This window comes from Sphaerisporangium sp. NPDC005288 (genome assembly GCF_040607475.1).
GTDB classification, from domain to species: domain Bacteria; phylum Actinomycetota; class Actinomycetes; order Streptosporangiales; family Streptosporangiaceae; genus Sphaerisporangium; species Sphaerisporangium rhizosphaerae.
In genome coordinates, this window is the sequence record NZ_JBEXGT010000028.1 from 57,204 (window position 1) to 114,874 (window position 57,671).

The window sequence follows — 57,671 nt, forward strand, 5'->3', positions numbered from 1 at the left end:
CTCGCATCCGCTATGGAGCAGGGGTTTCGCGGCCCTCCCCCACCGCCGTCCGGCCCGGGCCGGACCAAGGAGACGGCAATGGAACACTTGACACATGCGCATCCTCTCCCTGGCCGGCGGCATCGGGGGCGCCCGCTTCCTCCGCGGGCTCCAGGCCGCCGCCCCCGAGGCGGAGATCACCGTCATCGGCAACACCGGTGACGACATCACGCTGTTCGGGCTCCGCGTCTGTCCCGACCTCGACACCGTCATGTACACCCTCGGCGGCGGCATCGACGAGGAGCAGGGCTGGGGCCGGGCCGACGAGCACCACGTCGTCAAGGCCGAGCTGGCCGCCTACGGCATGGAGCCCCAGTGGTTCGGCCTGGGCGACCGCGACATCGCCACCCACATCGTCCGCACCCAGATGCTGAACGCCGGCTACCCGCTGTCGGCGGTCACCGAGGCGCTGTGCGACCGCTGGAAGCCCGGCGTGCGGCTGATCCCGATGACCGACGACCGCGCCGAGACCCACGTGATCGTCGAGGACGAGCAGGGCCGCCGCGCGATCCACTTCCAGGAGTGGTGGGTGCGCCTGCGGGCCTCGGTGCCCGCCCGGCAGATCGTCCTGGTCGGCGCGGAGGACGCCAAGCCCGCGCCCGGCGTGCTGGAGGCGATCGAGCGGGCCGACGTGGTGATCCTGCCGCCGTCCAACCCGGTGGTGAGCATCGGGACGATTCTGCAGATCCCCGGCATCCGCGAGGCCCTTTCGGCCAAGACCGTGGTCGGCGTCTCCCCCATCATCGGCGGCGCCCCGGTGCGCGGCATGGCCGACGCGTGCCTGACCGCCATCGGCGTGGAGACCAGCGCCCAGGCCGTGCTGGAGCTCTACGGCTCGCGCCTGGTCTCCGGCTGGCTGGTGGCCGAGCAGGACGCCGGCGTCGCGCTGGAGGGGGTGCGCGTGGTCGCCAGGCCACTGCTCATGACCGACGTCGAGGCCACCGCCGGCATCGCCCGCGCCGCGCTGGAGCTGGCCGGATGATCAGCGTCCACGGGGTGCCCGGACTACCCGAGGTGCGGCCCGGCGACGACCTCGCCGAGCTGATCGCGCGCGCGGTGCCCGATCTCGCCGACGGCGACATCCTCGTCGTCACCTCCAAGATCGTGAGCAAGGCCGAGGGCCGCGTCCGCGAGGCGGACGGCCGCGCCGAGGCGATCGCGCAGGAGACCGAGCGGGTGGTCGCCCGCCGCGGCGACACCGTCATCGCCCAGACCCGCCACGGCTTCGTCATGGCGGCGGCCGGGGTGGACGCCTCCAACACCGAGCCGGGCACCGTGCTGCTCCTGCCGCTGGACCCGGACGCCTCGGCCCGCCGCATCCGCTCCGGCCTGCCGGTGCGGGCCGGGGTGATCCTGTCGGACACCTTCGGCCGCCCCTGGCGCAACGGGCTCACCGACGTGGCGATCGGCGCGGCCGGCGTCCGTCCGCTCGACGACCTGCGCGGCCGCTCCGACGCCTACGGCAACCCGCTGTCGGCGACGGTGACGGCGCTGGTCGACGAGATCGCGGCGGCGGCAGAGCTGGTCAAGGGCAAGCTGGACGGGGTGCCGGTGGCCGTCGTGCGGGGGCTGTCCCATCTGGTGACCGACGAGGACGGCCCGGGGGTGCGCCCGCTGGTCCGGCCCGCCGACGAGGACATGTTCCGGTACGGCTCGGCCGACGTGCTGTTCGCGCGGCGCACGATCAGGGAGTTCTCCGCCGAGCCGGTGGACCCGGCCGCCGTCAGGCGGGCCGTGGCCGCCGCGGTGAGCGCGCCCGCCCCGCACCACACGACGCCCTGGCGGTTCGTGCTGCTGGAGTCGGCCGGCGCGCGCGAGAAGCTGCTGGACGCCATGCTCACGGCCTGGGTGCGCGACCTGCGCGCCACCGGGTTCACCGAGGAGTCGATCGCCCGCCGCGTGCGGCGCGGGGACGTCCTGCGCCGGGCCCCGTACCTGGTGGTCCCCTGCCTGGTGATGGAGGGGTCCCACACCTATCCCGACGAGCGCCGCAACGCCGCCGAGCGCGAGATGTTCGTCGTCGCCACCGGCGCGGGCGTGCAGAACCTCCTGGTGCACCTCGCCGTCGAGGGCCTGGGGTCGGCGTGGGTCTCCTCGACGATGTTCTGCCGCGAGGTCGTGCGCGAGGTGCTGGACCTGCCGGGCACCTGGGATCCGATGGGCGCCGTCGCGGTCGGCCACGCCGCCGCGCCGCCCCGCGACCGTCCCCCGCGCGACCCGGCCGACTTCATCGTCACCCGCTAGAGGCCCGGCCGCCGCCCCGCCGCCCTCCTCACCGCCGCGTGCGCTGCGGCCGGACATCGGGCCGGTCGTCGCATCTGACCGTGAGGCCCTGAGCGTTGAGCACCCTTACGTTTCCACGCAAAGGTCTTGTTCCCGCATCCGGCGCTCATCGATGCTGCGGCCATCGAGCGCTTCCGGTGGCGCGAATCCGGCCGCCGCCCGACAGCGGCCGGGCACGGGGGACGAAGAGGAGAGCGCATGCGGTTACATCGGCGTGCCGTCGCCGCCATCGTGGCGGTGGGAGCGACCGCGCTGGCGGTGGTCTTCCACGCGCTGGACGAACCGGCTCCCAGCCGGTCCGCGGCCGCGGCCACGTCCGCCGCTCCCACGCGGTCCCTCACAGAGCAGGAGAAGGACCTGCTGCACGACGCCGAGGACAAGCTGATGCGTTCGTGTATGGGAGCCCGCGGCTTCGACATGTGGGCCGTGCCCCGGCGGCCGCTGCCGGAAGACCGCGACTTTCCCTACGTCATCGACGATGTGCCGTGGGCCTCCCGGCATGGCTACGGCAGTGACATTCAGGCGCAACGCGACAAGTTGCGCAGATCCGATCCCAACCGGCGGTACTTCACCGGTCTGCCGCCGACAGAACGGCAGCGCGCGTTGGACGCTCTGCACGGCGAACGATCCGCGAGGCGACTGGAGGTCACGACCCCGAACGGCATGACCGTCGGCCGGGCCGACGACGGTTGCATCGCGCAGGCCCAAGAGAAGCTCTACGGGGACCTCGAAGTGTGGTTCCGCGTCACGACGATGACCGATGCGCTCACCGAGATGCGCGGAAGACAGGTGCTCGCCGATACCGGGTTCACCGAGTCGGTCAAGAAATGGTCCACCTGCATGAGTGCGAAGGGGTTCCGCTACACAGATCCCTATGAAGCCCGCGCCGCGTTCACGAACCCGGACAAAGCCGCGGCGCGGGCGAAAGAAGTGCGCACAGCGGTCGCCGAGGCCGGATGCGCGAGCAGCAGCGGCCTGTCCGACACCATCCGTCGCCTGGACCGGCAGTACGGCGAGCGCCTGCGGCGTGCGTACTCCGACGAGGTGAACACCCGGCTGCGAATGGAGCTCGCCGCGCTGGGACGCGCCGGCTCCCTCGTCCAGACCAGATGAGACCCGGCATGTCACGGAATTGCCTCGTCAGCCGGAACCACCGCAGGTCGGGTGGCACAGGCGGCGGGCCAGGGCGCCCAGGAAGACGTCGATGATCTCGCCGGGACGGGACGCCACGTGCAGCGACCCGTTCGTGATCGAGGTGATCTCGCCGAGCGCGGCGCGGTCCACGTCCCGGCCGAAGGCGATGACGATGATCTGGACGGGCCGGTCGGGGTCCCATGCCTCCCGCAGCCCGCGCACGAGCTCTTGGCGGGAAATCCCGGCCCCATCGTCCTCGCCTGCCGTGATGACCAACAGCGAGTTGTTCATCGCGGGGTCGTAGGAGGCGGTGACCTCCCGGAATCCGGCCAAGACCGCGTCGTACAGCGAGCTGTCGCGGGCCGGGAAGGCACGGAGAGTACGGGTGAGGGTCTCCAGGCGCGAGCGGCGGGTCAGCCGGTCGTCGTCGCGGTCGGGCCGGACGATCGGCCCGAGGCCGACGAGCCGCCGGTACCCCTTGCCTCCGCCCAGCCCGTCGGCGAACTCCCACAGGCCCATGCTCGTCGACGCGGGGAACAGCTGAAGTCCCAGCCGGGCGGCCTCGAGCGCGACGGAGTGGCGGGTGGCGCCCTTCTTCCCGGCGATCGGCTCGGCCATGTGCCGCCCGGCGTCGGCCAGGACCAGGATGTCGCTCGGCGGGGCCAGCCGGCTCCAGGCGTCGAGCGCCTGGTCGATCACCGTGGGCGTGATGGACGGGCGCGGGCGTGGGTGATCGACGGCAATTCCCGGACCGGCACCGATCGGCGGCCGGGCGCCGTCCGGGAGCCGGAACCCGCCGCGCCGCACGGCGTCCCCCACCTCGGGCGACCGCAGCCACTCGCCGAACAGCCGCGCACCGGCGGCGTCGGCGGTGTCGGCGGCCGTCACGACGTAGGGGTAGTCGAGCATGATCGTGCCCTCTTTGGGGTGCAGCGCGACGAGCGGATCGCCCGCGGGCGCCTGGTCGTGCAGCCACACCGACTGCTCGGGCACGACGACGACGGGCCGCTGCCAGAAGGACCGGTCGTCCACGGCGGCGAGCATCGAGCGGTAGTCCGGAGCCGACCCGGCCTGCGCCATGCGCACGAAGGCGGTCAGCTCCCTCGCCCCCTTGCCCCCGGTGCCGGCGATGTCGGTGGCCGCCGCCACGGTGGCGATGCCGGCGCCGGAGACCGACGGATCAGGGATCCGGACGACGTCCGGCTCCCGGGAGGTGGGCTGGAGCCGCCCGCGCGCCGTCGCCGGGAAGATCATCTCCCAGCTCATCTCGGTCCCGCCCTCGGCGAACCGCCGGGCCAGCGAGCGGCGGGTGGCGAAGACCAGCGGCGAGGTGGCGACGACCGTCTCGGTCGGCGCGACGTCCGGCGCCCCCTGCTTGCGGGCCAAGCGCACCCAGGCGGAGGAGTCGGGGATCCACGCGTCCGGGCGCCCGGCGAGCACCCCGGCCCGGTCTCCGGTCAGCGTCCGCATGACGGGCGCAGGCGGCTGCTCGGTGACCTGCACCAGCACGCACCGCCCGTCCACCGCGGCCCTGCGGGCGTTGAACCGCTCGGCCGCGGCCATGGCGACCGGGGATATGTCCACGGCGGCGTCCACGCCGACCAGGACGGGGTCCCGGCCGGAACAGCCGCCGGCGCCGCGGACGACCTTCACCGTGACCGCGACCGCCGCCAGGGCCAGGACGGCGGCGAGCACCACGGGCAGGACCCGGCGCCTGCCGCGCCGGGGCGCGGGCTCGGCGATCGGATCCGCCCGGTGCCGACCAACTCGACCAGACGCCACAATTCGCCTTTCCCTGAGGACGAGTCGGACGATTGTCCCAAGGGATCCCACAAGCCGCGCAAGTCCTCGCACGGTGTGAGTGAGGAACTTGTTATAACTCCCGTCTGATAGCGCGCCGTACGCGGAACCCGGGAGCCGCCCGCCCGTGCCGCGCGGACGGACGACCCCGGCGGCCGCCCGTCAAGATCGCGGCAGGGCAGCGGTGGGCCACGGGCGGTGGACGCCGGGCGGTCGCCGCACCGACCGCCGAGGCCCGGCCTCGGGCACCCTTGCGTTTCCCCGCAAAGGTCTTGTTGCCGCATCCGGCTCTCAACAATGCTGCGGCCATGAAACACCCGTGATTCACGTTCTGCGCCGGCCCCGCTTCACGCGATTCCGCCAGGCGCCGCCGTCGGAGCATGCGGTGGCCGCGAATCAGGCCACCCAGATCCTCATGAACCGCGCGCCTCATTCACGAATCCGGCTGAAGCCGCGGCGCGCCAATGAGCCGGTGAAAGAAAAGAGAGAGAAATGCACAGGAGAAACACCGCCCTCGCCGCGCTGGGACTCGCCGCCCTGGCGCTGTTCGCCACCCCCGGTGCCGCGCAGGCGGACAACCCGTCCTCATCCGATTCCGCCGTGACCACACCGACCTCGAAGGCCGCGCCGATCGCGTCGGCCCCGTCGGCGGTGTCGGCGGCATCGACACCGGATGGCTACTTCCTAGCATGGTATGAGACCAACAGAGGAGGCCCTTACTGCCGGTGGCTCAATGATGACGGCAACTGGGACACCTGTTCCGGAATGTTCAGCGAGATGGGCATGCGCAATCAGGCGAGCTCCTTGGAGAATCGCGGCTGGCCCGGCTCGTACGACGACGTCAACCTGTACTACAGCCCGAACTACCTGGGCTCCAGAAACTGCCTGCCCAACGGCTACTATCTGAACAACCTGGCGGGCATCTATTACCTGTGGGACGGAAAGTCGGGCCAGGGCCAGTCGATGAACAACAACATCGCCAGCCACCGCTGGACGAACTCCTGTTGAGCCCAGCGGCACAGCGACGCCGGCGTCTTCGCGCCTGAGAGCGCCGCGGCATCCGGCGAAGGGCTCCTCGCTCCCGACGAAGGAGATCGGGAACGGAGAACCCCTGCCGGATGCAGCGGCCCGGAGATCACCACAGGCAGAACAGACTCGCGACGCGTCGCGGTTCCGCGGGAAGGGGCGGGTCAGGCGGGCGGGACCGCGACGCGTCGCGGTCCCGCGAGGAGGGCCGGGTCAGGCGTGCGGCGGACGCTGCGGCAGACGCCGTCGCTGGCCTTCGCGGCGGCCAGGCGCTCGGGTGAGGGGGTGCCGTAGCCGGTGGTGCGCTGGCGCAGTGAGCGTCCGGTCGGCTCCACCATCGCGGCGATGTCACTGATCGTCTTGTAGGAGCCGTTCTCCGACCCGGCCATCCTGCTGATCGTCTCCTCCATCAGCGTGCCGCCCAGGTCGTTCACGCCGCCCGACAGCACGGCCCGGCACAGGTCGTCCTGGAGCTTGACCCACGAGCACTGGATGTTGGCGATCGCGCCGTGCAGCATGACGCGCGCCAGCGCGTGGACGGCGCGGTTCTCCCGGGCCGTCGGTCCCGGGCGCGCGATGCCCGCCAGGTAGATCGGGGCGCTGTGGTGCACGAACGGCAGCAGCACGAACTCCGAGAAGCCGCCGGTCTCCTCCTGGATGCGGCGGATCAGCCGGATGTGGGCCACCCAGTGGGCCGGGGTGTCCACGTGGCCGTACATCATCGTCGAGGTCGTCGGGATGCCCACACGGTGCGCGGTGGTGATCACCTCGACCCACTCGCGGGTCGGGAGCTTGCCCTTGGTGAGCACCCAGCGCACGTCGTCGTCCAGGATCTCCGCCGCCGTGCCCGGCAGCGAGTCGACCCCGGCCTCCCTGGCGGCCACCAGCCAGTCGTGGATCGACAGATTGATCCGGCTCGCGCCGTTGATGACCTCCATCGGGGAGAAGGCGTGGACGTGCAGGTCCGGGCACCGCTTCTTCACCGCCCTGGCGATGTCGAAGTAGGCCGTTCCAGGCAGGTCGGGGTGGATGCCGCCCTGCATGCACACCTCGGTCGCCCCTGCCTCCCACGCCTCGGCGGCCCGGTCGGCGACCTGGTCCAGGGACAGGGTGAAGGCGTCGGCGTCGGTGCGCCGCTGCGCGAACGCGCAGAAGCGGCAGCCGGTGTAGCAGACGTTGGTGAAGTTGATGTTGCGGTTGACGACGTAGGTCACCTCGTCGCCGACGGCCTCCCGCCGCAGGCCGTCGGCCACCCGGCACAGCTCCGCAAGGTCGGCGCCGTCCGCGCCGAGCAGCGTGAGGGCCTCGGCGTCGGTGAGCCCCACCGGGTCGGTCTCCGCGCGGCGCAGGGCCGCGCGCATCTCCCCGTCGACGGCCCCAGCGCGCGCCGGGGCCACCCCGGCCTTGGCTGCCCCGGCCTTGGCTGCCCCGGCCTTGGCCGTCGCGGCCTGGGCCGCTTCGTCCGCGACCGGTCCTGTCGCGGCCACCCCGGCCGAGGCGGCAGGCACGCCGCCAGGCGCGACGCCGGCCGGGAGCCGGTCGCGCAGGGCGTCCCAGTCGCCGTAGACGCGGGCGAAGTCGTCGCGCCGGTCCTGCGCCCGACCTGAGGCGTCCACCTCCACGTGCAGGTCGGTGCGCCCGGCGGCGGCGAACCCGCCATCGGGCTCCTGCCACGGCCTGCCCTCGGGGTTCACCGGCCGAGCCAGGCCCGTCTCGGGGTCGGCCAGGGCCGCGACGTGGCCGCGCAGGCGCGGGTCCAGCCAGGGCTCGCCGGCCAGCACGTACTCGGGGTAGATCGTCAGGCGCTCCTTGAGCGTGAACCCGGCGGCGGCGGTGCGGGCCGCGAGCTCCTCGATGTGCGGCCAGGGCCGCTCGGGGTTCACATGATCGGGGGTCAGCGGCGAGACCCCGCCCCAGTCGTCGATGCCGGCCCTGATCATCAGGTCGTACTCGTCGCCGATGAGGTTGGGCGGCGCCTGAACGCGCGTCCGCCCGCCGAGCACGAGCCGGGTGACCGCGATGGTCGCGGCCAGTTCGCTGAGGTCGGCGTCCGGCATGCCGCGCATCGCGGTGTCGGGCTTGGCGCGGAAGTTCTGGACGATGACCTCCTGGACGCCGCCGTACTCCCGGGCGACCCGCCGGATCGCGAAGATCGACTCCGCGCGGTCGGCGACGGTCTCGCCGATGCCGATCAGGATGCCGGTCGTGAACGGCACGTTGGAGCGGCCGGCGTCCTCCAGCACGCGCAGGCGGACCGCGGGGTCCTTGTCCGGGGAGCCGTAGTGGGCCTGGCCCTTCTCCTCGAACAGCCGGCGGGAGGTCGTCTCCAGCATCATGCCCATGGACGGGGCGACCGGCTTGAGTCGTTGCAGGTCGCGCCAGGTCAGGACGCCGGGGTTGAGGTGCGGCAGCAGCCCGGTCTCCTCCAGGACGCCGATCGCCATGGCGCGCACGTAGGACAGGGTGTCGTCGTAGCCGTGGGCGTCCAGCCACTCGCGGGCCTGGTGCCAGCGGTCCTCGGGCCGGTCGCCGAGGGTGAACAGCGCCTCCTTGCACCCCATGGCGGCGCCCTGCCGGGCGATCTCCAGCACCTCGTCCGGAGTGAGGAACGGGGCGGGCAGCTTGCCGGGGGCGGTGGCGAACGTGCAGTAGCCGCAGCGGTCCCTGCACAGCCGCGTGAGCGGGATGAACACCTTTCGGCTGTAGGTGACGACCTGCTCCCTGCCCACGGAGGCCAGCCCGGCGTCCCGGACGCGGCCGGCGTGGTCGAGGAGGCGGTCGAGGTCGGCGCCCCTCGCGTGCAGGAGGACCGTCGCCTCCGCCGGGTCGAGCGCCTTGCCGTCCCTGGCCCGGGCCAGCGCCCGCCGCATGGCTGCGTCTGTGGGATTCGCGTTCATGCATCGCACAGTACGAAACCCTCGCGCCCCGGCCCTTGGGCGGGGGTGCGCCGCGCCCTGTGACCGATCAACCTCCGGAGTCGGCGCGCACGCTCATCGGTTAAGAGGCTCTTAACGGTACTGCCCAGAGAATCTCGATGGACGTGAAACTATGCACGCGCACATAATGGGAGGGCACCCAAGGGAACCTTCTCAAGGAGTCACGATGTCCTGGCTGATCCTCGTCCTCATCGCCGCCGCCGCCGTGCTCGCGCCGCTGTTCGGCACCGACACCCGTGACGGGCGCGACTGGGCCTCCAGCTCCCCGACCATGGCCGGCGACCGTTCCTCGTTACTCGCTGACCGGCCCGCCCCGGCCCGCTGACCGACCCTCTCCCGCTGACCCGCCCGCTCGGCCCGCTGACCGGCGCGCCCGACGGCCGACCGACCTGTACGGCCCGCTGACCCGCCCGCTCGCCCCGACTGACCCGCCCGCTCGCCCCGCGTGACCGGCGCGCTCGGAGGTCAGAAGGAGCGGTAGTCGCGGGCGGCCATCCGCGGCCCGCGCGCCGGCGGCCGCCGGCCGCCGAGCTCCAGCAGCCGCACGATGCGGTGGCGGTGCCCCCGGTAGGGCGACAGCAGCTCCAGCATCCCCGCGTCGTCGGTCTTGCGGCCGGTCAGCGACCAGCCGACCAGCGACGGAAGATGGTAGTCGCCGACCGAGACGGCGTCGGGGTCCCCGTACGCCCGCTGACGGACCTCCGCCGAGGTCCACACCCCGACGCCCGGCAGCGCCCGCAACAGCCGGTCGGCCTCGGCCTCCCCCGCCGCCTCCAGCTTGGCGGCGTGCAGGGCGGCGTTGACGATCGTCCTGGCCCGCACGGCCTCCGCCCCCGCCCGGTGCCAGTCCCAGGACGGGATCGCCCGCCACACCTCGGGCTCGGGGAACACCCGCATCGTCGCCGGCGCCGGGCCCGGCGCGGGATCGCCGTAGCGGGACAGCAGCCACCGCCACGCCCGCCACGCCTCCCGGCCGACGACCTTCTGCTCCAGCACGGCGGGCACGAGCGCCTCGAACACGCGCAGCGTGCGGCCCACCCGCAGACCCGCGTGCCGGGAGGCCAGCTCGCGCACCAGCGCGTGCCCTTCGGGGCCGAGCGCCCCCATCAGGCGCGCGAAGTCGCCGACCCGGTCGTGCGCGCCGAGCAGATCCGGCAGGGTCTCCAGCATCCAGCCGGCGCCGGGCCCCCAGGCGTGGGCGACCACCGTCCGCTCACGCGGCTCCACGGTGACGCGCAGCGTGCCGGGCCCCTCGGGGGTGCGGGAGGTGCGCCAGATGGCCCGGTCGGCGGTGAGCTGCCAGGCGGGGTCGCCGCCACCGCGCCGGTGCGGCGCCATGGCCGACTCGACGTCCGCCGGAGCGTCCGGCCGCCACCTGCGTTCTCGCACAACGCCAGACTAGTTCTCGCCCGACGCCGGACTATTGGCGCGGCCGGGGCCCGGCCGCGCCCTCCCCTGGAGCAGATCTCCCCCACGCCAGACCTCGCAGACGTCGAACCCCGGGACGTCGAACCTCGTCGGCGTTGAACGTCACAGACGTCGAACCTCGCAGACGTCAGACGTCGCAGGAGTCAGACGTCGCAGGGGTCAGACGTCGCTGGAGAAGCGGACGGCGCCCGGCGGCAGCCGCACGTCCGGCCACACGCGGGCCCCGGCCAGCAACTCGTTGCCCGGCCCGACGACCGCGCCCTCGCCGATGACCGCGTTGCGCAGCACCGCCCCCGACGCCACCCGGGCCCGCGCGCCGACCACCGAGTCGACGACGACGGCCCCGGACTCGATCACCGAGTCGGCGTCCAGCACACTGCCGTGCACCGACGCGTCGGACTCCACGACGGCCCGCGGCCCGACGACCGTGCCGCCCTCGATCTTGGCGCTGGGCGAGACCTGGGCGCCGGGCAGCGCCATGAACTCCCCGCAGGGCGCGGGCAGCGCCGGAGAGGGCAGGCGGCCCAGCACCAGGTCGCAGGAGCCCTGGACGAACGCGGCGGGAGTGCCCACGTCCAGCCAGTAGGAGCGGTCGGCGTACCCGAGCACCAGCTCGCCGGCCGAGATCATGCCGGGGAACGTCTCGCGTTCGACGGAGACCACCTGCCCCGCCGGGATCCGGTCGATGGCCGAGCGCTGGAAGACGTAGCACCCGGCGTTGATGCGGTTGGTCACCGGGTTCGGGGTCTTCTCCAGGAAGGCGGTCACCCGGCCCTGGTCGTCGGTCGGCACGCACCCGAACCGCGAGGGGTCGTCCACCTCGGTGAGGTGCAGCGTCACCGCCGCTCCGCGCGAGACGTGCATCCCGACCTGCTCGGCGATGTCGTGCCCGGACAGGATGTCGCCGTTGAGCACGAGCACCGGCGCGTCCGGGCCGCAGGTGAGCGCCTCGGCGGCGTTGCGGATCGCCCCGCCGGTGCCGAGCGGGGTCTGTTCCGTCATGTACGAAAGCGACAGGCCGAAGGAGGAGCCGTCTCCGAACGCCTCGGCGAACATCGAGGCGCGGTAGGAGGTGGCGAACACGATGCGCCGGACGCCGAAGGACCGGGCACGCGCGAGTTGGTGGGCGAGGAACGGCACGCCCGCGGTGGGAAGAAGCGGCTTGGGGGTGCTCAAGGTGAGAGGGCGAAGACGGGTGCCCTGCCCGCCTACGAGGAGAATGGCCTCCAGGTGCGCCGACTCCGGCGAGTAGCTGCTCGTCACACCGGTGAGGCTAGCTCACTGATCGACCGCTCGTTGAAAGCTCATCATATGCGCCTCGGCGGAGGCCTCCCACGTGAACTCTCGCGACCTGGCCAGCCCCGCCTCGGCGAGCGCGCGCCGGCGTTCCCCGGACGAAAGGAGCGCCCGCAGCGCGTCGCTGATGCTCCCGGCGTCGGGCTCGGTGTAGGCGACGGCGTCCCCGCCGACCTCGGGCAGCGAGGTGCGGTGGGTGGTCAGCACCGGCGCCCCGCAGGCCATGGCCTCCAGCACCGGCAGCCCGAAGCCCTCTCCGCGGGAGGGGAAGGCCACCACGACCGCGCCGCCGAGGAAGCCCGGCAGGTCGGCGAAGGAGAGGTAACCCGGGCGCACGACCCGCACGGCCACCGGGAGCGCGCTGATGGCCTCGTCCACCTCGTCGCTCCACCCCGCCCCGCTCGCCAGGACCAGCGCGGGAGAGCCCGGCAGGTCGCGGACGGCCTGCCCGAAGCCCTTCACCAGGTTCGGGACGTTCTTGCGCGGCTCGAAGGCGCCGAGGAAGGCGACGTACGGGCGGCCGCGCAGGCCGAGCCGCCCCGACACCCGCTTGACCTCCTCCTCCGACGGCTGGTGGAACAGCGCCCGGTCGACCCCGTGGTAGGCGACGTCGATGCGCGTCGGATCGGCCGCGAGCACGCGCACCAGCTCGTCGCGGGTGGCTTTGGAGGGCACGATGACCCGCTCGGCGCTGCGGACGGCCGTGCGCGTCGCCGCGCGGAAGAAGGACGCCCTGACGTTGTCGTGCCGTCCGGGCTCGGTGAACCAGGTGACGTCGTGCACGGTCGCGACGGTGGGCAGCCCGGAGTGCAGCGGGATGGAGTAGTACGGGGCGTGGATGACCTGCGCGCCGACCTGGCGGGCCAGCACAGGGATGCCCGTCTGCTCCCACACCAGCCGCGCGGCGCGGTTGGTGATCGCCGGAGGCCCGGCGAGGATGCGGGCGGAGGGGGCGATCTTGCCGTAACGCTCGGCGTCGGCCCGCTGGCAGACCACCGACAGGTCGGCGCCGGCCCGGTCGAGCGCGGCGACCAGCCCGTCGACGTAGCGGATCAGGGCGCCGCGGTCGGCCGGAACCGCCGCGGCGTCGACGAGCACTCGGGGCGTCAAGAGCGATCGCTCCCTTCCGATCTCAGTGCCGGTCATCGGCGGAGATCGCGTGCGGGCGAAGGTCACCAGATCGGTGCTGACCGGCAGGGCCACCCGTGTGTCCCCCGGTCACCGCCGGCCCCTCGCCCCCGATCCCCATCGGCATCACTCTATTGCGAGGGTCCCCGAAACCGTGAGAGATATGACAGGCATTTAGGGCGTCCGGTGGGCAACGAATGCGGAAAATCAGTCGTGTTCGGCGGTGACGGGAACGGATTCCGCGCGCCGGGCGGCCAAGCCCGCGAGGCCCGCCCACATCAGGTCGCCGAGCGAGACCAGCAGCCGCGAGCACAGCGCGGCGGCCAGCGCCGTCCCACCGGGAAGGACGGGGGCGAGCGCCGCCACCATCGCCACCTCGCGCACCCCGGCCCCGGCGGGCGCGATGACCACGATGAACCCCAGGCACCAGGCCAGCGAGAACGCCCCCAGGGACAGCGCGAGGGCGCGCGGCCCGGCGGCGCCGAGCCCGGTCACGACCAGCCAGAGGTGGACGCCGTAGGCCGCCCAGCCCGCGAACGCCCAGCCCACCGAGGCCAGCACGCCGCGGCGGCTGAGCGGGCGCTCCAGCGGCGGCCGGCGCAGCAGCCGCAGGCCGAGGCCGAGCACGCCGTTGACGACGCGCGGGTGCAGTCCGGCGACCAGCACGGGCAGCAGCAGGAGCAGCCAGGCGTAGCGGGCGACCGAGTCTCCGGCGAAGGCGGGCAGGGTGAGCACCGCCACGCCCAGGCCGCTGGCCAGGTAGATGGGGTAGGTCAGGAAGAAGGCGGTGGCGCTGCGCGAGCGCGGGACGCCGAGGTCCTTGCCCATCTCCATCTGCGCGAGCACCGGCCACAGCGAGCCGGGGATGTACTTGCCGAGCTGGCCGACGAAGAACACCTTGGCGGCGTCGGTGAGGGCGAGAGGCGACCCGAGGTCGGCCAGCAGGGCACGCCACATGAGCATCCCCGCCGACAGGGCCGCGAGGACGGCCACCAGCGATGCGGCGAGCAGCGGCCACGACAGCCGGGAGAAGCCGTCGGCCACCTGTGACCAGCGCCCGGCGACGGCCCACGCCCCGAAGCCGAGGGCCACCAGCAGGAACAGCAGCCGGACCAGCTTCTTGCGCGCCGAGCGGGCGGGCGGAGCGGTCACGGCGTCCGGACCGGGCACGGCGTCCGGACCGGACATGGGGTCCGGAGGGGTCATGGGGTGCGGACCGGCTCGGGGGGCTGCGGGAGGGCGGGGCCCAGCGGCCGGCGGGGCGTCTTGGTGGCCACCCACAGATAGGTGGGCACGACCGGCAGCAGCGCCCGCAGCGCCGGGCGCGGCGTGCGCGCCAGCGTGCCCTGGGCGGCCCGTCCCACGGCGCCGGGGAACAGCTCGGCCCCGGCGAAGCGCTCGGGCGAGGCCAGCACCGGGAAGGAGTAGTCCCAGACGTGGAATCCGGCGAGCATGCGCCGCAGCCCCGCCCGGGTGCGGAAGCGCTCGTAGTAGTGGTCGGCGCGGCCGAAGGCGCGCACGTACCGGTCGGCCAGCGACGGCGGCAGGTAGGACAGGAACGGCAGCTTGTAGTGCGGCTCCATCACCCCGAGCCGGTTGCCCAGCCCGAGGTAGAGCACGCCGTCGTCGGCCAGCACGCGGTGCAGCTCGCGCACCACGGCGTCAGGGTCGACGACGTGCTCGTAGATGTGGTTCAGTACCAGCACGTCCATGGACCCGTCGGGGAACGGCAGCGCGGTGCCGTCGGCGCAGACGAACTCGACCCGCTCGCCGAACCGCCCGGCCGCCTTGCGCAGGCCCGGCACGTCGATGTCGATGCCGAAGGCGTGCCGCGCGCCCGCCGAGGCCAGCTCGTCGGCGATGAACCCGGCCGAGCAGCCGATGTCGGCCACCGTCAGCCCGTCGAGCACGCCGGGAGCGCCGTCGCCGGGGGCGGGGTCGCGGCCCAGGAAGTGCGCCAGGACGGCGATGATCTTGGCGGCCTTGCGGCGCCGCTTCGCCTCGTCCAGCATCGCCGCCTGGATCTGCGAGTACTCAAGCTGCGCCACGCGTTCACTGCCCACGGCCATCCACCCTAGTGGCTGGCGACGGCGGGACTCGTATGGTCACGGGGCGGCCATGATCGGGCAACGCGGCGGAGCAGACGGCTACCGGCCGGTAACCAGCCGTCGTACGCTGGGCGGATGGTGAACCGGCTGCGATCAAGTCCTCTGCTCCGGGTGGGGCTCGCGCTCGTCGCCCTCGGGTTCCTGGCCTACGGCCTGTCCCGCAACTGGAACGACACGGTGGCCGCGATGGCCCGGCTGTCGTGGTGGACGGTCGCGGGGTCCTTCGCCGCGGTCCTGGTGGGTCTGGGGTTCATGCTCGTCGCCTGGCAGGTCGTGCTCGCCGGGTTCGGCTCGCCCCTGCCGATGCGCGTCGCCGCCAAGGTGCTGTTCGTCGGGCAGCTCGGCAAGTACGTCCCCGGCTCGGTGTGGGCGTTCGCCGCGATGATGGAACTGGCCCGCGACCACGGCTCGCCGCCGCGCCGCACCTTCGGCGCGACCGTGATCGGGCTGGTCGTCTCGCTCGGGTGCGCGCTCGGCCTCGCCGCGGTCACCCTGCCGCTGACCTCGCAGGACGTGGCCAGGCAGACGTGGTACCTGCTGCTGCTCATCCCGTTCATCGTGGCGGGGCTGCACCCTCGCGTGCTGACGTTCGCGCTGAACCTCGTGCTGCGCGTCGCCCGCAGGGAGCCCCTGGAGCAGGTGCTCCCCGGCCGGGCGATGCTCGTGGCGGCCGCCTGGACGATGGGCGGATGGCTGTTCTACGGCCTGCACATCTGGCTGCTGCTGCGCGACATGGCCCCCGGCGGCCCGTCGCTGCTGGCCGTCGCCGCCGGGGCCTACGCGCTGGCCTGGGTGACCGGGCTGCTCACCGTGATCATCCCGGCGGGCATCGGCGTCCGCGAGGGGGCCATGGTGCTGGTGCTCGCGCCCGTGCTCGACGCCCCGCACGCACTGGTCATCGCCGTGGTGTCCCGGCTGGCCTTCACCTTCGCCGACGTCGCCTGGGCGGGCATCGGGTTCGTGGCGGCGCGCGGTCAGGCGCCCGCCGACAGCAAGGCGGCGGTGTACGCGGCCCAGTGAGGCTCGGGGTCGACGGCCTTGACGCCCTGGCGCAGCCGCTCGGGCTCGCCGTCCTGGTAGAAACGCCCGATCGCCTCGGTCAGCGCGTCCACCGAGCCCGGCTCGGCCAGCAGGCCGTCCACCCCGTCGGTGACGTGGTCGGCGAGCGCGCCCACCCGGGTGGCGATGACCGGCAGCCCGTGCTCGTGGCCGAGCCAGGCGTTCTGGCTGGCCGTGGCCGACCGGTAGGGCAGCACGAGGGCGTCGGCGCAGGCGAACAACCCCGGCACGTCATCGGCCGCGACGTACCCCGGCCGCAGCTCGACCCGATCGTCCAGGCCCAGCTCGGCGACCAGGGCGCGCGTCTCTTCCAGGCCGCCCCAGAACTCCCCCGCCACCGTCAGCGACACGCCCGGGACCCGGGCGAGGGCGCGCAGCAGCAGGTCCAGGCCCTTGTACGGGCGCACCATGCCGAAGAACAGCAGCCTGCGGCGCACTCCGCCGGACGCCGCCGCGAGGCTCTCGCCCCCGGACGCCGCGAGCCCCTGGCCCTTGGACGGCAGGTGCGGCGGCAGGCCGGCCACGCGCACCGGCGCGGGCGCCAGCCCGCGAGCGAGCCCCGCCTGCTCCTCGGAGTGCGCGAGCACGCGGTCGACCCGGCGCAGCAGCGCCCTGACCAGCGGCGCGTCGTACGGCTTGCGCTCGTGCGGCAGCACGTTGTGGCACAGCGCGACCACCTCGGTCGCGCGGCGCAGCCCTGCCAGGATGCCCAGATAAGGGGGCACCTGCACGGGGCTGAGCAGGGTCAGGACGGCCAGGTCGGCGCCGCGCAGCCGGCGCCCGCAGCGCAGCCACCCGTCGGGACGGCGCCAGTCGAGCTCGCGGCGGGCGCCGGGGAACGGCTCCCCCTCCGGCGCGGAGATCGTCTGCTGCCCCGGGTACAGGAAGGAGGGGTACTGGGCGCGCCAGGACTCGATGACGACCTCGTGCCCCAGCGCCGTCAGCCGGTGGGCGAGCTCGGTCGTGTGCTGCGCTCCGCCGCCCTTGTACGGGTAGGTGGGCCCGACGATCGCGACGCGCACGTCATTCGCCCCGAGATCGCACGATCAGGTCGGCGAGCAGCGCCAGCGACCCGATGATCAACCCCGAGAGGAACGTCATCACCGTGCTCGCCGGGAAGTAGAACGGGTGGCGGATCATGTCGACGACGCCCTTGCCCAGCGCGATGACCACCAGCCAGATCGCCGGCGGCATGAGCACCTTGAGCGGGTTGAAGTACATCACCATCCGTAGCACCTGCAGGATGTAGCGGTAGGCGTCGGAGATGAAGCTGAACTTCGACGTGCCCGCCCGCTTGCTGTACTCGATCGGCATGTAGTGCACGTCGTGCTGGTTGGACAGGAACGCCAGCGTGATCGTCGTCACGCAGGAGAACCCGGGGGGCAGCAGCCGCAGGTACGGCAGCGAGACCGACCGGCGGAAGGCCCGCAGGCCGGAGTTCAGGTCGGGGATCTCCTGCCCGGCCAGCCGCTCGGCGACCTTGCGGATGAACCACTTGGCCGGCACGCGCAGGATCTTGTGCGACCCCTGCTCGCTGGTGCGCGCCCCGACGACCTGGTCGATCGTCGGATCCTTCTCCAGGATCTGCACCAGCTCGGGGATGCGCTCGTTCGGGTAGGTCATGTCGGCGTCGGTCCACACGACGATCTCGCCGCGCGCGTCCTGGGTGCCGATGCGCCGCACGGTGCCCGAGCCGCCGTTGCGGTGGAAGGCGACGATGTTCATGTGCGGGAACCGGGGCGCGGCCTCGCGCAGCCGGTCGAGCGTCCCGTCGGTGGAGTGGTCGTCCACCGCGACCAGCTCATAGGTGTAACCGCTGGCGTCCATGGCGCCGGTGATGCGCTCGACCTCGGCGATGACGTGGTCCTGCTCGTTGTAACAGGGCAGAACGATCGTCACATACGGCTTGGCGTCCACGGCGGATCCAGTCTCAGGCGTCTCGGTCACACTCACGTCGGGCGAGGATACAGTGCCCGGCCGGCATCCGAGTGTCCCTCGACCCCATCTAGGACTCTTCCGTCCCCTTTTGTCGTTCTGCCCGCCGGGTCGGCTCGTACTCCCCGTCCCTCCCGTCACCGAAGGCCGCACGCGAGACCCCAGCACCGCCCGCACGCCCGGCATGTCCTTCGGCGGCCTCGCGCACGCTGTGACTCAGAGGACGGACTGGACGCCGGGCACGTTCTTCAGCGCCTGCCGTATGAGCTCGGCCGCGTCCGGCCGGGCGAGCTTCACGTGATAGGACTCCGGCATGTTCACCAGGAGTTGGGGAGGACCGGCCCTGTCCTCGGGGTCGTAGTGCTTCCGCAGCTTCAGCGCGTGCTCGCGATCCTCGAAGTAGATCTTCTCCACCCCGTCCACCTCCCGGATCCGGTCCAGGATGACCTCTCTCTGCCGTTCGGTGGGCGACTGGTACCTGGAGGACGCGCACGCCTTGGGCGCGCCGGTGCCGCACAGGGTCACGGTCACGTTCGCCTTGCCCGTCCAGAAGTCCGTCGGCGCGCGATAGATCCTCCACACGCCCGTGATCCGGCCGCCCCGTTCCGCCACCTGGCCGAAGACACCGGGGCTGGTGAGAACCCCCTCGAAGGCGTCGCGGAACATCTCACGGGTCATCGTCGTCACCAGGCCGTCGGTCCGGTAGACGACGCCGTGCTTCTTGCCCGCCTCCTGGAACTCGGCCTCGCCGCTGACGAACCGCACCGAGGCCACCCCCGGGACGGCTCGCAGCTCCGCCTCGATACGGCGGAGGTCTCTGGTGGCCTCCGCGCCGCCGGCCTGGCACTCCGCGAATTCAGGCTCGCATAGGAAGACCGAGAACCTGTCCTGCACGGGCAGGGCGACATCGGGCGGCGGCAGCGGCTCGCGGGACTTCAGGTACAGGTATCGGCCGCCGCCCCCGACCAGCCCGAGCAGGACGACGACGGCCGCCACCACCGCCAGCGGTCTCCGGTGAGCCGACGCCCACCGCCTGCCCGCCGCCTCCCACACGCGTAATCGGGACTCGCGTTCGGAGTCTCCGTCCCCGAACGACAACTCCTCGCCGGTCTCGGACGGCTCGGCTCGCCACTCCATGTCGTCAACTCTTCCGATCGTGACGACCCGCCGTCAACCGCGGGCCGCGCGGGATCACCGCACGTCTTCGACGCCGGGCACGTTCTTCAGCGCCTGCCGCAGGCGCTGGGACGCGTCAGGCCCGGCGATCTTCACGCGGAAGGACTCCTGCATGTTCACCAGCAGCAAAGGAGGGTCGAAGGACCGGTCCTCGGGGTAGTAGTGCTTCTGCAGCCGCAGCGCGTGTCGCCTGTCCTCGAAGTAGACCTTCTGCACCCCGTCCACCTCGCGGATCCTGTCCACGATGGCCTGCCTCTGCCGCTCCGTCGGCGACTCGTAGTCGAGCGGCGCACACTCCTTGGCCGCGCCGGTGCCGCACAGGATCACCGTCACGTTCGCCTTGCCCGTCCAGTATTCCGTCGGCGTCCGCCAGACGTCCGCCACGCCCGCCACCAGACGGCTCCGCGCCGCCACCTGGGCGAAGAGCTCGGGGCCGCGGAGCACGCCCTCGAAACCGTCGGCGAACATGTCACGAGTGATCGGCATCATCGAACCGTCCGGCTGCTGGTAACCGCCCTCCTTCTTGACCCGCTCGAACTCGGCCTCGCCGCTGCGGAACCGCACCGAGGACACCCCTGGCACGGCCCGCAGATCGTCCTCGATACGGCCGACGTCCTTGGCGGCCTCCGCGCCGCCGTCCTGGCACTGTGTGATTCCGGCCCCGCACAGGACGACGACGAACCTGTCCTGCACGGGCAGGGCGACGTCCGGCGGCGGGAGCGGCTTGCGGGACTCCTGGTACAGGTGCCAGCCGCCGGCGCCCAGCGCCCCGAGCAGGACGACGAACGCCGCAACGGCGGCCAGCAGCTTGCGATGCGCCGAGACCCACGTCCGGCCCGCCGCCTCCCATGCCGATAATCGCGACTCGCGCCCGGGGTCGTCCCCGAACGACAGCTCCTCGCCGGCCTCGGGGGGTTCCACTCGCCAGTTCATGGCGTCCACTTTCCCGATCACGCCTCTCGGGCGTCAAACGACGAGCCGGAAACGGTCAGACCGCGCCGGGGATGACCATCCACACGTCGATCGAGAGGGACCAGGTGCCGTTCGGGGCGTCGATGAGGGAGCGCTCGTCCTGGCGCGTACGGAGCCGCACCACCTGCACAGGCGTCCCGTACCGGATCAGCTGCACCTTCTCGGCGGCCAGCAGCACCGGGACGCGCCCGGCGGCGCGCACGCGCCGGACCAGCCGGGTCACGTCGGAGGCCGCCGCCACGTCGCGCGTCTTGTCCGCCCCGCCGTCGTCCGGGGCGGTCGCCGCCGGGGCCCCGGGGACCGGAGGCGTGGCGCCCCCGCCCTCCGTCCGGACCTGCGCGGCCGGCCGGTCGCACATGGCCCGGACGACCTGGGTGAACCGGTCGCCGGTGACCCGCTCGATCATCAGGACCGACGCGTCGGGCGGCAGCGCCGCGCACAGCTTCCGCACCGCCGCCGCCTCGCCGCGCTCGACCGGAGTGAAGGCGGTGCCGATCGACGTGACCGTCCCCGGCGCCACCAGCAGCACGGCGCCCGCCGCCGTCAGCCACCGCATGGCCGTCGTCCCGTACCCGGCGGCGCGGATCCTCACCCACGCCCAGCGCAGGCCCCACACCGCGAGGACGACCAGGCCCGGGATCACCACCGGCACCAGCCGCCGCGACGCGAACGGATGGTCGGGGGTGATGGCGGGCCGCCACAGCGTCGTCACGGTCGTCCAGCCGATGATCGCCAGCGGCAGCGGCCACGGCAGCCCCCTGCCCCGCGCCATCCGCCGCACCAGCACGGCGGCGGCGAGGGTGGCCAGCAGGACCACGGGCACGCCGACGTACCAGATCACCCAGTACAGCGACTGCTCCGAGTAGAGGCGGGCCGGATCGGGCCGCATCCCGTTCGCCTGCTGCGTCCACTTGATGAAGATGGAGTTCAGCGTGTCCTCGACCGTGGCCGGCACGCGCCGCACGGTCTGCACCCACGGGCGCACGGCGAACCCCGCCATCACCAGGACGACCAGCGCCGCCAGCACCTCGGGCAGGCGGCGCCCCGGACGCCACGCGCGCACGGCCCTGCCCGCCGCCGGGATGACCCGCGGCCCGGCGACCGCGCCCGCCACGGTCAGCAGCAGCACGGCCCCGCAGATCACCAGCAGCGGCCTGACCGAGTCCGACAGATAGTTCAGATACGGCCGCGACAGGAAGAAGGCCGCCACCAGGCCCAGGCCTGCGCCCGCCAGCAGACCGCCGAGCAGCGGCACGCCCATCCGCGCGTACGCCTCGCCCCGGCCGCGCCGTCCGCGCAGCGCGATCAGGAGCCCCGCGTACACAAGGACGGGGAGCACGTCCCGCAGCCCGTCCACCCGTACCAGGACGGCGAGACCGAAGGACAGGCCGGCCAGCACGGCCGTCCCCCGCGACCGGCCGAGCGCGTCGGCGGCCAGCGCCATGCCACCGAAGATCAGGATCAGGGACGGGATCTCGCTGAACGTGGTGCGCGAGGTGTAGAGGATCGGCAGCGCGACGGCGAACGCCAGCGCCGCCACGGGCGCCCACCGCGCGCCCGCCAGCCGGGCGGCGACCCCGGCCACGGTCAGCACGGCCAGCGCGCCGAGCACCGGCGGCACCATCAGCAGCCCGGACAGCCCGCCCAGCCACGCGCCGATGGAGTCGATCAGCGGCGCCCCCGGCATGAACTGCGGCACCACCGCGCCGCCGTGGTCGTAGAAGCCGATGCTGTCGAACCGCAGCGCCGGGTCCGGACCGCCGAACGCCGCCGTGGGATAGGGCATGGGCAGGAAGCCGTGCCCGGCCAGCCAGGCGGTGTACTGGGCGTAGGTCGCCGGGTCCCTGCGGACGATCAGCTGCTCGGTGTGGAAGATCGCGTTGAACACCCCGGAGGCGACCGCGACCCCGACGACCGCCCACACATGCCCCGCCGAGGCGTCCCCCACCTCTCCCCCGCCTCGCGCGTCGCGGGTGTCGTGCGGCCGTCCGGCGAGGCCACCGGGCGGCCTCGCGGACCGGGTGCCGTACACGCACAGGGCCGCGGCGAGGGCGCCGCCGAGCAGCAGCGCGGGCAGGGGACGGAACCAGCCGGCCAGCAGCAGCGGCAGTCCGGCGAGCAGCCAGCCGGTCAGGACGAGCGCGGGCATGGCCGTCACCGCCGCGAGCACCCGGCCCGCCTGCGGCCACCCTGAGCGATCGCGCCAGACTCCGTCCATGATCCCGGCGAGCCTAGCGGCCGCACTGTCCCCCCGTGTCGCCACGCACCCCTCCCACCGGTACCTTCCCACCCCCGAGAACCAGCGACGCTCTCGGGCCGCGCGGCGGCCGGTGACGGCCGCGAGCCGCCGAGCAGGTCCGCGCGGCCGGACAGCGCACGGGCCGGTCGGCGCGGGGGCCGGAACGGGGCGCGGGCGGGTGGCCGGCCGGTAACGTAGCGGCGCGTACGCGGGTCTCGCGTGCGCGTTCGTGTCTTCCCGGGACGCCGGGACCCGTGGGCTGGGGGTGGAGTGGTCGCTTCGGAGCGGGGCTCCGGCGTGCGGAGCGGCGCGGGCGAACCCTCCGGGCCGTCCTCCGGCGGGCGGGTCCGTTCCTGGTGGCCGCCCTCGGGCGGGGGATTCTCCTCGCGGTGGTCCTCGGAGCGGGCGGGCGGGCGGCTGTGGGGCGGGCTGCGGGCGCACCGGTGGTTCCTCGGGGTGCTCGGGCTCGGCGTGGCGCTGCGCGTGGTGACCATGCTCGGCTACCGGCCGGTGCTGTGGTTCCCCGACTCCTACACCTACGTGGTGACGGCCCTGCGTCCCCGTCCCGACCTGGTGCGGCCCGCCGGTTACTCGATGTTCCTGCGCCTGCTGGAGCCGTTCCACTCCTTCGGGTTCGTGGCGTTCGTCCAGCACCTGCTCGGGGCGGCCATCGGCGTGCTGGTCTACGCCGCGGTCAGACGGGCCGGCGGGCGGGTCTGGGCGGCGACGCTCGCGGCGGCGCCGGTGCTGCTGGACGCCTACCAGGTCCAGCTCGAACACCTCCTGGTCTCCGACACGCTGTTCGCGTTCCTGCTGGTGGCGGCCATGTACGTGCTGCTGGGCCGGCCCAGGTGGCGCGCCGTGTGCCTGGCGGGGGCGCTGCTGGGCGCGGCGACGCTGACGCGCACGGTGGGACTGCCGCTGCTCGCCGTCGTGGCGGTGTGGCTGCTGGTCCGCCGTCCCAGCCGGGAACCGCTGGTCCGCCGTCCCCGGAAGCAGACCTCCGGCGCCGACGCCGCCGGAGCGGTGTGGCCGCCGGTCGGGCGTCCCGGTGAGCAAGCGCCGGCTGCCGGACGCGCCGTCGGTGCCCGCGGGGTCATGACGCGGGCATGGCGGCGGGCATGGCGGCGGGCGCGGCCGGCGGCGGTGCTGGTGCTCGTCGCGCTGGTGCCCATCGCGGGGTACGCGGCCTGGTTCTGGGCGACCTACCACCGGGTCGGCATCGTGGGCTCCAACGGCGTCTTCCTGTACGGGCGGACGATGTCGTTCGCCGACTGCTCGGTCATGCGCCCGCCCCGGGACCTCGCGGTGCTGTGCGACGACAGGCCGCCCTCGCGCCGCCCGCCGTCGCAGGAGTACGTGTGGGCGCCGGACGCGCCGTTGGTGGCGTTGCCGGGCATCACCTTCACCCAGGAGACCGACCGGCTCGCGGGGCGGTTCGCGCTGCTCGCGTTGCGGAGCCAGCCGCTGGACTACGCCGCCTCGGTGCTCTCGGAGCTGGCCCGCTCGTTCACCCCGAACCGCCCGGTGTACCCCGACCAGGAGATCTACGACTACTACGAGTTTCCGGCGCGGACGCCCCCGCCGCCGGGACGCTACCCGGCGACCTACGGGGCGAGCCTCGCCGTGCGCTATGAGCGGGGTCCGATCGGCACTCGCGTCGTCGAGCCCCTCGCGGGGTGGACCCGTGCCTACCAGGACGTGGTGTGGCTGCCGGGCACGGCCTTGCTGGCCGTGCTGCTCCTGCCTCCGGGCGTGGCGGCGGGACGCGCGTGGCGGTCGCGGGCGCGCCGCCGCGCGGAGGGGCCTGGGGCGAGCCGGACGGCGTGGGCGCCGCCGTGGGTGATGGCGGTGTCGTTGCTGGTCATTCCGGCCGCCACGGCGGAGTTCGACTACCGCTATGTGCTGCCCGCCGTGCCGCTGGCGTTCCTGTCCGCGGGGCTCCTGACGGCGAGACAGACGGATCGGTCATGACGGTCGTGACCTGGTGATCCTGTGAACTTCCAGTAAACCCACCGTTTGCGTTATTCCAGGAAATATCCTCGTGTCGGTATGCTTGGCCGCCCGATCGACCCCCTCTGGAGTAACCGTGATCATGCGCCTGTTCCTCCGATCATGTCGCCCAGAGTCGGCCCGGTGACTAACCTCATGACGAAATGAGCGAGCACCGACACGGCGCCACGGTCACCAACCATCGGAACGCGCCTCCCGCCTCCGGTCGCCGGTCCAGCCGCGGCCGAGCGATGGAGCAGCCTCCCGTGGACGTCCCTCCCCGCGAAGGGGGCCGCCGCCGCAGAGGCGTCCCCCCCGACGCCCCCGCCCCGGTACGGCCCGCGGGCCCCCACGGCCCGTACGAGAACCATCCCTCGGGCCCGCAGGACTTCCCCATGGTGGACGAGCAGCGCGGCCGCCGCCAGCGCGGCGGTCCCGTCGAGGGGCCTCCGCCGCCGGACGAGCCCGGCCGCGGTCGGCGACGCGGCGGCGGCGACGGCGGTCCCGGAGGCGGCGGCCCGCCTCCGCACGGCAGCGGCGGCAACGGGCGCATGCGCGTCCTGGCCTACGTCAGCATCGCGCTCACCAGCGTCATGGTGCTGCTGGCGCTCACCGGCTACACGCTGTACCGCAACGTGCTCGGCGAGGTCCGCACCGAGGACGTCAGCGGCGACCTCAACGCCAACCGCCCCGTGAACGCCACCGGGGCGCTCAACGTCCTGCTGGTCGGCTCCGACTCGCGGGCCGGCGACAACAAGAAGTACGGCCAGCACATGAGCGACCTCGGCGAGCGCACCGACACGATCATCCTCATGCACGTGTCGCCGAACCGCGACAAGGCGACGCTCATCAGCTTCCCGCGCGACTCCATGGTGCAGATCCCCGAGTGCAAGAACGCCCGCACCAAGGTGGCCATGCCGCCGCGTCTCGACATGATCAACTCCGCCTTCAACGAGGGCGGCATGGCCTGCACGATCAACACCATCGAGGCCAACACCAACATCCGCGTCGACCACTACCTCAAGGTCGACTTCACCGGCTTCAAGGCCATCGTCGACGCGCTCCAGGGCATCCAGATCTGCGTGCCGACGGCGGTGGACGACAAGCAGGCCAAGCTCCACCTGCAGGCCGGCAAGCAGATCGTCAAGGGCGAGACCGCGCTCGCCTACGTCCGCGCCCGCCACTCACTCGGCGACGGCAGCGACATCAGCCGCATCAAGCGGCAGCAGATCTTCCTGTCCCAGGTCGTGAAGAAGGCCACCAGCGGCGACACCCTGACCAACCCCGGCAAGCTGCTGGCCCTGGTCAAGGCGGCCGCCCACTCGGTCGTCATGGACCCGCAGCTCGACGTCGACACGCTCATCCAGATCGCTCAGAGCGCGCGCAGCCTCACCGCCAAGGGTGTCAAGTTCGTCACGGTTCCCTGGCAGCCGTACACGGAGGACAAGAACCGCGTCCAGTGGAAGCAGCCGGACGCCGGCAAGATGTTCGAGTCCCTGCGCACCGACACCGAGGTCACCCCGTCCCCGGCGCCCAGCGCGTCGGCCTCCGGGCCGGCCAAGCCCGCGATCAAGCCGGGCCAGGTGCGCATCCAGGTCGTCAACGGCACCAACACCGCCGGCAAGGCCAAGGAGGTCGCCGAGGCGCTCGCGGCACAGGGCTTCAAGGTCACGCAGGTCGGCGACGCGCGCAACGCCGACGGCACCGACCGGCCGAAGACCATGCTGCTCTACGCCAAGAACGCCGCCGACGGCGCCGACTACGCCGCCCCGGTGGCCGCGAAGCTGGTGCCCAAGGTCACCCCGGCCTCCGGCAAGGTGAAAGCCGGCCTGGTGCAGCCGTTCACCCCGTCGGTGACCCCCACCACCCCGCCGGCCGGCGCGACCGCGACGCCGGCGCCCGGCGCCCCGATCATCCAGCTCGTCATCGGGGCCGACTTCAAGAACGTCAAGGTGCCGGTCACCATCCCCGACAGCGCCCGGGTCGTGGACTCCAAGACCGACGTCTGCAGCACCTGACCCGAAAGGCCGACAAAGGCCGAAAAGTCCTGGACAAGGCCCGGTTCCCCTGCGGGACCGGGCCTTGTCCATGCCGCGCCCGGCTTCTGCGGGAATCCGGTGCGCGGGTGGTGGGGCCCTGATGGCGGTTCAGCGACGCCCATGCTCGCCAGGGCGCTGCTGCGAGACGCGGATCCCCGGGCGCGGAGACCAGACGCCGGCCCGGGCGTGCTTTCTCGCCGGACGCCGGTCAAGGTGCCGGGGCGCCGGGAGAGCGTCGACGGGCGCCGGAAAGGGCCGGACATGACATGGCCGGACCGGAGTTGTCAGAGGTCCCAGCAAGGGCAAGTTCGGAGTCCGTCGCGACAATTGAAGATCGGCGCGTTAGGGTGGATCATCTGGCAGGCGTGCTCCCGCGATCGTTCCGCCACACCGGCCGAGGGCACCGGCCACAGTCAGAAGCTTCCTGGTCTCCCGACAGATAGCTGAGCGTTTCCCCCGTGAGTGACACCCGATCCTCCTTCCAGGTTCCGGCCTCGCGCACCGACGGCGTCTCCACCGACGCCGGCGACGGCGCCCCGTCCCCCGAACGAGGGCAGGCGCCGGCAGATCCCGGTCTGAGCACCGGCGCGGGCATCGGTGCGGGCACCGATGCGGGCACCGGCGAGGAAGAGGCGCCCACCGCGCGCTGGCCCGTCCCCGACTACGCCGAGCCGCCGACGGGCGCCTGGGACCGGCACCGGCCCCCGACGGGCGATCGACGCCGCGAGCCCCGCTGGCCCGTCCCCGACAGCGCCATGACCGCCGGCGACGGCACCGGCCGTGGCCGCCGCGGCGCCCACTCCGGCGGTACGCCCGCCGACGACGATCCCGAGACCTTCACCTTCGACCGCCCCTCCTGGGAGGACAACCCGGGCGCTCACGGCAGCCCCGCGGCCCCGGGAGCGAACGGCGGCTCGATGTTCTCCGGGTCGCACGACGCGGTCACCTCTTCGGGGGCGCACGGCATCGGCATGGCCGCCTCTCCCGGGCCAGGAGCGCACAGCGAGGCCACCTCCTCGGGCGGCCACGCCCTCGGCTCGGTTCCGGGTGCGTACGGCGCGGACCCCGGCGTCCAGGGCTCGCTCCCCGGCCCGCACGGAGGGCCCGGCGCGCACGGGTCGGTTCCGGGTGCGCGAGACGCGCTCGGCGTGCCGGTGGAGGCGCCGGAGTCGGCACCGTCCCCGGACGGGTTCTCCTACTGGCAGCGTCCCGCGGCCCCACAGCCGGGCGGCGGCGCCACGCCGCCGGGCCGTCCCGGCCCGGGCTCGGCCATGCCCGCCCGGGAGCGGCGCCCCTCCGGCGAGGGCCCCGGCCAGGCGGTCGACGGCTGGGACGACCCCGAGACCGAGGAGGCCCCGCCGCCCCGGCCCGCGAAGCGCCCCCGCGAGCCGTACCTGGACAACGTCAAGTTCCTGCTCATCGCGCTGGTGCCGGCCGGGCACGCGCTGGTGCCGACGCTGTCGGCGCACTCCTCCCGGTCGGCCTACCTGTTCATCTACGTGTTCCACATGCCGCTGTTCGTGGTCATCAGCGGCTACCTGAGCCGGAACTTCTGGAACTCCAACGCCAAGACCAACAAGCTCGTCGACACCTTCCTCGTGCCGTACGTGATCGTGGAGGTCGGCTACGCCGTGCTCCGCTTCGCGCTCGGGCACAAGTGGAGTCTGACGATCATCGACCCGGCCTGGCTCAACTGGTACCTGCTGGCCCTGCTGCTGTGGCGGCTGTCCACGCCGGTGTGGAAGCGCATGCGCTACCCGCTGCCGATCGCGGTCGCGGTCTACCTGCTCGCCGGCCTGTCCGACCTGCCGGGCGACTTCAGCATGGACCGCTTCTTCGGGCTGATGCCGTTCTTCGTGCTCGGCCTGTGGTTGCAGCCGCACCACTTCGACATGCTCAACCGCCTCTGGGTGAAGATCGTGTCGGTCGGGGTGCTCGCCGGCGCGGTCGGCGTGGCGATCGTCATCGCGCCGCACGTGCCGCTCGACCCGGTGTACTTCAAGGACAGCTACGCCGAACTGCACCTGTCGTGGTGGATGGGCATGGGCATGCGCGCGGGCCTGCTGGTCGCGGCGCTGGCCGTCTCGTTCGCGATCCTGGCGCTGGTGCCGCGCAAGAACACCTGGTTCTCCGACCTCGGCACCCGCACGCTCTACTGCTACCTGCTCCACGGCATCCCCGTCATGATCGCCAAGGAGATGGGCTGGCTGAGCTTCCCGTGGCTGCACGGCCCGCTCGGCGTCATGGCGATTCTGAGCAGCGCGTTCGCCCTGGCCATCGTCCTGTGCCTGCCCGAGACGCGCACGGTGTTCAAGTGGCTGCTCGAACCGCGCCTCACCTGGCTCTACCGCAGGCCGTCCAACCGGCCCAAGGAAGCCACCACCTAGAGGCGGATGTTCAGCGGCATTTCCATTGTGATTCACGGTGCGCACCCGGACAGGAAGGGAACGGCACTCAGCATCGACACATGAAGGTATGTGTCGGCACGATCGTCCACCACCCGGAGGACGCGCGGATCATGCATCGGCAGATCCGGGCGCTGCTCGACGCCGGGCACGAGGTCACCTACGTCGCGCCGTTCACCCACTGCAACGTCACCCCGCCGCAGGAGATCCGGGCGATCGACGTGCCGCGCGCCGTCGGCCTGCACCGCGGACACGCGCTGAACATGGCCCGCGGCGCGCTCCGCCGGGGCGTCAAGGACGCCGACCTGCTGCTCGTGCACGACCTGGAACTGCTGTTCGCCCTGCCGCGGCGACGCCCCACCACGGTCTGGGACGTGCACGAGGACATCGTGGGCGCGCTGGACACCAAGACCTACCTTCCCGCGTCCGCGCGCCGGATGCTGCCCGGCCTGCTGCGCCGCGTCGAGACCCGCGCCGAGCGCCGCCTGCACCTCATCCTGGCCGAGGCCGCCTACCGCGACCGGTTCGCCGGGGACCACCCGGTGATCCCGAACACCACCTACGTCCCCGAGACCGCGCCGCCGCCGCCCGGCGCCAACCGGGTCGTGTACATCGGCCAGTTGTCGGAGGCCAGGGGCGCGCTGGAGATGATCGAGTTGGCCCGCAGGCTCCGGCCGCACGGCATCCGGCTCGACCTGATCGGCGCCGCCGACACCGCGGTGCGCCCGTTCCTGCGCGACGCGCAGCGCGAGGGACTGCTCGACTGGTTCGGATACGTGCCGAACAACCACGCGCTCCGCATGGCCCAGGGCGCCCTCGCCGGGCTGTCGCTGCTGCACGACGTGCCGAACTACCGGCAGTCCCTGCCGACCAAGGTCATCGAGTACATGGCCCGCGGCCTGCCGGTGATCACCACGCCGCTGCCGCTGGCCGCCTCGATCGTCGGCCGCGCCGACTGCGGAGTGATCGTCCCCTACGGCGACGTGGACGCGGTCGCCCAGGCCGTCCTGCGGCTGCGCGACGAGCCCGAGCGGCGGATCGTGATGGGCGCCCACGGGTACGCCGAGGCCCGCGGCCACTACCACTGGCCCGACCAGGCCCGCGAGTTCGTCGCCCGCCTCGAGGAATGGGCCGCCACCCCCCTCCTCACCCGAAACCTCCCCCAAGCCGCCCTGGCATGACCGACCGCCCAAGCAGCCTTCGCCTGACCGACCGCCCAAACAGCCCTGTCGCAACCGCCCCAGCCGAACCGGCCTCGCCCACGGCCGCCCTCGCCTGACCGGTACGGCTGGCGTCCCGCGATCCTGATTGGTGTACTGGACGCTGTGACTAGCCATCTCATCAAGGGACGCCGGGTCACCATGCCGGTCGAGGTCCGGGACGCCACCGTCTGCGCCGCCATGTACCTCGTGCGAGCCGACGCCGCCCGCGCGGTGCTCGCCTACGCCGACCAGGACGTCATCGAGGTGCTCCCCGGCAAGGCGCTGTGCGCGCTCGGCTTCATCCGCTACGCCGACGGCGACCTCGGGTCCTACAACGAGTTCGGCATGGGCTTCCTCGTCCGTCCCCCCGGCGCGGTCCGCCCGCCCGCGCGAGGCAGGATGTCCGGGCTCAAGGACCTGCGCCGGAACGGCAGCGGGGCCTTCGTCCACTGGCTGCCGGTCGACCAGAGCTTCACCCTGGAGGCGGGCCGCTCCATCTGGGGCTTCCCCAAGGAGCTGGCCGAGGTGGACCTGCGGCTGTCGTCCCCCTACAAACGGTGCGTGCTGCGCAAGGACGGCCGCCTGGTGCTCGACCTGCTGATCAAACCCGGCATGCCCGTCCCCGGCCCGCCCCCGCCAGGCGTCCCCATCCCAGGTTTGCCCCTGCCCGGCGGCGGTTCGGTCGACCTGGACGCCTACACCCGCCTGGACGGGGTGACCCGGCGCATTCCTTGGACGACCCGTCCCCGCGGCCTGCGCACCCGTCCCGGCGGAGCGCTGATCAGGCTCGGCAACCACCCCATCGCCAAGGAACTCAGCGAACTGGGCCTCCCCAAACGCGCCCTCCTGACCGCCACCGCCACCCACGTGAAAATGACCTTCCACCCCGCCCACCACCTCGCCGCCCCCCGACCCCACGAGCACTGACCGGCGCCAGGCGCGACTCATCACCCGAAGAGGCAACGGCTGCTTTCGCCGGGTGGGGCTCTTCACCCGATGATCCCGACAATGCAGACAAGGAAATCCGCGGCACCTGAAGCCCTGAGAAGATGGAGTCGGCAGGCCTGTCGGTCGCATCATCGAGGCGATGTTCACCTCTCGAGACAGGTGCGACGCCCTAGTTCGGCGCCGGCTTGGGCAGGCCGGCGGTGATCATGTTCAGGAGCAGGGCGTAGGTGTCGTCCAGGTCGACGGGGAGGCCGAAGCCGCCGGCGGTCTCCAGGACGGCGAAGCCGTGGGCGGCCGCGCGCAGGCACCGCGTCGCGTGGATGGCGTCGGCCCCCTCCAGCCCGTACGCGCGGAGCGCGCCGACCACGATGCCGACCAGCGCCCTGGCCGCCTTGGCCTGGTCGCCACCCTCAGGGGGCGCGGCCTGGCTCATCGCGGCGTACCGGCCGGGGTTGGCGACGGCGTAGTCCCGGTAGATGTGCATGAAGGCGCGCAACGCCTGGTCTCCGGACCGGCCGAGCAGCGCCTCGCGCAAGCGGTCCGCCAGTTCGTTCATGACGCGGGCGGACACCAGGTCGTTGAGCTCCGCCAGGTTGCGCACGTGCTTGTACAGGGACGGCGTGGCGACGCCCGCTCGCCCGGCCACCGCCGCCAGAGTGACCGCGGCCGGACCCTCCTCGTCGATGATCCGCAGTGCGATGTCGACGACCGCGTCCGGGGAGAGCCCTGCCCTAGCCACGGGCGTGGTCCTTCAGGAAACGCAGCACGGCATCGGCGACCTCGGCGGGGAACTGCGCGTGCGGGTAGTGGCCGGCGCCGTCGATCATCGTGACGACGCCGCGCCCGGCCGGCATCTCGGCGACGATGCCCTCCGCCTCGGCCTGCGGGTTCACCCAGTCGGGGTCGAGGGTGCCCATGACGACCAGCGTGGGAACGGCGAGCTTGGGCAGTTCGGCGCCGGCGTCGGTGGGCGCCGACATGCCCATCTTGCTCACCACGGCCATCCGTCCCGGCCGGCGCAGGGCGGTCGCCAGGTCGGACATGTACGCCTCGTAGTCGGCGGGCCGGGTGCCGGGGTAGGCGTGATCGAGGTAGCGGCGCCAGAACTTCACGCTGCGCAGGATTCCGGTGGCCATCAGCAAGGAGATGCCCTTGCGGTGCCGCCCGTCGCGCAGCAGGCCGCCGAAATCGATCTTCTGCGCCCGGGTGAACGGGCCGAGCTCGACGACCGCGCTGACCAGTTCGCGGTGCTGGGCGGCGGCGATGGTGGCCGCGCCGCCGGAGAAGGAGTGCCCCACGAGCACCGCCGGCCCGCCCAGGTGGCGGATCAGCGCGACCAGGTCGGCGGCGACGTCGGTGCGGGTGTAGGAGGGCCAGCCTGTGCTCGACTCCCCATGACCGCGCAGGTCCACCGCGGCGACCCGGTATCCGGCGGCGACCAGGCGGGGCGCCAGCAGCCGGTACGCCCGCCGGCCGTCCCCCATGCCGTGCGCCAGCATCACCAGCGGCCCCTCCCCCGACACCTCGTACGCGAGCCGCCCGCCCTCGGTCTCCAGGAATTCCGTCATGGTCCCCTCACTTCACGCTTGGCTAATGTTGTTAGCCCTAAAGCTAACGCTATTAGCCGAGGCCGTCAACTCCCCATTCGCTCCGTTGAAGATGCGGTCGAGGTGGTAGTCGATGACCCGCCACACCTCCGCGACGCCACAGCGGCCATGGAGAACCTCCACGCCGAGCCCGGTGACGCCCGAGACCAGCAGGTCCGCCTCGTGACGCGGATCGAGACCGGGCGGCGCCATCCCCGCACGCTGCGCCTTGGCGATGATCTCGGCGACGAGGCCCTCCACAGGATGGGAGTCGCGCAGGAACACCGCGGCGAGCGCGGGATCGGTGAGGCTGCGCGCGTAGTAGGCCTCGTACACCCGCAGGACCATGCGCCGCGACTCGTCCAGCGGCAGGAACTCCGCCAAGATGGCCCGCAGCAGGTCGCGGGGCGCCGCCGCGGCGTCCGACCCAGCCAGCCGGGCGGCGACCCGGCGCTCGTTGTCCTCGTGCAGCAACTGCAGGGCGGCGACCAGCAGTTGGTGCTTGCTGGGGAAGCGATACTGGACGGCGCGCAGCGAGACACCCGCCTCCGCGGCGATCTCGCGCATACTGGCCGCGCGCAGCCCGCGCTCGGCGGCGATGCGCCAGAGCGCCTCGGCCATCCTGCGGCGCACCTGCGAGTCGGCGCCCGAAGCGGCCCCCGACACCGCGCCCGATTCGCCCCCCGAAACGGCTCCCGCAACCGCGCCCGATTCGGCTCCGGAAACGGCCCCCGAATCGGCGCCCGGATCGGCTCGCGGATCGGCTCGCGGATCGGCGGCGGCCGGGCCCTCTGGTGATCGAGGCCGGGGCGGGTTCTTCCGCCTCCGGTACGCCTTGGCCTGGCATGCCCGCGAGCAGTACGCCGGCGGACGGCCTCGCGTCGCCGTCGGCAGCGGCGCGCCGCACATCTGGCAGCCCGGCGATATTTTCATCACGCACACCTATCACGATCTTCTGGCTAATGTGTGACGAAAACATTGATCAGCCAGCGTATCGAGCGAACCATCCATGAAGCACTGGATACATTTGTACCGTAACTCACCGGATCATCGCGGAGGCGAAATGAATGAGGCCTGGTACCGGTTGTCAATGCTTCTCGTGCTCGCCGCGGGTGTCTGGGAGGGGCCGATCGCCATCGTCTTCCGTCTCTTCACCGACCGGGCGCCCAACCTGTTGACGGCGGCCAACTACCTGCCCACCCCGTGGTGCTATCTCACCGCTGTCGGCGCGACGCTCACCGCTCTGGCCCTGGTCGCACTCTTGGACACCAAACACAAGAAGGTCATAAGCCGCGAATCCCGGTAGACCCACCCATGGTCACCGGGGAAACCGGCGGGGCGGGCCGGCGGGACCTTCGTCCGCAGTCGAAGCCACCTCCCGCGATCCCCTTCTCGCGGATGGCCCAGCCCGGAGCTCTCCCGGCGACCTCGTCGCCGCCTCCTGCCACAAGGCCGCCCCCCTTGTCGACCGCCACGACGGTCGCGGCCGCCGCGTCGTCGGCGTGGTGAAGGAGAGACCCCCCGTTTTGTCTCGTATCGACGCCGAACTCGCCTGACATCTCCGTATTTCACGGCAAATTCCCTAGAGTTGAGGCGTGAGCGGAGAGCTAGCACCGCAGTCGCCGGAAATGCGGATGTCCGACGCCGATCGCGAGCGGATCGTCGAGAGACTGCAAGCCGCGGTGGGCGAGGGACGGCTGACGGGCGAAGAGTTCGAGCAGCGCCTGAACGGACTGCTCGCCGCGCGCACGTTCGGCGAGGTCGAGCCGCTCCTGGCCGACCTGCCGGGGGCGCCGCTCACGATGCCGCCACGGGAGCGAGCCGAGCTGCGCACCACGGCGGCGTCCCTGAAACGGCACGGCCGATGGATGGTGGCCCGGCGGCTGCTGGTCACGGCCAAGGCGGGCTCGGTGAAGCTCGACTTCACCGACGCCGTCATCTCCCACCCGGTCGTGGAGATCGACCTCGACGTGGTCGCCGGCTCCACCACGCTGGTGCTTCCGCGCGGCGCCACGGTCGACATCGAGGACGTCGAGATGATGGCGGGCAGCGCCAAGGTGCGCAAGGTGACTCCGTCGGCGATCCCCGGCGACGCGCTCCACTTCGTGGTCCGCGGCAAACAACGCCTCGGCAGCCTCGTCGTGCGCACCCAGCGCCACTTCGGCCCGTGGAAGTGGTGACCGCTCGCCCGAGCCACCGGCCCGCCCCGTAGAACGGGCCGGACCGGCTCCGCCACGACCACCGCCCCGAACAGGCACAGAACCGGCGCCCGGGCCGATGGCCCGGACGCCGATCGTCCGTGCAGGTCAGGCAGTTGGCATGACGATCCGCCCGAGATGGCGGGCGAGGAACCGGACCGCGCTGTCGGCCTCGAACCTGGGCAGCTCCGCATGCCTGCCGGGGTTGGCGTGCAGCGTCTTCTCCTTCGAGGCGAAGGCGTCGAACAGCGCCAGACCGGACTGGCGCGGGATGAGCTCGTCGTCCCACTGGAGGAGGAACTCCACGGGAATGGTGATCTGGCGCGCGGTGTCGGCCAGGGAATCGTGCCAGAAGAGACCGAAGACCGCGGCGGCGATCCTGGGCTCGACGGCCGTCAACGGCACTCCGATCGCGGTGCCCATGCTCACGCCGTAGTAGCCGACCGGCCCTTCGGCGCCGATCTCCGGCAGTTCCTGCAGGGCGTCCAGGGTCGCCTGCCATTCGGGCACGGCGCGCTCCGCCAGGTGGGCGTTGTAGCGGGCGACGATCGGACCGGCCGGCTCGCCCGCCGCCGTCGCCCGCCGCATCGCGGCGATCTCACGCTCGTCGGCCGCCGTGCGCGGACGGCCGCCGTGACCTGGGGCGTCGATGGCGACGACGGTGAAACCACCGTCGGCGACCAGGAGGCGCGCGCGGCCTACCATTCCCGGCGCCTTCTTGTGCATGCCGCCACCGTGGCCCAGCAGAACCAGAGGCGCGCGATCGGAGGCGGCAGCCGGCGACCAGAGCACGCCGGTGACCTCACCCACGGTGAAGTCGCGTTCGAGGACACCGTCCGACGATGTCTCCGCAGTGAAACGCACAGAATGCATTGGTGTTGCCTTTCGGGAGTGCCTTGTCGTTACGGCGCTCCCGGCGACACCTACGTCAGTCGCCGACCGTGACGGAAAGTGGGAGCACCCACACAGCTACAGCCTTCACGGGTCTCACCTCCTCACGCGAAATCACGATCCCGCGCACCCTACCAACCACCCCGCCCATAACGCACCCCCCTGTCTCGTGTGGTGGATCGTCGTTCTCACCGCGCGATCGACGAGGGCCGCGTACCCGTGCCGCCCGGTCGCGGTCACCGAGGACGAGCTGACCGCACTTCTGGGCGAGCCACCTCGGTACCTGATCCCCTTCGTCTGGGGCGTGATCCCCGAAGGCGGGAGCATCAAGGACCTCCCTCGATGCGTCGAACTCCCGAGCCGGGACAAGCGGAACACCGACCAGCCACCCTCTGATCCGTAGGGAAGGACAGACGCCTCCTCAGCGGCGCTCTACGCTGGTCGCCTCCAGCGCCGTGGTCACGAGGGCCGTATTCACAAATCGCAATAATTGTCGCCCGCAATATATGGAGAATCTCCGGTACATTGGTGGGAAATGTCGCCGGACGGCCCGTGATCGGGGCTGTTCGCCGCCGTCTGCCGCGCTCCCGAACAGCGGAAACCTTCTCGCGGCCTCCCCTTCCGTAGGAAAGCGGTCCGCTGGGTCGTCCCGCACATGAGCGCCGTCGCCGAAGTGGTCATGGCCCGTTGCAAAGCGAACCCCTGACGTGCGCTGCCGTCCCCATGGTGGGCGTGGGCCGGTGGCGTGGAGGGTGGCCGGTCTCGCTCGCGCGTTCCGGACATCCCGTCGGCGTCTTGGCAAGCTCCGTCACAGTCAACGGCAGCTTTCGCCATTTCCGCTGAATGCCGACAAGTCTACATTTCGCCCGCTATGTATTGATTTTTTCGATCGGCTGACTAACGCTGATCGGGATGCCCGGTCATGGAGGGAGTAAGAATGCCTGTCACCCTGGAACGCTCTGAGGAGATCGTCGCCGCGTGGCGCAGCGGAGCCGACGTCGAAGGCTGGGACAACCCGGCCGGTCCGCTGTTCATCGGTGACTACGCCGAGTCGGAGATCACGATGACGGCCCTGGACACCCGGAGGCCGAGCTCGTGCACGGGCGCCCACACCGTTGCCTGCTGCTGAGCGCACCCACCCGGTCGACGCGGATCGGGACGCACGGTCACGAAGGGAGTAGCAATGCCTCTCACACTGGATCGCTCTGAGGAGATCGTCGCCGCGTGGCGCAGCGGAGCCGACGTCGAGGGCTGGGACAACCCGGCCGGTCCGCTGTTCATCGGTGACTACGCCGAGTCGGAGATCACGCTGACGGCCCTGGACACCCGGCTGGCGAGCTCGTGCACCTGCAGCCGCTTCTGCTGCTGATCAAGGAAGGATGATCCCAATGGCCGGGGACTTCGACCCGTCGCTGGACTTCTGGACCGCACCGGCGCTGGCCGGGCTGTCCGCCACGCTGGGATCGATCCCCGGCCTCACGGAGGCAGAGGCCCGGCTGATATGCCAGGGAACCGCCGAAGCGCTGGAGGAGACCGTCCGCCTCAAGGTCAACAGGGTCCTGCTGCTGGAACTCAACGCCGCCAGGATCAGCGGAAGGCTGACCGCCGAGACGCCGCGGCTGCGGTGGCAGGAGTGGAAGGCGACGGCCGCGACGCCCGAGTTCTGGCTGTCCCTGACCGGGCACTACCCCACGATGCCGTCCAGGCTCGGCACGATCATCGACAACAGGTGCGCCGCGGCCGTGGAACTGGCCCGCAGGTTCGCCGCCGACCGCGCGGCGCTCACCGCACTGCCCGGCGGTCTCCGAGGCGAGCTGGCCCGCGTCGACTTCGGGGCGGGAGACAGCCATCGCGGAGGGCACAGCGTCGCCGTCCTGCACGGCTCGCAGGGCAAGGTGGTCTACAAGCCCCGGTCCCTCGCCGTGGACGAGGCGCTGGCGCGGCTGATCGACCGCCTGGCACCCCGGCTGCCCGCCGGCAGCCACATCCGGGTGCCCGACGTGCTGATTCGCCAGGGGTACGGCTGGGCGGAGCACATCCAGCACCGCTACTGCGCCGACGAGACGGAGCTGCGGTCCTTCTACCGCGGCGTCGGGCACTGGCTGGCGCTGATGCGGCTGATCGGCGGCAGCGACCTGCACATGGAGAACCTCATCGCGGCCGGTCCCGCGCCCGTCGTCGTCGACTGCGAGACGCTGTTCACCCCGCACGTCCCGGCCAAACCATCCGGATACGGCGACGCCGTCGACCAGGCGACCGACCTGCTCAGCGGATCGGTGCTGCGCACCGGACTCCTTCCCGGACGCGGCGTCTCGCTCGCCTGGCGCGGCGTCGACATGTCCGCCGCCGGAGGCCTGCCTGGCCAGCAGCCGTACACGCAGGTGCCGGTCGTCGTCGACGCGGGCACGGACATGGCGAGATTGGGGATGGAACGGGTCGAGCTGGGAGCGGTGAGCAACCACCCGAGCCCCGATCCGATCCTCGTCCACTACTGGGACCTGGTGCTGTCCGGATTCACCGAGCTGGTCGAGCACCTCGACATGCTGGATCGGCGGGACGAGCTCGCCGGGCTGCTCACGGACTTCGCCGACCGTCCGGTCCGGGTCGTGCTCCGCGCCACCGAGGCGTACGCCGAGCTGGCCCGCATGTTGTGGCATCCAGCCTCACTGCACGACGAGCCGACCGCGACGGGCAAGGCGGCGGGGTTGCTGGCCCAGCATGCCGAGAACCTGCCCGGCGCGCCATCGGACCCCGAGGTGATCGACGCCGAGGTGGCCGAGTTGCTGGTCGGCGACATCCCCTTCTTCGCCACGACCCCTGCTCGCGGCCGTCTGGACGGCCCTGGCGGTACCTCGTACGGAGACGAGCAGGACCTCATCGCGGACGCGCTGCGGCGCTGGCGCGACCGCGACACGGCCCTGGACCGCGAGGTGATCCGGTCCGCTCTGGTCAGCGCCTACCTCAATGAAGGGTGGATGCCTGCCAACAAGCGTATGACCGTGCCTCTCATCCGGCCCCAGGACCTCGAGCGGCCCCGGCGCCGTATCGCGGCCGGGATCGCCCGCAGCATGCTCGACACGGCGGTCCGGGGCGACGACGGCACCGTCACCTGGACCGCGCCGGTGCTCACCTCCGACGGCTGGTTCGTACAGTCGCTGTCTCCCGACGTGTACGGCGGAGCGTACGGGGTCGCCATCACTCTGGCCGCCTACGTGAGTGAGACCGGGCAGGGCAGGGCCGACGAGGTGCCGGGGCTGGACGGGCTGCTCGCCGATCTCCTCCATACGATCAGGCTGGCCGAGGAACGCGACGCGGAGGCACGCCGCACCGGGCCGCGGCGGCGCCCCGCCACCCCAGGCGGCTATGTCGGCATCGGCTCGCAGATCTGGAGCTGGCTGCTGCTGCGCAGGCTGGGCACCGTCGGCTCGCAGGAGGCGGTCGCCCGGGCCGGCGCCCTGGCGGGGCGACTGCCCGAGGCGGTGGCCGCCGACGGGGTGTACGACCTGCTCACCGGCATGGCAGGCGCCATCGTGCCGTTGCTCCGCCTGTCGGAACAGACCGGTGACCAGCAGTGGTCCACGCAGGCCGACCGCATCGGGGAGCGCCTGCTCTCACTGGCCCACATCGACGACCGGGGAGCACGCTGGCCCAGCACCGCGTTCCCACAAGGGTTGGGCGGGGTCTCACACGGCGCCACCGGGATCGCCTGGGCGCTGGCCCGGCTCGCCGACAGCGCCACGGCCGGCGCTGCGGACTTCCGCGCCCTGGCAGACAGGGCCTTTCTGTACGAGGAGTCACTGTACGACCCGGCGGAGAAGGGTTGGCGTGACCTGCGCGAAATGGACGACCATCGCGTGACCTCCAGCGCATGGTGCCACGGAGCCGCCGGCATCGGCCTCGTCGCGGCCGATCGGCTGGCCCGCGAAGATGACCCGCGCTGGGCGGACGTGCTGCGCCGGGCCGCCGCGTCGTCCTGGTCGAGGGGCATCGGCTGGAACCACACGCTCTGCCACGGAGACCTCGGCACCTGGGAAGTCGTGCGCCACGCGATCGATGTGGGTGTCGGGCCCGAAGAGCTGACTCCGGAGTACCTCGCCGCGTACATGATCGGCAGCATGGACGAGCACGGCCCGGTGAGCGGCCTTTCACGTGACGCCTTCAGCCCCGGTCTGATGCCGGGAGTGGGCGGCATGCTCTACCAACTACTACGCCTGCACCCCGACACCTCCCTCCCCTCCGTCCTGCTCCCCGACCCGGAGAACTGACGCCCCGTCTCCTCCCCTGCCCGCCCCGGTTCTTCTTGCGTGGAAGTGCATCGCCGACTGAGGCATGAAGGGGGACGCGGGCCGAAGCATCAGACCGGGAGTCCAAGGACGAGTTCGGCGACCTGCCTGGAGCGGGACAGGAACGGGTGGTGCCCGGCGTCGATCTCCAGTGCCCGACCGGCCCGCTCGGCCTGTGCGCGCTGTAGGGCTGGAGGGGTTCCGTTGTCCCGCGCGCACACCAGGTAGGTGGAGGGGATCTCCCGCCAGGCCGCCGCTCCAACGGGCTCCGCGGTCGCGGACACGGTCTGGCGTACGAGCCGGGCAAGCCCCTCCACGACGTCCTCTTCGGCACAGTCCTGCATGAACGTTCGCGCCGCGACCTCGCGCCGTACACCGAAGGTCCCGTCCTGCGTCACGTCCAGGTAGGGCGCGGGAGTGTCGCCGCCGAACGAGGCGAGGCTCTCGCCGGCCTCGGGAAGGAAGCTCGCGACGTACAGCAGGTGACGCACCTGCGGCAGCCCGGCCGCCGCTTCGCCCGCGACGACGCCGCCGTAGCTGTGGGCCACCACGATGGCCGGTTCATCGGACGCGGCGAGGTGCGCGCGGACCTCGGCCACGTCGTCGGGCAAGGACGGCCCGCCCTGCCCCGGCGGGCGCCCGGTCTCTCCGCAGCTCGGCAGCGGCGGGGCCGTGCTGGTGACCCCGCCGTCCTCCAGGTGGCCCGCCGCGCGACGCCACCACCACGCCCCGTCCCGTACGCACGCTCCATGGACGAACACGACTCGCACGGTTGTCTCCCATCGCCGGTCATCGCTGTCGCACAATATATGTAACGACCATTACGCGAAATGGATGTGGAGAATGGGCAGACGTCCCCAGCGGGAGATCAGGGAGCGACTCCTGGCGGCCTGCACCGAGCACGTGCTCGCCCATGGCCTGGCGTCCGGGCTCCCGGCGATGGCGGCCACCGCGGCCACCTCTCCGCGCATGCTCGTCTACCACTTCGGGACCCGGGAACGACTGCTCCGCGAAGTGCTGGAGGAGGCGCGGCGGCGCCAACTCCAGCTGTTCCACCGAGCCCTCTCCCCGCAGGATGAGCCGTACGAGCAGACCCTCGCCCGCGCCTGGGTGACGTTCACCGGCCCTGAGGGGGCGCCGTTCCTGCGCCTGTTCGGCAGGGTCCATGACGATCCCGGCCTCTGGCCGGAATTCCGTCAGGCCGCCACCACCGACTGGCTGCCGGTCCTGGAACAGGGCCTTCGGGCACGCCACGGAGACGACGCCCCCGCCCTTGCGACCACCGCCCTGGCGGTCATACGCGGCCTCCTCCTCGACCGCGACGCCACCGGCGACACCACCCGCACCGACACGGCCTTCACCACCTTCCTCCGCCTTCTCACCCCCACCAGGGCCGAAGGAGACGGAGACCCCTCCGGAAACACCGCCCGAGCCGGGGCGCTCCCTGCGTGTGCAGGCCCTTCAGAGAAAGGGCCTCCCGCCTGGGCCGTTCAACGCCAGAGCCCTGCTTCCTCCACCTCGCCGTGTAGTGACCCTCCTCCGCCATCGGGGCTGGGCACCGACATCACTGCGACCCTCTGAGGTGCTCGTGATCGGGGAACTACTGGGGAACGCCATCTCCCACGGGGCACCGCCGATCCGTCTGTCCCTTTGGTCCACGGCCGGCGAGCTGAGCGTGCGCGTCACCGATCACGGCCCCGGCACCCCCCGACAGCTCGATCTGGGGCTCGACGCCGACCACGGGCGCGGTCTGCCGATCGTCGCCGCGCCGGCCGGCGACTACGGCGTCCTCCCCCTGGCCGACGGCCCGGGCAAGACGGTATGGCCACGCTGGCACACCCGTCCCGCTCCCCCTAATGAGACGTGTAGCCATGAAAGCGCGATCCCCTGCCGTAGCGGCCCACACGACCTCAGTTGCTGAAGTACAGTTCAGTGGGCTGTGGTTCAGTGTCGAGGTGATGACAGTTGGTGGAGAAGCCGGGGCACGTCTTCGGGCGGGACTGGGAGTGGGAGGCGCTGAGCGAGTTCGCCACCGGCACTCAGGCCGAGGTGGCGTTCGGCGTGGTCAGCGGCCGGCGGCGGCAGGGGAAGACGTTCCTGCTGCGGTCGCTGGCCGAGGCGCTGGGCGGCTTCTACTTCGAGGCGACCGAGGGGACCGACGTCGAGTTGCTGCGCCTGTTCGGCATGGCGCTCGCCCGGCACACCGGCTCCCCGGTCGGATACCCGTTCGCGGACTGGCGGGACGCGCTCACCTTCTTCTTCTCGTTGCCGAAAGATCGGCCGATGCCGCTGGTGATCGACGAGTTCCCGTACCTGATGAAGGCCAACCCGGCCATTCCGTCCATCCTCAAGCAGGAGATCGACCTGCGTGGGCGCACTCATGGGGGCAGCAGTAACGCGCGCGTCCTCATCTGCGGCTCGGCGCTGTCGGTCATGGGCAAGGTTCTGGCGGGGCAGGCGCCGCTGCGGGGGCGTGCGCGTCTGGAGCTCCTCGTCCAGTCGTTGCCGTACCGCGAGGCCGCCGAATTCTGGGGGGTGTCCGATCCCCGGCTGGCCGTGATGCTGCACGCAATCGTCGGCGGCACCCCTGCCTACCGGGACGAGTTCGTGGCGGGCGACCGGCCGGCCTCGGTGGACGACTTCGACGCCTGGGTGGCGCGCACGGTGCTGAACCGGCGGACGTCCCTGTTCCGCGAGGGACGCTATCTGCTGGCCGAGGAGCCGGCCATCCGCGACCCGGCCCTGTACCACTCGGTCCTGGCGGCGGTCGCGGACGGTAACAGCACCTGGGGCGGCATAGCCGGTCACATCGGATACAAGTCTGCGGACATCGCGCATCCACTCAACGTCCTGGAAGACTGCGGTCTTCTCGTGAAGGAGAAGGACGCCTTCCGGAGCGGGCGGACGCGCTACCGCGTCGCCGAGCCGCTGGTCACGTTCTACCAGGCGATCATGCGGCCCGAATGGACCGACCTGAGCCTCGGTCTGGCCGAGGAGGTCTGGGGCCGGTCACGCCAGCGCTTCCTGTCCAAGGTCATGGGCCCGCACTTCGAGATCCTCTGCCGGGAGTACGCCCTTCGTTACGGGCGGCATCACTTCGGCGAGGGAGGCATCGGCGAGGTCACCTCCGGGACGGTGGCCGACCAGAGCGGCAGGTCGCAGATCGACGTGGACGTCGTCGTCCTCGGCGCTCCCTACCCGGGGGAGCCTCGCGTGATCAAGTCGCTGGGCGAGGCCAAGTGGGACAAGGTCATGGACCTGCGGCACCTCGGCAGGCTGCGCCGGGCGCGCGACCTGCTGGCTGCCAAGGGGTACGAGACCGAGAACACGGTGCTCGCCTGCTACAGCGGCGCCGGCTTCGACGAAGCCCTCCGCGCCGAGGCCCATGACGATCCGGGCGTGCTGCTCGTGGACATCCCCGTGCTCTATGGCATGAGCCGGGCCGGCTTCTAGCGCTCGGCCCAGGCCCACCCGGTCGAATAGCGCTGGCCCCGCCCGTCGATGCTCACGGCCGTCGTGGAACCTCGCGGAAGCCCGTCGCTGGGATGTCTCACAGGCGGCTCGTCAACAATGGTTGACGGCCATCGCCGTGTCAATGTACGTTGACAGCCAGATGGGGCGGACCGGGTACCAGGGCGTCCGTCTCGATGGAGCGAATCGGAGGTGGGTCATGACAGTCCGACCGGAACCGAACGGCGCCGGGGCCGTCGATGGGGACGCGTCACCAGGTGGGGTGGTCGCGATGAGGCCGCCCGTCCTGCGGGCCCTGTTATGGGGCGGCGTGATCGCCGGGCCGCTGTTCGTCGTGGCGTTCGTCCTCGAAGGAGCAACCAGGGTCGGCTACGACGCCCTGCGCCATCCCGTCAGCTCGCTGGCGCTCGGCGAGTACGGCTGGACGCAGGATCTCAACTTCATCGTGGCCGGGCTGCTGACCCTCGGATTCGCCGTCGCGCTATGGCGTGAACTCCGCGGCGGCGGGTCCGGCACCGCCGGGCAGGTGAGGCGGGGCGCCACCTGGGGGCCGATCCTGATCGGGGTCTGGGCGGTCCACCTGATCACCGTGGGGTTCTTCGTGACCGACCCGGTCAGCGGCTACCCGCGGGGAACTCCCGACCGGCTCACCCAGTACGCCACCACGCACGGCGCGATCCACGACCTGGCGGCGATTCCCGGCTTCCTCTGCCTGGGAGCGGCCTTCCTGGTGTTCGCCGTCCGGTTCGGCCGGCAACGGGCGTTCGGCCGGGCCGCCTACTCGGTGATCACCTTCGTCGTCTTCGTGACCGCCTTCATGCTCGCCAACGCGGCTTTCGGCCAGACCGAGGGCCTGGTGCGGTACGGAGGCCTGTTCCAGCGCATCGCCGTCGTCACCGGCTGGCTCTGGCTCACTCTTCTCGCCGCCCACCGCATCTCCGGCAAGGTAGGGAATACCCTACGCGCACTGGGGTGGCGACGTGATCGCGGGCGTCGTACGGCCGTCCCTAGGGTCGAACGCATGAAATGGATCGGAAAGACGACGGCCGTCGGCCTGGCGGCGGCGATGGTGCTGGCGGGCGCGTTGCCCGTGTTCGCCGCTCCGGACACGGAGCGCGGACAGGTGGTGTCGGTCACGCGGTTGGGGACGTTGTCCGCGCGGCAGGTGGCCGCCGCGTTGAAGGGTGACCAGGGCGGCGCCTGGGACACCTGGAAGGTCCGGTACGGAGTGGAGACCTACCGGGTGGTGTACCGGACGGTGGACGCCTCGGGGCGGCGGACCACCGCCAGCGGCCTGGTGGCGTTGCCGCGCAACGGCGAGCGCCGCCTGCGGGCGGTGTCGTTCACCCATGGCACCGAGTTGTTCAGGGGTGACGCCCCTTCGACCACGAAGGAGGTCTGGGGGCGGGCTCCGGCGCTGACGTACGCCTCCGCCGGGATGGCCGCCGTGGCCCCCGACTACCTGGGCCTCGGCAAGGGGCCGGGGCGGCACCCGTGGATGGACGTGCCCTCCGAGACGACCGCCTCCCTGGACATGCTGCGCGCGGCCCGCCGGTTCGCGTCGGAGTCGGGCAGGCAACTGCGACGCGAGGTGCTGGTCACGGGTTTCTCCCAGGGAGCCTCCGCGGCGCTCGGACTTGCCAGGGCGTTGCAGACCGGAACCGACCCCTGGTTCAGGCTGGGAGCGGTCGCGCCGGTCAGCGGCGCCTACGCGTTCAGGGACGCCGAACTGCCCGCACTGCTGAAGGGCAGGACGGACGCGAAGGCGGGCGTGATCTACGCGGCGCTCACCTTCGTGGCGTTCAACCGGCTGCACCATCTGTACGACTCGCCGAGCGAGGTGTTCCGGGCGCCGTACGACCGCCGGATGGAAAAGCTGCTGGACGGCTCGCACACCGGTCTTGAGGTGGTCAAGGGCACGCCGAACACCATCGACGCACTGCTGACGCCACGAGGCCGGGCCGCACTGGCGCACCCGACCGGCCGGCTGGCCGGCGCCCTGCGGGTGGTGGACGGCGTGTGCGCGTGGAAGCCCAAGGCCCCGATCAGGCTGTACGTCGCGAAGGGCGACGAACAGGCGGTGAGCGCCAACAGCCCCCGCTGCCGGGCCATGCTGCGAGCCCACGGAGCCACCGCTCCGCTGGTCGATCTCGGAACGCCCGAGTACGGCGGCTCCCGGCACCTGGGCTCCCACCAGGCGGCCACCGCGGCGCTGGTCCGCTGGTTCGCCTCGATGTCCTGACAAGGCCCGTTTCTCCCCCCGATCGGCTCGTAGGGTTGCTCCCAGGGTGATGGAGGAGCGTGTCGTGCGGACGCTGATATGGGTCGTCGCCGGAGCGGCGATCGTCGCGACCGTCGCCCGCTACGCGGTCTCCATCGCCATGGGGCAGGGGGAGGATGTGGTGAGCGAGACCGTGTTCACCGTGACCTGTCTCGCCGCGGGCGGATGGCTGGCCGAACGCCCCGCGACCCGGCGCATCGGGCTGGTCTTCGCCGCCGGCGGGGTACTGGGCTCCGTCGACCCGGCGATGTGGCTCTGGCGGCGGATCGGGCCGCCGTTCCCTGAGATCGGCAACGATGTCAGCTTCGACGCCTGGCTGACGTACTGGCTGTGGGTGCCTCAGGTGCTGATGGTCCCCCTGGTCGCCATGGCTCTCTACCCGGACGGCCGCGTGCGCCTGCGATCCGCCATGGGGATCGCGGTGGCCGCGGTGGTCACGGCGTCGGTCGCGGGAGCGACCTACAACTGGCCGCGCAGCGACGGCGGCTCGCACGGCAATCCGCTGAGCCTGCCCCTGCGGGACGCCCGCCTGCTGCAGTGGGCCACAGTGGCGCTCGTGGCCGTGGCCCTGGTGGCCGTGCTCGTCTCGCTCGCCGCTCGCCGGCCGGCCGCCGGCCAGGCCACCCGCCGGCTCCTGCTGATCCCGTACGCCGTGGCCGCAGTGGCGCTGGTACAGCTCTCGCTGCTGAGATTCCTGCCGGCGGTGGCGCACGACCTCAGGTGGGCGCTGGTTCTGCTCGTCGTGGCCTCGACGGCCGGCCTCGCTCGTGTGACCGGCCCGCGACCAGAGCGGAAGGCGGCCGGCGCGCGAGGCTGAAACGTGGTCGCGGTGCTCACGCGCTCGCGTGCTCGCGTGCTTCACGTGCGCCCCAGGGCGGCGTGGACGGCGGGGAGGGTCGCGTCGCGGAAAGCGGCGTCGAGATCGGCGGGGGTGGCCGTGATGTCGCCGTCCAGCCATGCGCGGAGCAGGGCCATGAACGCGCCGACCACGCAGATCACCAGCAGGTCGAGCGAGGGCGACGGCCGGCCGCCGGCGGCGACGAGCTCGTCCCGGACGACGGCGCTCAGCACCTGCTCGGCACGGGCCATGATCGGGCCGCCGCCGCGCCTGCCCAGCAGGGCCCGGACCAGACGCCGTTGCTCCAGCGCGTGTTCGAACATGGGCAGGCTGAAGGCGAAGAGCCGTCCCGGGCCGGCGGGCGGCGCGGGACGCAGGAAATCGAGTTCGTCGATGTTGCTGAACAACACGTCCTGCTTGTCGGTGAAGTGGGCGTAGAAGGTGGAGCGGCCGATGTCGGCGCGGTCGATGATGTCGGTGACGGTGACGGCGTCGTAGCCCTTCTCCAGGATGAGCGCCACAAGGGCCTCCTGGGCGGCCCGCCGGGTGCGCCGGACCCGTCTGTCCTCGGACACTTCCCGGCTCCTGTTCGGTATGGCACAGCACGGCCGATCTGCTCGTTGACTCCCCACCATAGTGAACGCACCATTCATTAATGAACAGTCCGTTCGGAACCTGAGGTTGGGAAGGACGACATCATGGCCCTGGGAAAGGTGTTCCACAACCACGCCGAGCACGCCGACGCGGGCGGCACCATCGACCGTCCGCGCGCGTACGAGCTCTTCGTCACGGTCGGCTTCCTCGGCGCGCGCCGCACCGTCTTCACCCGCCTGGCGGCGCTCGCCAGGCCGAAGGCGGGTGAGCGCGTCCTGGACGTCGGCTGCGGCACCGGATACCTGAGCCGGGTGCTCGCACCGGTGGTCACCCCGAGCGGGCACGTCACCGGCCTCGACCCCTCGCCCGCCATGGTGGACTACGCGCGCCGCCGCGCCCCGGGCAACTGCGACTACGTCGTGGGCGAGGGGCAGGACCTGCCGTTCCCTGACCGGTCGTTCGACCTGGTGGTGTCCAGCCTCGCCGTCCACCACATCCCGGCCGACGACCGCCCGGAGGCGTTACGGCAGATGTTCCGCGTGCTGCGGCCGGGAGGGCGCCTGCTCATCGTGGAGTTCCGCCCGCCGACGGGTCACCTGGCCGGCCGTCTGGTCGGCCTGCTGACCGGCCCCGCGATGCGGCGCGGCCCCGCCGAGCTGCTCGGCACGCTGATCCCCGACGCCGGTTTCCGGGTCGAGTCGCAGGGGGACCTGCCGGCGATGATGTATCACGTGCGCGCGACACGCCTGCGGCAAGCGGACGCCTGAACGGGGTGGTCCTCCTTCGCCTGATCGGTCAGACGATGGGGGGGCGGCCGAGGCGGAGCATGCGCCAGGCGGTGCGCCAGGCCATGGGGCGGCGCTCGCCGGCCGGCTCGCGCAGGCCCTCCTTGAAACCACGGAACCAGGACTTGATCGCCACCGAGGACCGCTCGCGCACGAGCGTCAGCAGCACCCAGTCGAGCAGGTAGAGGGCCGCGAGCGCCCACGGGAGGTTGCGGCGGGCCAGCCAGACCCGGTTGCGGGCGTTCAGCCGGTAGAAGTCGGCGTGGCGGGTCGGCGGCACCTGCGGGTGGTACATGACGGCGTCGGCGTCGTACTCGATGCGGTAGCCCTCGCCCAGCAGGCGCCAGGCCAGGTCGGTCTCTTCGTGGGCGTAGAAGAAACGCCCCGGCAGGCCGCCGACCTGCAGGAAGGCCGAACGCCTGATCGCACAGGCCCCGCCGAGGAACGTGGTCACCGGCGAGGAGCGCTGTGGGTCGCCGGCCCGCAGCCGCGGGACGTGGCGCCGCTGGCCGACGCCGCCCTCGGGGTCCATCACCCGGAAGGAGATGACCGCGAGGTCGGGCTCGGCGGCGAAGCGCTCGCGGACGTGCGCCGCCACCTTGTCGTCGGCGTACCAGCCGTCGTCGTCGAGGAACAGCACGACGTCGCCGGTGCACTCGCGCACGCCGTAGTTGCGTCCCTCGGGGATGCCGACGTTGTGCGGGATGCGCACGGTGCGGACCGTGGCCGAGCCGTTCGGGATCACGGCCAGCTCGGGCACGTCGGCGCCGTTGCCCACGACGATGACCTCGACGTCGCCGTCGGTCTGCGTGAGCGCGGACTCGACCGCGCGGTCGAGCTCGGCGACGCGGTTGCCCATGGTGAGAACGACACACGAGATCTTCAACGCGTCATCGCCTCGACGCATGGAGAACGCATTGGGTCATGTTCACCGAGTCTGTGTGAGCGGGCCATCTTGGGTGTCGACGGGTACTGCGAAATAAGCGTATCGGAACTGTCGGCGAACCCCCGCCAAACAGTGGCGGTGAGTCCGGTGACGGCTCTTGACAGAGATACGACGCCGATGGGCCGCCGCCGGTTCCGATGCTTTCGCATCTCGCGCGAGCGGCCCCGGCTCATCTCAGGCCAGCCGCCTCGACGCCAGGATGCTGACGAGGTGCAGGACGGTCTGCAGCACGGCGAACACGACGCAGGCCACGGTGAGCACCTGGGTGGCCGTGAGGCCGCCCGCGACCGTTCCCCACACCGCGTCCAGCACCGCGGCGATCACGGCGAGGATCGACAGCTCGACCGCCTGGATCACCCGGTGGAAGCGCAGCGCCGCGGCGACCTTGCGTGCCGCGCCGAGCCGGCGCGACTGGAAGTGCTCGGCCGCGGCCTCCGTGGTGGCCGAAAGCCCCGAGCGCGCCCGGGCGACGTCCACCAGGTCGGTCTCGGACTTGATCAGGATGGCGCCGAGGGCGGCGGCGAACCCGAGCACGGTGTACCAGTCGGGAAGCGTCTCGGAGGCGCGGAAGCCGAGCCCGATCAGCAGGGCCGCCTCGGCGAAGTAGTGGCCCACCCGGTCGAGGTAGACGCCGGTGATGGACGTGCGGTGCGTCCACCGGGCCAGCTCGCCGTCGGAGCAGTCGAGCAGCAGGTAGACCTGGATGAGCACCGCGGCCGCGATCGCCGCCCACAGGCCCGGCAGCGCCAGGACGACCCCGGCGAGCAGGCCGGAGACGATCATGAGGCCGGTGACCTGGTTCGGCGAGATGGGCGTGCGGGCCAGCGCCCAGGTCACGTAGATCGACAGCTTCCGCATGTAGAGCGCGCCGGCCCAGTGCTCGCCCGAGTTGCGGTCCATGGTGGTCTGCGGCTGCGCGACCGCGCGCAGCTCAATGACCGACGGCCCGGACATATTCCTCCACCCGGTCGCGCACCTCGGCCTCGGACAGGCGCAGGTGCTCAAGAATCGTGTACCGCCCGGGACGGGTCGACGGAGCCAGCATCACCGCGGCGGTGAACTGCTCGGCCGTCAGACCGACGTCGGAGGGGGTCACCGGCAGGCCGTGACGGCGCAGGCAGCCGGTGATCTGCGACAGCCGGTGCTCGTCCTCCCGCAGGAAGAAGCAGAAGGCCGCTCCGACCCCGGCGAGCTCGCCGTGGTTGGAGGTGCCTGGATAGAGCTGGTCCACGGCATGAAGGATCTCATGATCCCCACCGCTGCTGGGACGCGAGGACCCGGCGACGACCATCGACATGCCGGACAGGATCAGCGACTCGGCCAGGACCGTCAGGAACGCGTCGGACTCGACCGAGTCCACCCGTCCCAGCACGGCCTCGGCGCTGGTGCGCGCCATCGACACCGCCAGGCCGTCGATGGGCTCGCCGCGCTCGACGCTGCCGAGCTGCCAGTCGTCGATGGCCGACAGGTTGCTGATCACGTCGCCGACGCCCGACCGCACGAGCGCCGGAGGGGCGCCGTGGACGAAGTCGAGGTCGACGAGGATCGCCAGCGGCATCGGCACGCCGAACGACCCCTTGCCGCTCTCGTGCTCCAGCGAGGAGACCGGGGAGCAGATGCCGTCATGGGAGAGGTTCGTGGCGACGGCGACCATCGGGATGCCGGCCAGCGACGCGGCGTACTTGGTCACGTCGATCGTCTTGCCGCCGCCGATGCCGACCACGGCCTCGTAGGCGCCCTTGCGCAGGTCGGCGCCCAGCGACACGGCGGAGTCCACCGACCCGTCGGGGACGCGGAAGACCTCGGCGTCGCACAGCGTCGGCGCGATCAGCCCGGAGATGTGGGCGCCCTGCCCGGCTCCGACGGCCACGGCGACCCGTCCGGAGGTGGCCACCCGGCTGTCGGCGAGCAGCGCGCCGAGCTCGGCGACCGCGCCACGGCGGACCTCCATGGTCAGCGGGGCCATGAGCATGCGTGCTAGAAGCGGCATCGCGGCTCCCGCCCTCTCGCTGCCCCCGCCGACCTCGCCCCGGCCGGCGGGGCATCCGTCGACCCGGGTCCCGTCGACCGGGCGACTGGCGACCAGGTGTCCGTCGGCCGGACACCCGGCGACCAGGCGACGGCCGTCGTCGTGCCGCGGGCCGGCGGACGGGTGACCGCCGGCGGCTCGGCTAGTAGGTGCACGCGATCTCCCTGGCCCGGGCGAGGTCGTCATGGTTGTCCACTTCCACCCAGTCGACCTTGCCGATGGGCGCGACGGCGATCTTCTCGCCCCTGGCGACCATCTCGCCGTACCCGTCCTCGTAGTACAGCTGCGGGTCGCGCTCGAAGGTGGCCTTCAGCGCGTCGGCGAGGCGCTCGGCCGCCGCGGGCCGGATGAGCGTGGCGCCGATGTACTCGCCGAACGCCTCGGCGGGGTCCATGAGCTTGGTGATGCGCGCCAGGTGGCCGCCCTCGTCGAGGGTGACCTTCATCTCCTCGTCGGCCAGCCGCTTGACGTCGTCGACGGCGAGGAGGATGTCGCTGGTCGCGGGCGCGGACAGCAGCGTGCGCTCGACCGAGACGGGGTGGACGGTGTCGCCGTTCACCAGCAGCGCGCCCTCGGAGAAGTGGTCACGCGCGCACCAGAGGGAGTAGGCGTTGTTCCACTCCTCGGCCTTGTCGTTGTGAACGAGGGTGAGCTTCACGTCATGCCGCCGCTCGAGCTCGGCCTTGCGGTCGTGGACCGCCTGTGCCGCGTAGCCGACGATCACCACGACATCGCGCAGGTCGACCGCCGCGAGATTCCGCAGGGCGATGTCGAGGATCGTGGTCTCTCCGTCGACCGGCACGAGCGCCTTGGGCAGCGTGTCGGTGTACGGCCGCAGGCGCCGCCCGGCCCCGGCGGCCAGTACCATTCCCAGCAACGTGCACTCCTCTATCAGGCCAGCATGTGTAGGCCAAAGGTTAGTTGCCTGGGGGTGGTGATCGTGTAATCCGGAGTTCACCTATTCCGTTACCCGACCAAACGTTGGCAATGCGGGTGCGATGCCACCCCCGGGCTCGCCGCTGCTCGCCGCCCCGGGCTCGCCTGCCGGCCGTCGCGCGACCGGTCAGTCCTGGCCGCCGAGGTCGGCCGCCTCGACGCCCGACCGCGGCGCGGCCAGCCAGCAGGTGACGCTCTCCCAGCAGAACAGCGCCGACAGGTAGAGCGCCAGCAGCGCGAACACCGGCGTGACGATGCCGAGCAGGGCCCCGAGCGCCACCAGCAGCATGCGGCCCTCCCAGCCCAGGCCCGCGGACGCCAGCCAGGGCGGCGGGTAGACGTGCTGACGGCAGCGGTACACGACGTCGTAGTGGTGGAACAGCATCGCGCCGAGCAGCCCGAACACCAGCACCCGCGGCACGCCCCACGCGAAGCCCACGCAGGCCACGAACCCGTACTCGGTCAGGCGCAGGATGGGCGGGACCAGCCAGTCGAGCCGCCCGTCGTGCGGGTGGGAACTGCCCGGCCCGGCGAGCATCAGCGCCACGGCGGGCGCGAAGACCGCCGGGCCGTCGGCGCCCGCGACGCCGAGGAGCAGCATCACCCCGGTCACGAACGCGCCGGCCAGCGCCGGCGGCAGCGGCGGGAGCTGGCCCGCGACGAGCAGGCCCATGCCGCGCGCGAGGACGCCGTCGTCCCGGTAGGTCACCACGGAGCTGCGCGGGACCCTGGTCATGTGCATCGTGGTCGTGCTCAAAGAGACCTCGCGATTCGGCCGGTCAGCGTGTACAGCGCCGCCACCCCGCCCCACGCGAGCAGCGCGAGGAAGGTGACGCGCGCGTTGAACAGGCCCGCGGTCACCGCGATGAGCACCATGCGCTCGCCGATCGGCAGCACGATGATCTTCTTGAGCCAGCGTGACGCGGTGTTGCGGTCGAGCCGCGCCGACAGCCGCACCACGAGCCCTCCCCCGCCACGACGCACCGCCACCGGCCCCGCGCCGCCGGCCATGACCGCCGCGCCCGCCGCCGCGCCCGCCGCCGGCCCCCTGCGGCCCGCCGCCGGGGTGGACGGCGCCCCCGAGAGGTCGCCTCCGCCGTGGACCGGCAGGTCGGGCGAGCCCCCGAGCCCGGGACGCTCCCAGATGGGGTCGACGCCCGCGGCGTCCGCCCGCGCCCCCGCGTACGAGAAGTCGATCATGTGGCGGATGGCCTGGACCAGCATGGCCGCCACCGCCAGGGCCCAGACCCCCTGCGGCCCGGTGACGCCGCCGTCGGCCCCGCCGGCGTACCCGACCGCGAGGCCGACGTACACGACGTACTCCTTGACCCGGTCGAACGTGGCGTCCAACCAGGCGCCGAGCGGCGAGAAGGCGCGGGTGTAGCGGGCGAGCTGCCCGTCCACGCAGTCGAGGACGAACGACAGGAACAGCAGCACGGCGCCGGCGAGCTGGGCGCGCCGCTGCCCGGCCGAGAACGCCACGGCCGAGAGGCCCGCCAGGCCGACCGACAGGCCGGTCACCGCGTTCGGCGTGAGCCCCAGCCGCGCCGCCGCCCGGACGAGGTGGCCCGACCAGGAGCTCACCAGGAAGGTGGCGACGAAGCCGTCGTCGGACTTGACGGCGGCGGCCAGGCGGGCGCGGTCCTCGTCCACCTCGGCCAGCCGGACGATGGCGGCGTCGGCGTCCCTCTGCCCGCTCACCCTGGCGCAGTGCAGCAGCCCGAGGGGGACCGCCCGCACGGCCACGCCGACCCGGACGAGCCCCGCCAGCAGGAGGTCGGCGACCTCGGAGTCGTCGGCGCCGCCCAGACGGCGGTCGCGGGCCAGGTTGGCGAGCTCCTCGGCCACTTCGGCGAGGCTCGCCAGGTCGGCCTCGCCCACGTGCAGCACCGCCCGGAAGCGGGCGTTGGGCTCGGCCACGGTGTGGAAGGAGTTGCCCGCGGCGACCACCCGCCCCCGCTCCGCCCGGACCGGCGCGCGCGAGGACGGGGCCGCCGGGCTCGCCGAGGACGGGAGATCGCGCTCGGCCGCGACCAGCGCGCCGGTGCCGCGCGCCGGGTCGGCGAGCAGCAGGGCCAGCGCCTCGGTGTGCGCGACCAGGTCGCCGGGGAACACCGCGACCGGCCCGCCGCCGGCCCGCGCGATGGCGGCCACCGCGCGCAGATCACCCACCAGGCCGGTGCTGCGGATCACGCGTCCCGCGTCTTCGATCACCGGGTCGCCCCCGGTGCCCTTCACGGCCTCGACCACCGCCGCGTCGGCCTCGGACGCCTCGGCGCCCTTCACCCCGTCGACCGTCCCGGAGATGCCGACGTTCCCGGTCGTCCCGGTGGTCCCGGTCGTCCGCGAGGCCAGGGAGGTCCCGGAGGCGCCGGCGGTACCGGAGGTCTCGAAACGCTCGAACCGCTCGGACGACCCGAACGGCCCGGCCGGCTCCGGCGTCGCGCCGGCGCCAGGGTCGTGTGCCGGCTCGCGCGCGGTCGCCGGTTCGGGCCGGAACACCGACACGACCTTGGTGACCTCAAGGGTGAGGAGCTGGTCGGCCAGGCGGTCGACCAGCGTGCCCTCGGCGCACCCCAGGCGGGCTCCGGGAGTGGTGGCCAGGACCACGGCGACGGCCGGCGGCGCCTTGACGGCGGGCGGCTCCCCCGGACGGTTCGCGGACGGACGCGCGCTCGGTGGCCGTACCGGGGGCGGGTACGCGGATTCAGGCAACCGGGGTCTCCTTCCGCGACCGGGGATCGTCCACCCCGCAACGTAACCGAGCCGTCACGGGGCTTGCAATCCCATCGGCGGGTTCCCTGGCGATCCGCAGGTCACCGGCAGCCGTCATATCCCCATGGACCCGGACGCCCGCCACGGAAGGTGACCAACTCCGACCATCAGTGAACACCCCGGCAACCGGCCGCACGCACCACGGGGCGGCCCTTCTCCGAGGGCGCCGAGGACCGTGGCGGGGTGTGGACGGCGGGTAGGGGTCAGTAGGGTCGGCGCAACAGGGATCGGAAGGGAAGTTCGACTTTGGTGGCACAGGAAGCTCGTCCGCGGACCGTCGGGGTGGTCCTCGCCGGCGGTGTCGGGCAGCGGGTCGGGCTCGGCATGCCCAAGCAGCTCCTGCGGGTGGCCGGGCGGACGATCATCGAGCACACGCTCGCCGTCTTCGAGGCCGCGCCCGAGATCGACGAGATCGTCGTCCTGATGGCGCCCGGCCATGTCGCCGAGGTCGAGGAGATCGTCCGGCGCGGCGGCTTCGGCAAGGTGAGCAAGGTCGTGGAGGGTGGGGCGAGCCGCACCGAGTCCACCTGGCGGGCCCTGCGGGCGCTCGGACCGCAGGAGTGCGACGTGCTCCTGCACGACGCGGTGCGCCCGCTGGTGGAGCCGCGCATCATCACCGGCTGCGTCGAGGCGCTCAGGACCCACCGCGCGGTCACGGCCGCGATCCCGTCCTCGGACACGATGGTGGTCGCGGCGCCCGGCCCGCACGGGGAGGTCATCCAGGACGTCCCGGACCGTTCGCGGCTCCGCCGCGTCCAGACCCCGCAGGGCTTCCGGCTCTCGGTGATCAGGAGGGCGTACGAGCGCGCCCTCGCCGACCCGGAGTTCGCGAACCGGCCCGCCACCGACGACTGCGGCGTGGTGCTCAGGTACCTCCCGGAGGTCCCCATCCGCCTCGTGCCGGGCAGCGAGCACAACATGAAGGTCACCCACCGGGTGGACGTGCACATCGCCGAGAGGCTGTTCGAGCTCGCCGGGCGGGCGGCTCCCGCCGTCGCCGCGCCGCGCATCCGCCGCCGCGCCCTGGAGGGCGGCACGGTCGTGGTCTTCGACGGCGACGACGGTGACGACGGGGTCGGGGCGCGGGTCGCGGAGCTGGCGGCCGGGTACGGCGCCGCCGTCCACCGCTTCTCGCGCGACCGGGACGGCGTCCGGGTGGAGGACCCCGCCTCGGTGTCCGACGTCCTCGGCCGGGTCGCCAAGGAGAGCGGGCGCATCGACCATGTGGTCAACGTCTCGGGGGTGCCGCGTGCCGGGCGACTGCGGGACCTCGCCGAGCCGGCGGTGGCGGAGGTCGTCCAGATCGGCCTGCTGGGCCCGGTCACCGTCGCCAGGGCGGCCTTCCCGCACCTGCGCGAGACCGGGGGGCAGGTGGTGCCGGCGGTCTTCCCGTCCGGCGTCGGGGACGGGGCCGCCGGCGGCCTGCGCTCCACGGTGATGGCGGCCGCGGCCGAGCTGACCCGGGCGCTGGCGCAGGAGTGGTCGGACTCCGGCGTGCGGGTCAACTGCGTGAGCCCCGAGCCGGCGGGGATGGGCGACGATCCGTCGCCGGCCGCGGTCGCCGAGGTGACCCTCGACCTGCTCGTCTCGGGCCTGACCGGCCGCGTGGTCGACGTCCCCGGCACCCCCTGAGCGGGCCGGGTGCTCGCCATCCCGGACACTCCCTGAGCCGGCCGGGCGGCCGACCTCACTGCGGGGCACTGAACGAGCCGGGCACTCGACGTCCCGGCGCCGGCCGCGTGGCGGGCCCCCCGGAAGGCTCTGAACCGGCCGGGACGCCGGCGTTCCCGGCGTCCTCGTGAACCGGGGCCGCCAGGACGCCCGAGCCGGGCCGCCGCCAAGGGTGAGGGCTTCCCGGGGGCGCCCCCGTCTTACTGTGCTCTCGCCTCCTGTGGCGGCTTGCCGAGGCTGGGCGGGCTGGTGAGGAAGCCCCAGCCCCACGACAGGTGCATGGTGGCGTAGACCAGCGGCAGCCGGGCCAGCGCCGCGGAGGAGAGCCCCCGGCCGGTGGCCACCGAGCCGGCCACGATGGCCGCGACGTACGCGCCCGGCACCAGCAAAGTGGGCCAGTAGAAGGGCGAGACGAGCACCGCGAGCAGCATCGCCGCCACCGCGAACGGCGGGGCGAGGTAGCGCAGGTTGATCGTGCCCTCGTGGGTGCGGGCCACGACCCGCCGCCAGCGCCCGTAGTGGAAGTACTGCTTGGCCAGGGCCTTCACGCTGGGCCTCGGCCGGTAGGAGACGCGCATGCGCGGCTGGAACCACACCAGGCCGCCGGTCTCGCGGATGCGGTGGTTCATCTCCCAGTCTTGGGCGCGCTGGAAGTGCTCGTCGTAGCCGCCGACCCGCGCGAGCGCCTCGCGGCGGAAGACGCCGAGGTAGACGGTGTCGGCCGGACCCGCCTGCCCACCGGTGTGGAACCGCGCGTTGCCCACACCGATCTTGGAGGTCATGGCGCGGGCCACGGCCTGCTCGAACGGCGTGACGCCCTCGGCGGCCATGATGCCGCCGACGTTGTCGGCGCCGGTGCTCTCGAGCGTCTCGACGGCCACCTGGAGGTAGTCGTCGGGGAGCATGGCGTGCCCGTCGACGCGGGCGATGATCCCGTTGCGGGACGCGCCGATGGCGGCGTTGAGCGCGTTCGGGGTGCGCCCGGTCGGGTTGGGCACGACCGTCACGCGGGGGTCCTCGGCCGCGAGGGCGTCGGCGACCTCCTGCGTGCGGTCATGGGACGGGCCGATGGCGAGGACGACCTCGATGGGACCGTCGTAACGTTGGGCGAGAACCTGCCGCACGGCCTCGCGCAGGTGCCGCTCTTCGTTGAGCACCGGCATGACGACCGAGATCGGCGGCCAGACTCGAGTGGTCTGGCCGGTTCGGGGCGAGTCGGGGAACTCCTTCATGGCGGCGCTC

48 protein-coding genes are annotated in these 57,671 nt (G+C 72.3%); 23 read left to right on the plus strand and 25 right to left on the minus strand.

Features of this window, described 5'->3' with window-relative positions; translation table 11 throughout:
• Positions 1 to 94 precede the first annotated feature (94 nt).
• The 3 genes from cofD (at position 95) to ABZU32_RS25120 (ending at position 3,435) form a co-directional block, all read left to right on the plus strand.
• Entirely contained in the window at positions 95 to 1,021 is a 927-nt protein-coding gene (cofD, locus tag ABZU32_RS25110; protein ID WP_354925625.1) for a 2-phospho-L-lactate transferase, read from the plus strand.
• Positions 1,018 to 2,283 carry a coenzyme F420-0:L-glutamate ligase gene (locus tag ABZU32_RS25115; protein ID WP_354925628.1) on the plus strand — a complete coding sequence of 422 codons (1,266 nt, stop codon included), beginning with the start codon at positions 1,018 to 1,020 and terminating at the stop codon, positions 2,281 to 2,283. The genes cofD and ABZU32_RS25115 overlap by 4 nt, the downstream gene beginning before the upstream one ends.
• A 237-nt stretch (positions 2,284 to 2,520) precedes the next feature.
• On the plus strand, positions 2,521 to 3,435 hold the full coding sequence (locus ABZU32_RS25120) for a hypothetical protein (RefSeq protein WP_354925631.1): 915 nt from the start codon (positions 2,521 to 2,523) through the stop codon (positions 3,433 to 3,435).
• A 27-nt stretch (positions 3,436 to 3,462) separates the two neighbouring features.
• On the opposite strand, the gene ABZU32_RS25125 is transcribed toward ABZU32_RS25120, so the two are convergent.
• Positions 3,463 to 5,238: a substrate-binding domain-containing protein gene (locus ABZU32_RS25125; RefSeq protein ID WP_354925633.1), complete on the minus strand. Its 1,776-nt coding sequence runs from the start codon at positions 5,236 to 5,238 to the stop codon at positions 3,463 to 3,465.
• Between the two features lie 510 nt (positions 5,239 to 5,748).
• Between ABZU32_RS25125 and ABZU32_RS25130 the strand changes: the two genes are divergently transcribed.
• On the plus strand, positions 5,749 to 6,264 hold the full coding sequence (locus ABZU32_RS25130) for a peptidase inhibitor family I36 protein (protein WP_354925636.1): 516 nt from the start codon (positions 5,749 to 5,751) through the stop codon (positions 6,262 to 6,264).
• Positions 6,265 to 6,446: 182 nt separating this feature from the next.
• On the opposite strand, the gene ABZU32_RS25135 is transcribed toward ABZU32_RS25130, so the two are convergent.
• Positions 6,447 to 9,179 (minus strand): bifunctional FO biosynthesis protein CofGH, encoded by a 2,733-nt coding sequence (locus ABZU32_RS25135; protein ID WP_354925639.1) that lies wholly within the window; start codon positions 9,177 to 9,179, stop codon positions 6,447 to 6,449.
• 205 nt (positions 9,180 to 9,384) lie between these two features.
• Between ABZU32_RS25135 and ABZU32_RS25140 the strand changes: the two genes are divergently transcribed.
• Positions 9,385 to 9,543 (plus strand): hypothetical protein, encoded by a 159-nt coding sequence (locus ABZU32_RS25140; RefSeq protein WP_354925642.1) that lies wholly within the window; start codon positions 9,385 to 9,387, stop codon positions 9,541 to 9,543.
• A 140-nt stretch (positions 9,544 to 9,683) separates the two neighbouring features.
• Here the strand turns inward: ABZU32_RS25140 and ABZU32_RS25145 are convergent, their stop codons facing one another.
• The 5 genes from ABZU32_RS25145 to ABZU32_RS25165 form a co-directional block, all read right to left on the minus strand.
• Positions 9,684 to 10,607, minus strand: a complete 924-nt coding sequence (locus tag ABZU32_RS25145; RefSeq protein ID WP_354925645.1) for a DNA-3-methyladenine glycosylase 2 family protein — start codon at positions 10,605 to 10,607, stop codon at positions 9,684 to 9,686.
• 198 nt (positions 10,608 to 10,805) lie between these two features.
• Positions 10,806 to 11,909: an NDP-sugar synthase gene (locus ABZU32_RS25150; protein WP_354837049.1), complete on the minus strand. Its 1,104-nt coding sequence runs from the start codon at positions 11,907 to 11,909 to the stop codon at positions 10,806 to 10,808.
• Positions 11,910 to 11,924: 15 nt separating this feature from the next.
• The gene (locus ABZU32_RS25155; RefSeq protein ID WP_354925648.1) at positions 11,925 to 13,052 is read right to left on the minus strand and encodes a glycosyltransferase family 1 protein; all 1,128 of its coding nucleotides are present in this window, start codon (positions 13,050 to 13,052) and stop codon (positions 11,925 to 11,927) included.
• A gap of 225 nt (positions 13,053 to 13,277) precedes the next feature.
• Positions 13,278 to 14,276 (minus strand): lysylphosphatidylglycerol synthase transmembrane domain-containing protein, encoded by a 999-nt coding sequence (locus ABZU32_RS25160; protein WP_354925651.1) that lies wholly within the window; start codon positions 14,274 to 14,276, stop codon positions 13,278 to 13,280.
• Positions 14,273 to 15,133, minus strand: coding sequence for a class I SAM-dependent methyltransferase (locus tag ABZU32_RS25165; RefSeq protein WP_354925654.1), 861 nt, complete (start codon positions 15,131 to 15,133; stop codon positions 14,273 to 14,275). The genes ABZU32_RS25160 and ABZU32_RS25165 overlap by 4 nt, the downstream gene beginning before the upstream one ends.
• A gap of 120 nt (positions 15,134 to 15,253) precedes the next feature.
• Here ABZU32_RS25165 and ABZU32_RS25170 point away from each other — a divergent pair, with 120 nt between their 5' ends.
• Entirely contained in the window at positions 15,254 to 16,198 is a 945-nt protein-coding gene (locus tag ABZU32_RS25170) for a lysylphosphatidylglycerol synthase transmembrane domain-containing protein (protein ID WP_354925657.1), read from the plus strand.
• Here ABZU32_RS25170 and ABZU32_RS25175 read toward each other — a convergent pair.
• The 5 genes from ABZU32_RS25175 to ABZU32_RS25195 form a co-directional block, all read right to left on the minus strand.
• On the minus strand, positions 16,153 to 17,259 hold the full coding sequence (locus ABZU32_RS25175) for a glycosyltransferase family 4 protein (RefSeq protein ID WP_354925660.1): 1,107 nt from the start codon (positions 17,257 to 17,259) through the stop codon (positions 16,153 to 16,155). The genes ABZU32_RS25170 and ABZU32_RS25175 overlap by 46 nt on opposite strands.
• Position 17,260: 1 nt before the next feature.
• Entirely contained in the window at positions 17,261 to 18,190 is a 930-nt protein-coding gene (locus ABZU32_RS25180) for a glycosyltransferase family 2 protein (RefSeq protein WP_354925663.1), read from the minus strand.
• 198 nt (positions 18,191 to 18,388) lie between these two features.
• Complete coding sequence (locus ABZU32_RS25185; RefSeq protein WP_354925666.1) at positions 18,389 to 19,309, minus strand: permease-like cell division protein FtsX; 921 nt, start codon at positions 19,307 to 19,309, stop codon at positions 18,389 to 18,391.
• Between the two features lie 54 nt (positions 19,310 to 19,363).
• A complete protein-coding gene (locus ABZU32_RS25190) occupies positions 19,364 to 20,281 on the minus strand; it encodes a permease-like cell division protein FtsX (RefSeq protein WP_354925669.1) in 918 nt (305 codons plus the stop codon).
• Positions 20,282 to 20,336: 55 nt separating this feature from the next.
• Positions 20,337 to 22,538 (minus strand): hypothetical protein, encoded by a 2,202-nt coding sequence (locus ABZU32_RS25195; RefSeq protein ID WP_354925672.1) that lies wholly within the window; start codon positions 22,536 to 22,538, stop codon positions 20,337 to 20,339.
• Between the two features lie 291 nt (positions 22,539 to 22,829).
• On the opposite strand from ABZU32_RS25195, the gene ABZU32_RS25200 reads away from it, so the two are divergent.
• From ABZU32_RS25200 to ABZU32_RS25220, 5 genes are all read left to right on the plus strand, one after another.
• Positions 22,830 to 24,533, plus strand: coding sequence for a glycosyltransferase family 39 protein (locus ABZU32_RS25200; protein ID WP_354925675.1), 1,704 nt, complete (start codon positions 22,830 to 22,832; stop codon positions 24,531 to 24,533).
• Positions 24,534 to 24,817: 284 nt separating this feature from the next.
• The gene (locus ABZU32_RS25205; protein WP_354837071.1) at positions 24,818 to 26,569 is read left to right on the plus strand and encodes an LCP family protein; all 1,752 of its coding nucleotides are present in this window, start codon (positions 24,818 to 24,820) and stop codon (positions 26,567 to 26,569) included.
• A gap of 479 nt (positions 26,570 to 27,048) precedes the next feature.
• Positions 27,049 to 28,977: an acyltransferase family protein gene (locus ABZU32_RS25210; RefSeq protein ID WP_354925678.1), complete on the plus strand. Its 1,929-nt coding sequence runs from the start codon at positions 27,049 to 27,051 to the stop codon at positions 28,975 to 28,977.
• 80 nt (positions 28,978 to 29,057) lie between these two features.
• A complete protein-coding gene (locus ABZU32_RS25215) occupies positions 29,058 to 30,176 on the plus strand; it encodes a glycosyltransferase (protein ID WP_354925681.1) in 1,119 nt (372 codons plus the stop codon).
• A 144-nt stretch (positions 30,177 to 30,320) separates the two neighbouring features.
• Positions 30,321 to 31,124, plus strand: a complete 804-nt coding sequence (locus ABZU32_RS25220; protein ID WP_354925684.1) for an acetoacetate decarboxylase family protein — start codon at positions 30,321 to 30,323, stop codon at positions 31,122 to 31,124.
• Positions 31,125 to 31,314: 190 nt separating this feature from the next.
• Here the strand turns inward: ABZU32_RS25220 and ABZU32_RS25225 are convergent, their stop codons facing one another.
• Genes ABZU32_RS25225 through ABZU32_RS25235 form a run of 3 tightly spaced genes read right to left on the minus strand, consistent with a single transcriptional unit; the run spans position 31,315 to position 33,352 of the window.
• On the minus strand, positions 31,315 to 31,884 hold the full coding sequence (locus tag ABZU32_RS25225; protein WP_354925687.1) for a TetR-like C-terminal domain-containing protein: 570 nt from the start codon (positions 31,882 to 31,884) through the stop codon (positions 31,315 to 31,317).
• Positions 31,877 to 32,713 carry an alpha/beta hydrolase gene (locus ABZU32_RS25230; protein WP_354925690.1) on the minus strand — a complete coding sequence of 279 codons (837 nt, stop codon included), beginning with the start codon at positions 32,711 to 32,713 and terminating at the stop codon, positions 31,877 to 31,879. The genes ABZU32_RS25225 and ABZU32_RS25230 overlap by 8 nt, the downstream gene beginning before the upstream one ends.
• Positions 32,714 to 32,725: 12 nt before the next feature.
• Positions 32,726 to 33,352, minus strand: coding sequence for a TetR/AcrR family transcriptional regulator (locus ABZU32_RS25235; protein WP_354925693.1), 627 nt, complete (start codon positions 33,350 to 33,352; stop codon positions 32,726 to 32,728).
• Positions 33,353 to 33,821: 469 nt separating this feature from the next.
• Between ABZU32_RS25235 and ABZU32_RS25240 the strand changes: the two genes are divergently transcribed.
• Positions 33,822 to 34,037 carry a hypothetical protein gene (locus ABZU32_RS25240; RefSeq protein ID WP_354925696.1) on the plus strand — a complete coding sequence of 72 codons (216 nt, stop codon included), beginning with the start codon at positions 33,822 to 33,824 and terminating at the stop codon, positions 34,035 to 34,037.
• Between the two features lie 289 nt (positions 34,038 to 34,326).
• On the plus strand, positions 34,327 to 34,911 hold the full coding sequence (locus ABZU32_RS25245) for a DUF1707 domain-containing protein (RefSeq protein ID WP_354837083.1): 585 nt from the start codon (positions 34,327 to 34,329) through the stop codon (positions 34,909 to 34,911).
• Positions 34,912 to 35,037: 126 nt separating this feature from the next.
• On the opposite strand, the gene ABZU32_RS25250 is transcribed toward ABZU32_RS25245, so the two are convergent.
• Positions 35,038 to 35,793 carry an alpha/beta hydrolase gene (locus ABZU32_RS25250; protein ID WP_354925699.1) on the minus strand — a complete coding sequence of 252 codons (756 nt, stop codon included), beginning with the start codon at positions 35,791 to 35,793 and terminating at the stop codon, positions 35,038 to 35,040.
• Positions 35,794 to 36,757: 964 nt separating this feature from the next.
• Between ABZU32_RS25250 and ABZU32_RS25255 the strand changes: the two genes are divergently transcribed.
• The 3 genes from ABZU32_RS25255 to ABZU32_RS25265 are packed head-to-tail and all read left to right on the plus strand — an operon-like array spanning position 36,758 to position 40,085.
• A complete protein-coding gene (locus ABZU32_RS25255; RefSeq protein WP_354925702.1) occupies positions 36,758 to 36,949 on the plus strand; it encodes a DUF6229 family protein in 192 nt (63 codons plus the stop codon).
• A 54-nt stretch (positions 36,950 to 37,003) separates the two neighbouring features.
• The gene (locus ABZU32_RS25260; protein ID WP_354925705.1) at positions 37,004 to 37,189 is read left to right on the plus strand and encodes a DUF6229 family protein; all 186 of its coding nucleotides are present in this window, start codon (positions 37,004 to 37,006) and stop codon (positions 37,187 to 37,189) included.
• A 19-nt stretch (positions 37,190 to 37,208) separates the two neighbouring features.
• Positions 37,209 to 40,085, plus strand: coding sequence for a type 2 lanthipeptide synthetase LanM family protein (locus tag ABZU32_RS25265; RefSeq protein WP_354925708.1), 2,877 nt, complete (start codon positions 37,209 to 37,211; stop codon positions 40,083 to 40,085).
• A gap of 89 nt (positions 40,086 to 40,174) precedes the next feature.
• On the opposite strand, the gene ABZU32_RS25270 is transcribed toward ABZU32_RS25265, so the two are convergent.
• Positions 40,175 to 40,873, minus strand: coding sequence for an alpha/beta hydrolase (locus ABZU32_RS25270; RefSeq protein ID WP_354925711.1), 699 nt, complete (start codon positions 40,871 to 40,873; stop codon positions 40,175 to 40,177).
• Between the two features lie 73 nt (positions 40,874 to 40,946).
• Here ABZU32_RS25270 and ABZU32_RS25275 point away from each other — a divergent pair, with 73 nt between their 5' ends.
• From ABZU32_RS25275 to ABZU32_RS25295, 5 genes are all read left to right on the plus strand, one after another.
• Positions 40,947 to 41,684 (plus strand): TetR/AcrR family transcriptional regulator, encoded by a 738-nt coding sequence (locus ABZU32_RS25275; protein ID WP_354925714.1) that lies wholly within the window; start codon positions 40,947 to 40,949, stop codon positions 41,682 to 41,684.
• A 7-nt stretch (positions 41,685 to 41,691) separates the two neighbouring features.
• Positions 41,692 to 42,024 (plus strand): ATP-binding protein, encoded by a 333-nt coding sequence (locus ABZU32_RS25280; RefSeq protein WP_354925717.1) that lies wholly within the window; start codon positions 41,692 to 41,694, stop codon positions 42,022 to 42,024.
• 47 nt (positions 42,025 to 42,071) lie between these two features.
• Positions 42,072 to 43,556 carry an ATP-binding protein gene (locus ABZU32_RS25285; protein ID WP_354925765.1) on the plus strand — a complete coding sequence of 495 codons (1,485 nt, stop codon included), beginning with the start codon at positions 42,072 to 42,074 and terminating at the stop codon, positions 43,554 to 43,556.
• 289 nt (positions 43,557 to 43,845) lie between these two features.
• Positions 43,846 to 45,816 carry a DUF998 domain-containing protein gene (locus ABZU32_RS25290; protein WP_354925720.1) on the plus strand — a complete coding sequence of 657 codons (1,971 nt, stop codon included), beginning with the start codon at positions 43,846 to 43,848 and terminating at the stop codon, positions 45,814 to 45,816.
• Positions 45,817 to 45,880: 64 nt separating this feature from the next.
• The gene (locus ABZU32_RS25295; protein WP_354925723.1) at positions 45,881 to 46,672 is read left to right on the plus strand and encodes a hypothetical protein; all 792 of its coding nucleotides are present in this window, start codon (positions 45,881 to 45,883) and stop codon (positions 46,670 to 46,672) included.
• Between the two features lie 41 nt (positions 46,673 to 46,713).
• Here the strand turns inward: ABZU32_RS25295 and ABZU32_RS25300 are convergent, their stop codons facing one another.
• Complete coding sequence (locus ABZU32_RS25300) at positions 46,714 to 47,268, minus strand: helix-turn-helix domain-containing protein (protein ID WP_354925725.1); 555 nt, start codon at positions 47,266 to 47,268, stop codon at positions 46,714 to 46,716.
• A gap of 123 nt (positions 47,269 to 47,391) precedes the next feature.
• Between ABZU32_RS25300 and ABZU32_RS25305 the strand changes: the two genes are divergently transcribed.
• Positions 47,392 to 48,054, plus strand: coding sequence for a methyltransferase domain-containing protein (locus tag ABZU32_RS25305; protein ID WP_354925728.1), 663 nt, complete (start codon positions 47,392 to 47,394; stop codon positions 48,052 to 48,054).
• A gap of 28 nt (positions 48,055 to 48,082) precedes the next feature.
• Here the strand turns inward: ABZU32_RS25305 and ABZU32_RS25310 are convergent, their stop codons facing one another.
• The 6 genes from ABZU32_RS25310 to ABZU32_RS25335 all read right to left on the minus strand — a co-directional run bounded on the left by ABZU32_RS25310 (position 48,083) and on the right by ABZU32_RS25335 (position 54,698).
• On the minus strand, positions 48,083 to 48,979 hold the full coding sequence (locus ABZU32_RS25310) for a glycosyltransferase (protein WP_354837107.1): 897 nt from the start codon (positions 48,977 to 48,979) through the stop codon (positions 48,083 to 48,085).
• A gap of 213 nt (positions 48,980 to 49,192) precedes the next feature.
• Positions 49,193 to 49,972, minus strand: coding sequence for a CDP-alcohol phosphatidyltransferase family protein (locus ABZU32_RS25315; protein WP_354925731.1), 780 nt, complete (start codon positions 49,970 to 49,972; stop codon positions 49,193 to 49,195).
• Complete coding sequence (locus tag ABZU32_RS25320; RefSeq protein WP_354837111.1) at positions 49,950 to 51,008, minus strand: iron-containing alcohol dehydrogenase family protein; 1,059 nt, start codon at positions 51,006 to 51,008, stop codon at positions 49,950 to 49,952. The genes ABZU32_RS25315 and ABZU32_RS25320 overlap by 23 nt, the downstream gene beginning before the upstream one ends.
• 181 nt (positions 51,009 to 51,189) lie before the next feature.
• Positions 51,190 to 51,924 (minus strand): phosphocholine cytidylyltransferase family protein, encoded by a 735-nt coding sequence (locus ABZU32_RS25325; RefSeq protein ID WP_354925734.1) that lies wholly within the window; start codon positions 51,922 to 51,924, stop codon positions 51,190 to 51,192.
• A gap of 186 nt (positions 51,925 to 52,110) precedes the next feature.
• A complete protein-coding gene (locus ABZU32_RS25330) occupies positions 52,111 to 52,719 on the minus strand; it encodes a DUF5941 domain-containing protein (RefSeq protein WP_354837115.1) in 609 nt (202 codons plus the stop codon).
• Between the two features lie 17 nt (positions 52,720 to 52,736).
• The gene (locus tag ABZU32_RS25335) at positions 52,737 to 54,698 is read right to left on the minus strand and encodes a CDP-alcohol phosphatidyltransferase family protein (protein WP_354925737.1); all 1,962 of its coding nucleotides are present in this window, start codon (positions 54,696 to 54,698) and stop codon (positions 52,737 to 52,739) included.
• A gap of 309 nt (positions 54,699 to 55,007) precedes the next feature.
• On the opposite strand from ABZU32_RS25335, the gene ABZU32_RS25340 reads away from it, so the two are divergent.
• Positions 55,008 to 56,390 (plus strand): bifunctional cytidylyltransferase/SDR family oxidoreductase, encoded by a 1,383-nt coding sequence (locus ABZU32_RS25340; RefSeq protein WP_354925739.1) that lies wholly within the window; start codon positions 55,008 to 55,010, stop codon positions 56,388 to 56,390.
• Positions 56,391 to 56,629: 239 nt separating this feature from the next.
• Here ABZU32_RS25340 and ABZU32_RS25345 read toward each other — a convergent pair whose 3' ends face one another.
• Complete coding sequence (locus tag ABZU32_RS25345; protein WP_354837608.1) at positions 56,630 to 57,661, minus strand: glycosyltransferase family 2 protein; 1,032 nt, start codon at positions 57,659 to 57,661, stop codon at positions 56,630 to 56,632.
• Between the last annotated feature and the right edge of the window lie 10 nt (positions 57,662 to 57,671).

What these genes read in the sequence shown, in the direction of transcription:
- cofD (WP_354925625.1), top strand. Translation starts at nt 95, where the DNA reads ATGCGCATCCTCTCCCTGGCCGGCGGCATCGGGGGCGCCCGCTTCCTC.
- ABZU32_RS25115 (WP_354925628.1), top strand. Translation starts at nt 1,018, where the DNA reads ATGATCAGCGTCCACGGGGTGCCCGGACTACCCGAGGTGCGGCCCGGC.
- ABZU32_RS25120 (WP_354925631.1), top strand. Translation starts at nt 2,521, where the DNA reads ATGCGGTTACATCGGCGTGCCGTCGCCGCCATCGTGGCGGTGGGAGCG.
- ABZU32_RS25130 (WP_354925636.1), top strand. Translation starts at nt 5,749, where the DNA reads ATGCACAGGAGAAACACCGCCCTCGCCGCGCTGGGACTCGCCGCCCTG.
- ABZU32_RS25135 (WP_354925639.1), bottom strand. Translation starts at nt 9,179, where the DNA reads ATGAACGCGAATCCCACAGACGCAGCCATGCGGCGGGCGCTGGCCCGG.
- ABZU32_RS25140 (WP_354925642.1), top strand. Translation starts at nt 9,385, where the DNA reads ATGTCCTGGCTGATCCTCGTCCTCATCGCCGCCGCCGCCGTGCTCGCG.
- ABZU32_RS25160 (WP_354925651.1), bottom strand. Translation starts at nt 14,276, where the DNA reads ATGACCCCTCCGGACCCCATGTCCGGTCCGGACGCCGTGCCCGGTCCG.
- ABZU32_RS25170 (WP_354925657.1), top strand. Translation starts at nt 15,254, where the DNA reads ATGGTGAACCGGCTGCGATCAAGTCCTCTGCTCCGGGTGGGGCTCGCG.
- ABZU32_RS25185 (WP_354925666.1), bottom strand. Translation starts at nt 19,309, where the DNA reads ATGGAGTGGCGAGCCGAGCCGTCCGAGACCGGCGAGGAGTTGTCGTTC.
- ABZU32_RS25190 (WP_354925669.1), bottom strand. Translation starts at nt 20,281, where the DNA reads ATGAACTGGCGAGTGGAACCCCCCGAGGCCGGCGAGGAGCTGTCGTTC.
- ABZU32_RS25195 (WP_354925672.1), bottom strand. Translation starts at nt 22,538, where the DNA reads ATGGACGGAGTCTGGCGCGATCGCTCAGGGTGGCCGCAGGCGGGCCGG.
- ABZU32_RS25215 (WP_354925681.1), top strand. Translation starts at nt 29,058, where the DNA reads ATGAAGGTATGTGTCGGCACGATCGTCCACCACCCGGAGGACGCGCGG.
- ABZU32_RS25230 (WP_354925690.1), bottom strand. Translation starts at nt 32,713, where the DNA reads ATGACGGAATTCCTGGAGACCGAGGGCGGGCGGCTCGCGTACGAGGTG.
- ABZU32_RS25235 (WP_354925693.1), bottom strand. Translation starts at nt 33,352, where the DNA reads ATGGCCGAGGCGCTCTGGCGCATCGCCGCCGAGCGCGGGCTGCGCGCG.
- ABZU32_RS25240 (WP_354925696.1), top strand. Translation starts at nt 33,822, where the DNA reads ATGCTTCTCGTGCTCGCCGCGGGTGTCTGGGAGGGGCCGATCGCCATC.
- ABZU32_RS25255 (WP_354925702.1), top strand. Translation starts at nt 36,758, where the DNA reads ATGCCTGTCACCCTGGAACGCTCTGAGGAGATCGTCGCCGCGTGGCGC.
- ABZU32_RS25260 (WP_354925705.1), top strand. Translation starts at nt 37,004, where the DNA reads ATGCCTCTCACACTGGATCGCTCTGAGGAGATCGTCGCCGCGTGGCGC.
- ABZU32_RS25265 (WP_354925708.1), top strand. Translation starts at nt 37,209, where the DNA reads ATGGCCGGGGACTTCGACCCGTCGCTGGACTTCTGGACCGCACCGGCG.
- ABZU32_RS25275 (WP_354925714.1), top strand. Translation starts at nt 40,947, where the DNA reads ATGGGCAGACGTCCCCAGCGGGAGATCAGGGAGCGACTCCTGGCGGCC.
- ABZU32_RS25290 (WP_354925720.1), top strand. Translation starts at nt 43,846, where the DNA reads ATGAGGCCGCCCGTCCTGCGGGCCCTGTTATGGGGCGGCGTGATCGCC.
- ABZU32_RS25305 (WP_354925728.1), top strand. Translation starts at nt 47,392, where the DNA reads ATGGCCCTGGGAAAGGTGTTCCACAACCACGCCGAGCACGCCGACGCG.
- ABZU32_RS25310 (WP_354837107.1), bottom strand. Translation starts at nt 48,979, where the DNA reads ATGCGTCGAGGCGATGACGCGTTGAAGATCTCGTGTGTCGTTCTCACC.
- ABZU32_RS25315 (WP_354925731.1), bottom strand. Translation starts at nt 49,972, where the DNA reads ATGTCCGGGCCGTCGGTCATTGAGCTGCGCGCGGTCGCGCAGCCGCAG.
- ABZU32_RS25320 (WP_354837111.1), bottom strand. Translation starts at nt 51,008, where the DNA reads ATGCCGCTTCTAGCACGCATGCTCATGGCCCCGCTGACCATGGAGGTC.
- ABZU32_RS25330 (WP_354837115.1), bottom strand. Translation starts at nt 52,719, where the DNA reads ATGACCAGGGTCCCGCGCAGCTCCGTGGTGACCTACCGGGACGACGGC.
- ABZU32_RS25345 (WP_354837608.1), bottom strand. Translation starts at nt 57,661, where the DNA reads ATGAAGGAGTTCCCCGACTCGCCCCGAACCGGCCAGACCACTCGAGTC.